This window comes from Phreatobacter aquaticus, assembly GCF_005160265.1.
Classification (GTDB): domain Bacteria; phylum Pseudomonadota; class Alphaproteobacteria; order Rhizobiales; family Phreatobacteraceae; genus Phreatobacter; species Phreatobacter aquaticus.
In genome coordinates, this window is sequence record NZ_CP039865.1 from 2,769,629 (window position 1) to 2,825,213 (window position 55,585).

57 protein-coding genes (2 of these 57 cut by a window edge) are annotated in these 55,585 nt (G+C 66.9%); 48 read left to right on the forward strand and 9 right to left on the reverse strand.

Annotated elements, in window-relative coordinates; translation table 11 throughout:
* Positions 1–1,656 carry the 5' portion of an FAD-dependent oxidoreductase gene (locus E8L99_RS12975; RefSeq protein ID WP_137099934.1) on the reverse strand. 1,242 nt of this gene lie to the left of the window's left edge, so the window shows 1,656 of its 2,898 coding nt (coding positions 1–1,656); the start codon lies at positions 1,654–1,656; its stop codon lies beyond the left edge, outside the window.
* Positions 1,657–1,659: 3 nt separating this feature from the next.
* Positions 1,660–2,556 (reverse strand): 4-hydroxy-tetrahydrodipicolinate synthase, encoded by an 897-nt coding sequence (gene dapA, locus E8L99_RS12980; protein ID WP_137099935.1) that lies wholly within the window; start codon positions 2,554–2,556, stop codon positions 1,660–1,662.
* A gap of 164 nt (positions 2,557–2,720) precedes the next feature.
* On the opposite strand from dapA, the gene E8L99_RS12985 reads away from it, so the two are divergent.
* Positions 2,721–3,389: a GntR family transcriptional regulator gene (locus E8L99_RS12985; protein WP_137099936.1), complete on the forward strand. Its 669-nt coding sequence runs from the start codon at positions 2,721–2,723 to the stop codon at positions 3,387–3,389.
* Between the two features lie 14 nt (positions 3,390–3,403).
* On the opposite strand, the gene E8L99_RS12990 is transcribed toward E8L99_RS12985, so the two are convergent.
* On the reverse strand, positions 3,404–4,423 hold the full coding sequence (locus tag E8L99_RS12990; protein WP_210421762.1) for a phosphotriesterase family protein: 1,020 nt from the start codon (positions 4,421–4,423) through the stop codon (positions 3,404–3,406).
* A gap of 180 nt (positions 4,424–4,603) precedes the next feature.
* Between E8L99_RS12990 and E8L99_RS12995 the strand changes: the two genes are divergently transcribed.
* From E8L99_RS12995 to E8L99_RS13010, 4 genes are all read left to right on the forward strand, one after another.
* The gene (locus tag E8L99_RS12995) at positions 4,604–5,473 is read left to right on the forward strand and encodes an ABC transporter substrate-binding protein (protein ID WP_137099938.1); all 870 of its coding nucleotides are present in this window, start codon (positions 4,604–4,606) and stop codon (positions 5,471–5,473) included.
* A gap of 85 nt (positions 5,474–5,558) precedes the next feature.
* The gene (locus tag E8L99_RS13000) at positions 5,559–6,272 is read left to right on the forward strand and encodes an amino acid ABC transporter permease (protein WP_137099939.1); all 714 of its coding nucleotides are present in this window, start codon (positions 5,559–5,561) and stop codon (positions 6,270–6,272) included.
* Positions 6,262–7,086 carry an aspartate dehydrogenase gene (locus E8L99_RS13005; protein WP_168201666.1) on the forward strand — a complete coding sequence of 275 codons (825 nt, stop codon included), beginning with the start codon at positions 6,262–6,264 and terminating at the stop codon, positions 7,084–7,086. Before E8L99_RS13000 ends, E8L99_RS13005 begins: the two co-directional genes overlap by 11 nt.
* A 14-nt stretch (positions 7,087–7,100) precedes the next feature.
* On the forward strand, positions 7,101–8,408 hold the full coding sequence (locus E8L99_RS13010) for a M20/M25/M40 family metallo-hydrolase (protein WP_137099941.1): 1,308 nt from the start codon (positions 7,101–7,103) through the stop codon (positions 8,406–8,408).
* Between the two features lie 270 nt (positions 8,409–8,678).
* Here E8L99_RS13010 and E8L99_RS13015 read toward each other — a convergent pair whose 3' ends face one another.
* Complete coding sequence (locus E8L99_RS13015) at positions 8,679–9,542, reverse strand: fumarylacetoacetate hydrolase family protein (RefSeq protein ID WP_137099942.1); 864 nt, start codon at positions 9,540–9,542, stop codon at positions 8,679–8,681.
* A 265-nt stretch (positions 9,543–9,807) separates the two neighbouring features.
* Here E8L99_RS13015 and E8L99_RS13020 point away from each other — a divergent pair, with 265 nt between their 5' ends.
* From E8L99_RS13020 to E8L99_RS13095, 16 genes are all read left to right on the forward strand, one after another.
* A complete protein-coding gene (locus tag E8L99_RS13020) occupies positions 9,808–11,127 on the forward strand; it encodes a methyl-accepting chemotaxis protein (protein ID WP_137099943.1) in 1,320 nt (439 codons plus the stop codon).
* Between the two features lie 176 nt (positions 11,128–11,303).
* Positions 11,304–11,840 carry a helix-turn-helix domain-containing protein gene (locus E8L99_RS13025; protein ID WP_137099944.1) on the forward strand — a complete coding sequence of 179 codons (537 nt, stop codon included), beginning with the start codon at positions 11,304–11,306 and terminating at the stop codon, positions 11,838–11,840.
* A complete protein-coding gene (locus E8L99_RS13030; protein ID WP_252511103.1) occupies positions 11,749–13,074 on the forward strand; it encodes a DNA-packaging protein in 1,326 nt (441 codons plus the stop codon). The genes E8L99_RS13025 and E8L99_RS13030 overlap by 92 nt, the downstream gene beginning before the upstream one ends.
* Positions 13,075–13,491: 417 nt before the next feature.
* On the forward strand, positions 13,492–13,860 hold the full coding sequence (locus tag E8L99_RS13035; RefSeq protein WP_137099945.1) for a hypothetical protein: 369 nt from the start codon (positions 13,492–13,494) through the stop codon (positions 13,858–13,860).
* A gap of 82 nt (positions 13,861–13,942) precedes the next feature.
* Positions 13,943–14,527, forward strand: a complete 585-nt coding sequence (locus E8L99_RS13040; protein ID WP_137099946.1) for a cytochrome b — start codon at positions 13,943–13,945, stop codon at positions 14,525–14,527.
* Positions 14,528–14,582: 55 nt separating this feature from the next.
* Positions 14,583–15,731, forward strand: coding sequence for a phage portal protein (locus tag E8L99_RS13045; RefSeq protein ID WP_137099947.1), 1,149 nt, complete (start codon positions 14,583–14,585; stop codon positions 15,729–15,731).
* Between the two features lie 205 nt (positions 15,732–15,936).
* Entirely contained in the window at positions 15,937–16,137 is a 201-nt protein-coding gene (locus E8L99_RS13050) for a hypothetical protein (protein WP_137099948.1), read from the forward strand.
* A 16-nt stretch (positions 16,138–16,153) separates the two neighbouring features.
* Complete coding sequence (locus tag E8L99_RS13055; RefSeq protein ID WP_137099949.1) at positions 16,154–16,336, forward strand: hypothetical protein; 183 nt, start codon at positions 16,154–16,156, stop codon at positions 16,334–16,336.
* Positions 16,333–16,767, forward strand: coding sequence for an HK97 family phage prohead protease (locus E8L99_RS13060; RefSeq protein ID WP_137099950.1), 435 nt, complete (start codon positions 16,333–16,335; stop codon positions 16,765–16,767). The genes E8L99_RS13055 and E8L99_RS13060 overlap by 4 nt, the downstream gene beginning before the upstream one ends.
* Positions 16,768–16,810: 43 nt before the next feature.
* Positions 16,811–17,899 (forward strand): hypothetical protein, encoded by a 1,089-nt coding sequence (locus tag E8L99_RS13065; RefSeq protein ID WP_137099951.1) that lies wholly within the window; start codon positions 16,811–16,813, stop codon positions 17,897–17,899.
* Positions 17,899–18,582, forward strand: coding sequence for a hypothetical protein (locus E8L99_RS13070; protein WP_137099952.1), 684 nt, complete (start codon positions 17,899–17,901; stop codon positions 18,580–18,582). Before E8L99_RS13065 ends, E8L99_RS13070 begins: the two co-directional genes overlap by 1 nt.
* Before the next feature lie 109 nt (positions 18,583–18,691).
* Positions 18,692–19,096, forward strand: coding sequence for a hypothetical protein (locus tag E8L99_RS13075; RefSeq protein WP_137099953.1), 405 nt, complete (start codon positions 18,692–18,694; stop codon positions 19,094–19,096).
* A 59-nt stretch (positions 19,097–19,155) separates the two neighbouring features.
* On the forward strand, positions 19,156–19,368 hold the full coding sequence (locus E8L99_RS13080; protein WP_137099954.1) for a hypothetical protein: 213 nt from the start codon (positions 19,156–19,158) through the stop codon (positions 19,366–19,368).
* 27 nt (positions 19,369–19,395) lie between these two features.
* On the forward strand, positions 19,396–19,815 hold the full coding sequence (locus E8L99_RS13085) for a hypothetical protein (protein WP_137099955.1): 420 nt from the start codon (positions 19,396–19,398) through the stop codon (positions 19,813–19,815).
* Complete coding sequence (locus E8L99_RS13090; protein WP_137099956.1) at positions 19,812–20,069, forward strand: hypothetical protein; 258 nt, start codon at positions 19,812–19,814, stop codon at positions 20,067–20,069. Before E8L99_RS13085 ends, E8L99_RS13090 begins: the two co-directional genes overlap by 4 nt.
* 596 nt (positions 20,070–20,665) lie before the next feature.
* A complete protein-coding gene (locus E8L99_RS13095; RefSeq protein WP_137099957.1) occupies positions 20,666–21,922 on the forward strand; it encodes a phage major capsid protein in 1,257 nt (418 codons plus the stop codon).
* Between the two features lie 3 nt (positions 21,923–21,925).
* Here the strand turns inward: E8L99_RS13095 and E8L99_RS13100 are convergent, their stop codons facing one another.
* Positions 21,926–22,774, reverse strand: a complete 849-nt coding sequence (locus E8L99_RS13100) for a trypsin-like serine protease (RefSeq protein ID WP_137099958.1) — start codon at positions 22,772–22,774, stop codon at positions 21,926–21,928.
* On the reverse strand, positions 22,771–23,514 hold the full coding sequence (locus E8L99_RS13105; protein WP_137099959.1) for a S1 family peptidase: 744 nt from the start codon (positions 23,512–23,514) through the stop codon (positions 22,771–22,773). Before E8L99_RS13105 ends, E8L99_RS13100 begins: the two co-directional genes overlap by 4 nt.
* Positions 23,515–23,626: 112 nt before the next feature.
* Here E8L99_RS13105 and E8L99_RS13110 point away from each other — a divergent pair, with 112 nt between their 5' ends.
* The 8 genes from E8L99_RS13110 (at position 23,627) to E8L99_RS13145 (ending at position 26,925) form a co-directional block, all read left to right on the forward strand.
* On the forward strand, positions 23,627–24,196 hold the full coding sequence (locus E8L99_RS13110) for a head-tail connector protein (RefSeq protein ID WP_168201667.1): 570 nt from the start codon (positions 23,627–23,629) through the stop codon (positions 24,194–24,196).
* Positions 24,197–24,517, forward strand: a complete 321-nt coding sequence (locus E8L99_RS13115; protein WP_137099961.1) for a phage head closure protein — start codon at positions 24,197–24,199, stop codon at positions 24,515–24,517.
* Positions 24,514–24,792, forward strand: coding sequence for a hypothetical protein (locus tag E8L99_RS13120; RefSeq protein WP_137099962.1), 279 nt, complete (start codon positions 24,514–24,516; stop codon positions 24,790–24,792). The genes E8L99_RS13115 and E8L99_RS13120 overlap by 4 nt, the downstream gene beginning before the upstream one ends.
* A complete protein-coding gene (locus E8L99_RS13125; RefSeq protein ID WP_137099963.1) occupies positions 24,792–25,202 on the forward strand; it encodes a DUF3168 domain-containing protein in 411 nt (136 codons plus the stop codon). The genes E8L99_RS13120 and E8L99_RS13125 overlap by 1 nt, the downstream gene beginning before the upstream one ends.
* Positions 25,203–25,230: 28 nt before the next feature.
* The gene (locus tag E8L99_RS13130) at positions 25,231–25,641 is read left to right on the forward strand and encodes a phage major tail protein, TP901-1 family (protein WP_137099964.1); all 411 of its coding nucleotides are present in this window, start codon (positions 25,231–25,233) and stop codon (positions 25,639–25,641) included.
* 120 nt (positions 25,642–25,761) lie between these two features.
* Entirely contained in the window at positions 25,762–26,163 is a 402-nt protein-coding gene (locus E8L99_RS13135) for a gene transfer agent family protein (RefSeq protein WP_137099965.1), read from the forward strand.
* Positions 26,163–26,339 (forward strand): phage tail assembly chaperone, encoded by a 177-nt coding sequence (locus E8L99_RS13140; protein ID WP_137099966.1) that lies wholly within the window; start codon positions 26,163–26,165, stop codon positions 26,337–26,339. The genes E8L99_RS13135 and E8L99_RS13140 overlap by 1 nt, the downstream gene beginning before the upstream one ends.
* Positions 26,332–26,925, forward strand: a complete 594-nt coding sequence (locus E8L99_RS13145) for a phage tail tape measure protein (protein ID WP_137099967.1) — start codon at positions 26,332–26,334, stop codon at positions 26,923–26,925. Before E8L99_RS13140 ends, E8L99_RS13145 begins: the two co-directional genes overlap by 8 nt.
* Here E8L99_RS13145 and E8L99_RS13150 read toward each other — a convergent pair.
* The gene (locus tag E8L99_RS13150; RefSeq protein ID WP_137099968.1) at positions 26,922–27,164 is read right to left on the reverse strand and encodes a YdcH family protein; all 243 of its coding nucleotides are present in this window, start codon (positions 27,162–27,164) and stop codon (positions 26,922–26,924) included. The two genes, E8L99_RS13145 and E8L99_RS13150, sit on opposite strands and share 4 nt — an antisense overlap.
* A gap of 83 nt (positions 27,165–27,247) precedes the next feature.
* Here E8L99_RS13150 and E8L99_RS13155 point away from each other — a divergent pair, with 83 nt between their 5' ends.
* From E8L99_RS13155 to E8L99_RS13245, 19 genes are all read left to right on the forward strand, one after another.
* Complete coding sequence (locus E8L99_RS13155; RefSeq protein ID WP_137099969.1) at positions 27,248–27,874, forward strand: DUF2460 domain-containing protein; 627 nt, start codon at positions 27,248–27,250, stop codon at positions 27,872–27,874.
* Positions 27,875–27,882: 8 nt separating this feature from the next.
* The gene (locus tag E8L99_RS13160) at positions 27,883–28,776 is read left to right on the forward strand and encodes a DUF2163 domain-containing protein (RefSeq protein WP_137099970.1); all 894 of its coding nucleotides are present in this window, start codon (positions 27,883–27,885) and stop codon (positions 28,774–28,776) included.
* Positions 28,777–28,779: 3 nt separating this feature from the next.
* The gene (locus E8L99_RS13165; RefSeq protein ID WP_137099971.1) at positions 28,780–29,220 is read left to right on the forward strand and encodes a DUF6950 family protein; all 441 of its coding nucleotides are present in this window, start codon (positions 28,780–28,782) and stop codon (positions 29,218–29,220) included.
* Positions 29,220–33,047 (forward strand): baseplate multidomain protein megatron, encoded by a 3,828-nt coding sequence (locus E8L99_RS13170; RefSeq protein WP_137099972.1) that lies wholly within the window; start codon positions 29,220–29,222, stop codon positions 33,045–33,047. The genes E8L99_RS13165 and E8L99_RS13170 overlap by 1 nt, the downstream gene beginning before the upstream one ends.
* Before the next feature lie 12 nt (positions 33,048–33,059).
* Positions 33,060–34,622: a DUF2793 domain-containing protein gene (locus E8L99_RS13175; protein ID WP_137099973.1), complete on the forward strand. Its 1,563-nt coding sequence runs from the start codon at positions 33,060–33,062 to the stop codon at positions 34,620–34,622.
* Between the two features lie 384 nt (positions 34,623–35,006).
* Positions 35,007–35,216, forward strand: a complete 210-nt coding sequence (locus tag E8L99_RS13180; protein ID WP_137099974.1) for a hypothetical protein — start codon at positions 35,007–35,009, stop codon at positions 35,214–35,216.
* 90 nt (positions 35,217–35,306) lie between these two features.
* Positions 35,307–35,609, forward strand: a complete 303-nt coding sequence (locus tag E8L99_RS13185) for a PepSY domain-containing protein (RefSeq protein ID WP_137099975.1) — start codon at positions 35,307–35,309, stop codon at positions 35,607–35,609.
* 37 nt (positions 35,610–35,646) lie between these two features.
* Entirely contained in the window at positions 35,647–36,315 is a 669-nt protein-coding gene (locus tag E8L99_RS13190) for a response regulator transcription factor (RefSeq protein WP_137099976.1), read from the forward strand.
* A gap of 2 nt (positions 36,316–36,317) precedes the next feature.
* On the forward strand, positions 36,318–37,709 hold the full coding sequence (locus E8L99_RS13195; RefSeq protein WP_137099977.1) for a sensor histidine kinase: 1,392 nt from the start codon (positions 36,318–36,320) through the stop codon (positions 37,707–37,709).
* Between the two features lie 99 nt (positions 37,710–37,808).
* Entirely contained in the window at positions 37,809–38,252 is a 444-nt protein-coding gene (locus tag E8L99_RS13200; RefSeq protein ID WP_137099978.1) for a glycine zipper 2TM domain-containing protein, read from the forward strand.
* A gap of 63 nt (positions 38,253–38,315) precedes the next feature.
* Positions 38,316–39,758 carry a hypothetical protein gene (locus tag E8L99_RS13205; RefSeq protein ID WP_137099979.1) on the forward strand — a complete coding sequence of 481 codons (1,443 nt, stop codon included), beginning with the start codon at positions 38,316–38,318 and terminating at the stop codon, positions 39,756–39,758.
* Positions 39,759–39,951: 193 nt separating this feature from the next.
* Positions 39,952–41,025 carry a c-type cytochrome biogenesis protein CcmI gene (ccmI, locus tag E8L99_RS13210; RefSeq protein ID WP_137099980.1) on the forward strand — a complete coding sequence of 358 codons (1,074 nt, stop codon included), beginning with the start codon at positions 39,952–39,954 and terminating at the stop codon, positions 41,023–41,025.
* A 38-nt stretch (positions 41,026–41,063) separates the two neighbouring features.
* A complete protein-coding gene (ccmE, locus tag E8L99_RS13215; RefSeq protein WP_137102106.1) occupies positions 41,064–41,537 on the forward strand; it encodes a cytochrome c maturation protein CcmE in 474 nt (157 codons plus the stop codon).
* Positions 41,534–43,522: a heme lyase CcmF/NrfE family subunit gene (locus E8L99_RS13220; RefSeq protein ID WP_137099981.1), complete on the forward strand. Its 1,989-nt coding sequence runs from the start codon at positions 41,534–41,536 to the stop codon at positions 43,520–43,522. Before ccmE ends, E8L99_RS13220 begins: the two co-directional genes overlap by 4 nt.
* 5 nt (positions 43,523–43,527) lie before the next feature.
* Complete coding sequence (locus E8L99_RS13225; RefSeq protein ID WP_137099982.1) at positions 43,528–43,989, forward strand: cytochrome c-type biogenesis protein; 462 nt, start codon at positions 43,528–43,530, stop codon at positions 43,987–43,989.
* A gap of 112 nt (positions 43,990–44,101) precedes the next feature.
* Entirely contained in the window at positions 44,102–45,685 is a 1,584-nt protein-coding gene (locus E8L99_RS13230; RefSeq protein WP_252511104.1) for a Do family serine endopeptidase, read from the forward strand.
* A gap of 197 nt (positions 45,686–45,882) precedes the next feature.
* Complete coding sequence (locus E8L99_RS13235; protein WP_137099984.1) at positions 45,883–46,563, forward strand: response regulator transcription factor; 681 nt, start codon at positions 45,883–45,885, stop codon at positions 46,561–46,563.
* Positions 46,560–47,972 carry a sensor histidine kinase gene (locus E8L99_RS13240; protein ID WP_137099985.1) on the forward strand — a complete coding sequence of 471 codons (1,413 nt, stop codon included), beginning with the start codon at positions 46,560–46,562 and terminating at the stop codon, positions 47,970–47,972. The genes E8L99_RS13235 and E8L99_RS13240 overlap by 4 nt, the downstream gene beginning before the upstream one ends.
* Positions 47,959–50,910: a bifunctional [glutamine synthetase] adenylyltransferase/[glutamine synthetase]-adenylyl-L-tyrosine phosphorylase gene (locus E8L99_RS13245; protein ID WP_252511105.1), complete on the forward strand. Its 2,952-nt coding sequence runs from the start codon at positions 47,959–47,961 to the stop codon at positions 50,908–50,910. The genes E8L99_RS13240 and E8L99_RS13245 overlap by 14 nt, the downstream gene beginning before the upstream one ends.
* A 30-nt stretch (positions 50,911–50,940) precedes the next feature.
* Here the strand turns inward: E8L99_RS13245 and E8L99_RS13250 are convergent, their stop codons facing one another.
* Both E8L99_RS13250 and pepN read right to left on the reverse strand, forming a co-directional pair.
* Positions 50,941–53,175: a sensor histidine kinase gene (locus tag E8L99_RS13250; protein WP_168201668.1), complete on the reverse strand. Its 2,235-nt coding sequence runs from the start codon at positions 53,173–53,175 to the stop codon at positions 50,941–50,943.
* 294 nt (positions 53,176–53,469) lie between these two features.
* Positions 53,470–55,585, reverse strand: partial view of an aminopeptidase N gene (gene pepN / locus E8L99_RS13255; protein WP_137099988.1) — the 3' portion only. Its footprint extends 524 nt past the window's final position; 2,116 of the gene's 2,640 nt are visible here — the last part of the coding sequence; the start codon falls outside the window, past its right edge; it ends in the stop codon at positions 53,470–53,472.

Here is a 55,585-nt window from a genome sequence, read left to right on the forward strand (position 1 = left end):
GACCGGTGCCTGCGGCGCGGGTAGCGCCGGTTCGGCGGCCGGTGCTCCCACCAGTTCGCGCAAGGCCGGCGCGCAATAACGTCCCTGGCAGCGGCCCATGCCGGCGCGGGTCAGCCGCTTCAGGCTCGCGACATCATTGAGGCCGTGGGTCTCGATCGTCGTCTTGAGAAGGCCGAGCGTCAGCCCCTCGCAGCGGCACACCAGCGTGTCGTCGCCGGCAAGCTGCGGGCGCGGGGCGGCGAACAGGGCCCAGAGTGCGGCCTGGAAACGCCGATGGCGGGCGAGCGTCGCCCGGGTCCGGCTCTCGTCGCCGGTCGCATGGAAATTCAGGCGGGTCGCGGCGGTGCGTCCGGCAAGCTCCCCCATGGCGCCGGCGACATGGGCGCCGCCGAAGCCGCCGGCTTCGCCCACCACGAAGACGTCCGCCTGGGCGGTGGCGCCCGCATCGTCGCGCTCGAGGATCAGGCTGCCATCGGCGCTCATCGCGAAGGGCAGGCCGAGCAGGCGCGGCAGGTCGCTTGCCGGCATGAAGCCGTCGCCGGTCAGGACCGCATCGACAGCCACGCGGATGGTCGGGCCGGTCGGCTGTCCATTCGCGTCGAGGGCGGCGAGAACGGCCGCTTCAACCTGGGTCTTGCCCTCGATCGCAATCAGCCGATGGCCGAAGAACAGCCGGGCACCGCTGGCGCGCAACGCCGCCAGTTCTGCGACCCCGCGCAGTGCCAGCGCCGGGCCTGCCAGCGCCAGTTTCGCCGCTTCCATGGGCCGGCTGACCGGATCGGGCGCGGCTTCGGCCAGCGACAGGCCGCTGACCCCGGCCCGCATCAGTTCACGCGCCACCTGGATATTGAGCGGACCATTGCCGGCCACCAGCACGCGCTTGCCCGCCAGCACACCATAGGATCGGACCAGCGTCTGCGCGCCGCCCGTGGTCATCGCGCCGGGCAGCGTCCAGCCCGGCACCATGACCGGGCGCTCATAGGCCCCGGTGGCGATGATCAGCATGCGCGGGCGAATGAGACCGGCCGTGCCATGGCGCAGCGTCGAGACGGTGAGCGCGCCGTCCTCGCCGCGCTCCACGCCCCAAGCGAGCGTCTCGCTTTCAAGCGTCGCACCGGCCGCGATCACCGAGGCGATCAGGGACGCGCCGGTGCGCATCTGGCGATCCGGAGCGGGAGCGGCCGGTGAGCCGTCCTGCTTGAAATATTGCCCGCCCGGCGCCGGGCGCTCGTCGATCAGCAGCACCTTGGCGCCCGTTTCGGCCGCCGCCAGCGCGGCCCTGAGGCCGCCGGGACCGGCGCCGACCACCAGCACATCGACGGCGCGGGGCTCGGGTGCGGCAAGCGGCACATCGGCGAGGTCGATCGCGGCAGCCTGGAACGAGACCTTGGCCGAAGCCTGGCGCTCCGCCTCCATGCCATGGCGGATCTTGGTGAGACACGCGCGCTGGCCGGCGCGGCCATCCACCACCACGAGGCAATCGTGGCAGACGCCCATGCCGCAATAGTGCCCGCGGGCACTGCCGTCCTTGGCCGTGCCTTGCGCGGTCAGGCCATGGGCGACCAGCGTCGCCGCCAGCGTTTCACCGGGCACGGCCGCGAGATCGCGGCCGTCGAAGCGGATCGTCGCTGTTGCCTCTGGCCGATCGAGCTGCATGGCTCAGCCGGCGAGATCGAAGCGCAGGCCGAACTGGTCCACCAGCGCCTTCATCTGGCGGTCCTTGGCCTCCGGCAGCGGCAGGCGCGGCGGGCGGGGATGGCCTGCGCCAAAGCCCATATGGTTCAGGAGCGACTTGGTGCCGCCGACATAATATTGGCCGAAGACAGCCTCGATCACCGGCAGCCAGTGGAGATAATGGGCGCGCGCCTCGAACACCTTGCCCTCGTCGGCCACCATCGAGAACAGCTTGGCCATCGGGCCCGGCGCGACATTGGAGGCAACCGCCACCCAGCCTTGCGCGCCCTCGACGAAGGATTCAAAGCCGAGAACGCCGCCGAACACCGTGAGATTGTCACCGCAGAGCCGGATGATGTCGCGCACCCGCGTCACTTCCAGTGTCGATTCCTTGATGTAGTCGCAGCCCTTGATCTCGGACAGGCGCTGGACCAGTTCCGGCTTCAGGTCGACGTTTGCCGTCGCCGGATTGTTGTAGACCATGATCGGAATGGTGATGCTCTCGGCCACCCACTTGTAGTGGTGAACGAGTTCGTCGTCGGTCGGCGTCGAATAGAACGGCGGGATGATCATCACCCCGTCGGCGCCGAGCTGTTCGGCCTGTTTCGACAGGCGCACCACGTCGCGGGTATCCTCCGCGCCGGTGCCGATCAGCACCGGCACCCGGCCGGCGGAGGTCTGGATCACGGTATCGGCGACCGCGCGCTTCTCCTCCTCGGAGAGCGAGAGGAACTCACCCGTCGAGCCCAGCGGGATCAGCCCGTGAATGCCCTGGCGGATCTGCCATTCGGTGAGGTCGCGAAGCGCCTTCAGGTCCACCGCGCCGTCGCGGTCATAGGGCGTGATCATCACGGTATAGGTGCCGCGGAAGCGCTTGCTCATGGCTTGTCCGAAGGAATGAGGAGAGAGAAACGGGGAGGATGGCTGCCGGCCATTATACAAGACGTATGCAAAACCGGCACAAGGCCCTTGCCAAGGCCCGCCTGACATCCGAGGCTGGAACGTCTCGGTCGCGTCCCATGGCGGGCGATGGAGGATGATGATTCATGGCGAGTGATACGCCGATTCCGGCCGACGATCTCGCGCGTTCCAGCGCCAATCTGTCGGGCCTCGCCTATGCGGCGCTGGCGCAGATGATCCACGGCCACAAGCTGCGCGGCGGCGACGTGATCCTGGAGGCGAAGCTCGCCGCCGAACTGTCGATCTCGCGCACGCCGATGCGCGAGGCCTTGCAGCGGCTGGAAGGCGAGGGGCTGATCGTCAAGAACGCGTCGCGCTCCTACATGGTGCGCACCGTTGGCCTCACCGAATATCTGCAGAGCCTGAAGGTCCGCGAGATCCTGGAGCCGGAGACGGCGGCGCTCGCCATCGGCAATATCGATCCTGCCGCGATGGAGGCGGTGAGGGCCGAAATCGCGGCGCTCAACGGCTCGCGCAGCTATGTTCGCGACGCCCACTGGACCTCCGACGCCAATCTCCACAACCTGTTCATCGATGCCTGCGGCAACCAGGTCATGAGCCACATGATCAAGGGCTTGCGCGCCACCACCCACCTGTTCGAGATCGATCGGCTGAAGGATCGCCTGATCCCCGACAATACCGAACATGTCGCGATCCTCGACGCGCTGGCCGAAGGCGACGCCAAGGCCGTGCGCAAGGCGGTCCACCACCATATCCGCAGCCTGCACCGTTTCGCGCTGAGCGTGGTGAGCTGAACTGGTCGCGGGCCTCATGCGGCCCCCGCGATGGTCAGGAGCCGGCGCGGCGTATCCACCAGCATCAGGTCGATCTCTGCCTGGGAGAACCCGCGGTCGCGCATCAGCTGCACGCCATTGGTGACCAGATGAGCATAGCCGTGGCCGCCGAAGCTTGCGAGCCTCGAGCGCGTGCAGATGTCGTGGGAAATGGCGACCTGGGCGCCGAGCCCGGCTTCGAACAGTTTCCGGATGGCGCGGATGCGCATCCAGTCATTCGGCAGGTCGGCGACGCCCATCCAGTATTGCGACGTCTCGATGCCGAAGAAATCATATTCCACCACGCAGCCGCGCCGGGCGAGCGCCAGGACCGCAGCATCGTCGGTCTCATAGGTGCGGTCCATGTGGTCGATGATCACCCGGGAGAGGTCGGCGCCTTCGGCCTCCAGCACGTCGAGAATCTCATGCGGCGCCTGCGGATGGCGACCGGGATGGACGGTGATCGTCGCGCCTGTTGCGCGTTGAGCCCGGGCGCCCGCCTGCAACGAGCGGCGCTCGAATGGCGTCATCGGCCAGGAACAGCCGATCTCGCCGATGATGCCGGCGCGGATGGCGGTACCATGAAGGCCTTCGCGCAGTTCGGCGACGATCGTCTCGGTCATCGCCTCGACGGAGAGCGCGAGTGTGGCCTCGTCCTGATAGCCCTCGGTATAGAAGCCTGATCCCGCGATGACATGCACGCCGGTGGCGTGCGCGATTGCCGCTAGCCCTTCAGTGTCCGGCGCGATGCCGGCAATGGTCATTTCCACGATGGCGCCGCCGCCGGCCGCCTTGAAGATCGCAGCCTCGCGGATCGCGATGTCGAGGTCCTGCAGGCGCTGGTTGCCGAAATGGTCGTTCGGCCGGTAGGCGACGGCAAAGGCATTGGCGAGATCGATTTCGACTTCCGAGCGGCCCGAACCCCTGAGCGTCCGCGGCGTGAGGTCGCAGAGCAGGTGCTCGTGCATCAATGTCGGGCCGAGCGTGGCCGGATCGATCGGCCCCGTGACCGTCATGACATGCGGATTCAAAACCCCGATCCTCCGGCTTCCCCGCTCGCCGCCCCGCCTGCTGCCTTCTTGGGCAACCAGGTGCCCGCTAAAGCCGCAGTGCCGCAGGCTTGCGGATGGCATGAAACTTTGCATACATTGTGTATGCCTTCGACGCCAGTCCGTCACGATCAAAGGATCACAGCAATGACCAATAAGCGCCCGCATGTGACCGCAGGCCTCGACCGGCGAACCTTCCTCACCGCTGCCGGTGCGGCGGCCGGCTCGCTTGCGCTCTCCGGCCGTCCGGCCAGCGCCCAGGCCAAGGTCTCGACGCCCAACATCATCAAGCAGGGCACGTTGATCATGTCGATCAACCCGACGCTGCCGCCGCTCCAGTTCGTCAATGACAAGGGCGAGCTTCAGGGCATGCGCGTCGAGCTTGGCAACGAGCTTGCCAAGACCCTCGGCCTGACGCCGGAATATGTCCGCATCGAATTCGCCGCCATGGTGCCGGGCCTCGCCGCCAAGCGCTGGGACATGATCAATACCGGCATCTTCTGGACCGAAGAGCGCTCGAAGCTCATGTACATGGTGCCCTATGAGCTGGCGGCCATCTCGTTCCTGGTGGGGCGTGGCAATCCGCTGAACATCGCCAAGTGGGAAGATCTCGCCGGCCGCTCGGTCGGCGTCGAGCTCGGCGGCATCGAGGAGCGGCGTACCCGCGAAGTCGACGAGATGCTGAAGAAGGCCGGCCTCAAGGGCATCGAGATCCGCACCTTCAACAATTTCGCCGAAGCCTTCCAGGCGCTCCGCGCCCGCCAGGTCGACGCCGCCACCTCGATCGATGCGACCGCCATGTTCTGGCAGGGCCGCGGCGATTTCCACCGCGCTGTCGCGGGCCTCTTCCCGCAGGTCGCCACCTTCGCCTTCGCCAACAAGACGTTGGCCAACGAAGCGGTCGGCGGGCTCAACGCGCTGAAGAAGTCCGGCTATTACGACCAGCTGTTCGACAAGTACGGCGTGCTGAAGATCGCGGAGCCGGAATTCTCCATCAGGGGTCCCGGCCCGGCATGATCCGCGGGCTCATTGCCTGATCCCAGCGCGGCGGGCCCTCCCGCCGCGCTTTTTCGTGGAATGCCGTCCAAGCAGGAGACATCCGATGCAGGTCTGGAGTTGGTCCGGCTTCTGGAGCTATTTCGTCAATCCCTATCTGATCGGCGGTGCCGGCGTGACGCTGGGGCTGACGGTAGCGACCCTGTTTCTCGGCTTCATCCTGGCCTTCGTGCTGGTGCTGTTCCGGTTGTCCGGCAACCGGTTCCTGTCGGGCATTGCGCGCGGCCATGTCTGGCTGTTTCGCGGCACGCCGCTGCTGGTCCAGCTGATCATCATCTATACCGGCCTGCCGCAGCTCGGCATCATCCGGCTGAACGTCATTGAATCGGCCCTTCTCGGCCTGGTGCTGAACGAGGCCGCCTATCTCTCGGAAATCCTGCGCGGCGGCATCCAGTCGGTGCCGGCCGGCCAGCGCGACGCCGCCATGGCGCTCGGCCTCAACCGCTGGAAGGCCTTCGTCCTGATCACCATGCCGCAGGCCATGCGGGTCATCGTGCCGGCACTCGGCAATTCGGTAAACGGCCTCCTCAAGACCACGTCGATTGCCTCGGTCATCTCGATGGAAGAGCTTCTCAGGCGCGGCCAGGTGCTGATGCAGCAGCGCTTCGAGGTGCTCGAAGTGTTCATGGTCATCGCCATCTTCTACCTCCTCATGACCACGGTTTGGGACATGGTCCAGCGGCGGATCGAGGCCTATTACGCCAAGGCCTATGCGGTCCGGGTGGAGACCACCAAGGAACTCGCCCGCGATGACCGCTGACGCGGCGCGGCGCGGCACGCGCTTCGGCATTATCGGCTTCGGCCGCATCGGCCGCCGGATCGCCGAGCGCCTGGCCGGGACGCAGGATGCGCCGGAACTGGCCGGCGTGCTGGTGAGCGCGGAGCGGCAGCAGGCGGTGGCTGGTATTGTCGGCGAGGAACGGGTCTTCACCGATCCCGCAGTCTTTCTGGGCCTTGGCCTTGATGTCGTGGTGGAATGCGCCTCTGCCGCAGCGCTCGCCGCGCTTGGTCCGGCCGTGCTCGCCTCCGGCGCCGATCTCATGCCGCTGTCGCTCGCAGCCTTTGCCGATCACGTCGTCGAACAACGCCTGCGCACCGCGGCCGCGACGGGTCCGGGCCGGCTGGAAATCCCGGCGGGCGCCATGGGCTCGATCGAGTTTCTCGCCGCCGCCCGCGAAGACGTCCTCTCCGCCGTCACCTTCCGCGCCGCCTATCCCGTTGAACGCTGGCGCGGGTCGGCAGCAGAAGCCATGACGGATCTCGCCGGCGTCACCGCGCCGACGACCTTTCTCCGCACCAGCGTGCGCGAGGCGGTCCGCCAGTTCCCGCGCCATATCAATGTCGCCGTCGGCGTGGCGCTCGCAGGCCTCGGCCTCGACGAGACCACGGCCGAACTGACCGCCGATCCCGCCATCACCCAGGCCCGCTTCGAGGTCGAGGCGATCGCCGGTCCGGGGCCGGTCTATCTCAGGGTCGATGGCCGCGATGCGCCGCTCGGTTCCGACCCGATCGACTACACCACCTTCAGCCTGATCCGGCTCCTGCGCCGGCGTCAGGCCCGCATCATGATCTGAGCCGGAGAACAGCCATGGCCGGACCCGATCTCGACACCATTCTGGCCGCCGCGGCGGCCCGTCGTGACCAGTCGCTTGCGACCCTGCGCGGCCTGATCGCCGCCGGTCGCGACGGTGAGGCCGCCGTTCAGGCGCTGGTCGCGGCCAGCGCCACGGCCGCAGGCGCCGTTGTGGAAACGGTGGCCTACCGCCCCGATGACGTGCCGATGGTCGAGGAATTCGCCGATACCGGTGCGATCGACACGGGCGAGCGCAGCTGCGTGGTGGCGCGGCTGAAAGGCACTGGCGGCGGCCGCAGCCTGATCTTCTTCGCCCATCCCGACAGCGAGCCTGTGACATCAGCCGATCGCTGGCGGCATGATCCCTTCGCGGGCGAGATCGCTGACGGCCGCATCCATGGCTGGGGCGTCGCCGACGACCTCGCCGGTGTCGCCATCATGGTCGAGGCGCTGGCGATCGTCACCGCGGCAGGAGGCCGTCCTGCAGGCGACGTGATCCTCGTCTCGACGCCGAGCAAGCGCCATGCGCGCGGCGTCTCGGCGCTGATGCATCAGGGCCTCACTGCCGATGCCGCGGTCTATCTCCACCCAGCCGAGTCCGGGGCCGGCATGGGCGAGATCAAGGCGCTGGCCTCGGGGCAGGTCGAGTTCCGGGTGATCGTCGAGGGCAAGGCGCCGCCGACCACCGAACCGCTCCAGACCGGCTTTGCCCATCTCGCCGAAAATCCGATCGACAAGATCATGCTGATCGCGGCGGCGCTGCAGCGCCTCGATGTCGAGCGCGCCGCCCGCGTCCACCATCCGGCGCTTCACGGCGAGGTCGGCCGCTCGACCAATCTCATGCTGTCGGACATATCGGCGGGCGATCCCGACCGGCTCGCCCGTGTTCCCGCGACCTGCCGGCTGGGGGCTGCTTTGTCATTCCCGCCGGGCGAGAAGCTCTCGGCGGTGGTGGCCGAGATCGAGGCGGCGATTGCTGGGGCTGTTGCCGGTGATGCCTGGCTTACCGCTCATCCGCCCCGGATCGTCTGGCATTCCGGCACCAGCGCGGCCGAGATCGCGCCGGCCCATCCGCTGTTCCAGGTGGCCGCCGAGGCGGTCGCGCGGATCACCGGCAAGCCGCCCATCGTCAATCCGATGCATACCGGCAGCGACATCCGCAATCCGATCGTCCAGCGCGGCATCCCGACCATCGGGCTTGGGCCGCTCTGCGGTGATCTCAGCCAGAATGGCAGCGTCGACGAATGGGTCGATGTCGAGGATTACCTGCGCGCGGTCGCGGTTGCCGCCGGCATCATCGCGGGATGGTGCGGGGAGGGGTGAGCACTTGCTTCGCCCGCTCGGGCCAACACTTTACGTCATGGCCGGGCTTCTCCCGGCCATTCCCGTCTTTGCCTTCCGCTTGGTAGAACGCAGTCGTGGATGCCGCCGCAAGGGCGGGCATGACGCCTATTGGGTGACGCGCCGCCCGACAGGTGAGGCCTCCTCTTCACCTCTCCCCGTTGGGGAGAGGTCGGCGCCTGAAAGGCGACGGGTGAGGGGGCGAGCTCTCGTCAGGGGAGGGTGAAGGTCGCGCCAGCGGAGGCGGTGACCTCAGCCTTCCGCCACGACCGGGTTCGACAGCACGCCAATGCCCTCGATCTCGATCTCGATCGTGTCGCCCGGCTTCATGAAGACCGGGGGCTTGCGCGCGTAGCCGACGCCTTCCGGCGTGCCCATGGCGATCATGTCGCCGGGGCGGAGCGTGGTGAATTCCGAGCAGAGCGACACGGCCTTCGCCGCCGAGAAGATCATGTCGTTGGTGTTCGACGACTGCATGGTCTGACCGTTCAGCCGCGAGGCGATCTTCAGCCCATGCGCGCCCGGCGGCAGCTCGTCCGGGGTCACGATGACCGGTCCGACGCCACCGGTGCGGTCGAAATTCTTGCCCGGCGTCCACTGGCTCGACTTGCGTTGGAAATCGCGCACCGAGCCGTCATTGAAGCAGGTATAGCCGAACACGTGGTCGAGGGCGGAGGCTTCCGGAATGTGCCGGCCGCCCGTGCCGATGACGATCATCAGCTCGGCCTCGTAGTCGAACTTGTCGGAAACGGTCGGGCGCACCATCGGCTCGCCGGGGCCGGTCATCGAATCGCGCACGCGCAGGAAGAAGGCCGGATAGGTCGGGATCTCGTTGCCGCCCTCCTTGGCATGGAGCGCATAATTGAGACCGACACAGATCACCTTGTGGGTGGCCGAGACCGGATAGCGGGCGACAAGGCCCTTGGCCGGCACGCTCTTCGCGCCGCCTTTCGCGAGGGCGGCCTTGATCGTGGCCAGCATGGCCGGGCCACCGGCCGCGACATCCTCCAGCTCGTGCGGCAGGCTTTGATCGAGCGCCTTCAGGTCTATGGCCTGGTCGCCGGTGACGATGGCAAGGGCAGGGCGTCCGTTATCGGTATAGGGGAGAAATCGCATGGTTTCCTCGGTGTTTCCGGCGCCGACTATTGCCGGAACCGGCCGATTTGCAAGCTCATGCGAGCCCTGCCTGCAGCGCGCGGATCCCTGGTGGAATGTCTGTCCTGGCCGCACCCTTGATGACGGTTCGGACAGACCATGTTGAAAAACAACGAAAAATGTCGATTGCATCAGAGTTTGTCTGTAATTTTAGACAAATGCGCAGAGGGTTCCTGAAGACGCCGATGCGAACGTCAGCCCATCATCCCAAGAGAGAGAGCGGGACATGGGCATTTTTGGGCGCAGTGCAAAGCAGACAGAACTCGAGGCCGAGGTCTCGGCCATTCGCCGGTCGCAGGCGGTGATTGAATTCAACCTCGACGGCACGATTACCTCGGCCAACGCCATATTCCTTGAGGCGATGGGCTATGCCGGCGATGACATTGTCGGGATGCATCATCGCATCTTCGTCGACGCCGCCGAGCGCGAGACGCCGGACTATCGCGAGTTCTGGAAGGCAATGGCGCGCGGCGAGTTCCAGGGCGGCGAGTACCGCAGGATTGCCAAGGATGGCCACGATGTCTGGATCCAGGCGACCTACACGCCGATCGTCGACAGCTCGGGCCGGCCGACCAAGGTCGTGAAGTATGCCAGCGACATCACCCGCGCCAAGATGCACCTCGCCAATATCGAAGGTCAGATCGCGGCGTTCAACCGCTCCCAGGCTGTGATCGAGTTCAGCCTCGACGGCACGATCATCGATGCCAATGACAATTTCACCGACGTGATCGGCTACTCGCTCGCCGAGATCCAGGGCAAGCATCACCGGATGTTCGTCGATCCCACCGACCGCGACAGCGCTGCCTATCGCGAGTTCTGGGCGCGGCTTGCGCGCGGTGAGTTCCAGGCAGCCGAGTATCGCCGTATCGGCAAGGGGGGGCGCGAGATCTGGATCCTGGCCTCATACAATCCAATCCTCGATCCCAAGGGCAAGCCGTTCAAGGTTGTGAAGCTTGCCTCCAACATCACAGAGCAGGTGATGCGCCGCAAGAAGACCGAATTCGTCTCGTCGATCGTCACCCAGGTGGCCGCCGGCGCCGAGGAGCTCGAGGCCTCGATCCGCGACATTTCGCAGAACATGTTGCGCTCCAAGGATGCCGCCGATACCGCCGTCAACAGCGTCGATGCCGCCGACAGCCAGACCGCCCGGCTGACCGCCGCGGCGGCCTCCATGACCGGCATCCTCGACATGATCAACAACATCACCGGCCAGATCAATCTGCTGGCGCTCAACGCCACGATCGAGGCGGCCCGCGCCGGCGAGGCAGGCCGCGGCTTTGCGGTGGTCGCCAACGAGGTGAAGGGCCTGGCAGCCCAGGCCCGCCACGCCTCCGACCAGATCGCCTCCGAGATCGAATCGATGCGCGGCATCTCCAGCGATGTCCTCATGGGTCTGGAGACGATCAAGGCGTCGATCGACAGCGTCCGCAGCTTCGTCAATTCCACCGCCAGCGCGGTGGAAGAGCAGAGCGCGGTGACCGGAGAGATGGCGAGCACGATCCAGCGCGCAGCCGTCGAGGCGATGGCGCTTCAGGCCGCGGCCTGAAAATAAGCTCATTAGAGGAAAATAAGCCTTGACAGCGTGACGCTGCTCCGGTAGGTTTGCGTCATGTTCAACAAGTGCGCCCGGCGGGAGACATCCCGGCCGGGCGTTTTGTTTGGGCCGGGGCAAAGGCGCTGACGGCCGGCCCCGGCATGTCCTCACGCTATCGAGGCTGCCCCTTGCCATCGCTCACCACCAAGTTCCTGCGCGCCCCCGAACAGCTCGGCGAGATCCGCCGGCTCTACGAGGGCGATGTCCTCCCCGTGCGCGAGATTGCGCGCCGCTTCGAAGTCGCGGCCTCCACCATCTATGCACTGCGCGAACGCGAGAACTGGCCGAAGCGCATCCAGCGCACCAGCATCGCCGCGCTGAAGAGCGACGGCGGCTATCTCTGCCCCGGCCTCAAGCTGTGCCCGGAGCGGGCGAGCGTCGTCGCCGGGCTCTGGGCAGCGCTGGAGCGCGAGGTGGCGGAGGCAACCGCCGCCATCGGCGGCTCCGACCGCACCGCACGAGCCCGCGATCTTGGCGTGCTGACGCGGGCCCTCGACAAGCTGGTCGAATTCGACCGTGCCCGCCTCGCCGCCCGCGCCGATGACGGCAAGTTGGCCACCCCGGAGACGCTGGATGACCTCCGCCGCGATCTTGCGCGCCGCCTTGATGCGCTCGAGCGGGCAGGGGCGCCTGGAAACGTTTCTGGCGAGCCTGAGCGCAGCTGAGGCCGCGATCCTTGCCGCCGACTGGGAAATCTTCGCGCGTGCCGACCAGCTGCCGCCGCCCGGCGACTGGTCCACCTGGGCGATCATCGGTGGCCGCGGCTCGGGTAAGACCCGCGCCGGCGCCGAATGGGTGGCGGGCGCCGTCCATGGCCGACTGGGCGCCGCGCCGGTCGGCCGCATCGCGCTGGTCGGCGAGACCATGGCCGCCGTCCGCGACGTGATGGTGGAGGGTGTTTCGGGCCTCCTGCATGTCGGCTTTGCCAGCGAGCGCCCCCTGTGGGAACCGTCCAAGCGCCGCCTGACCTTTCCCAATGGCGCGGTGGCTCTGGCCTTCTCGTCGGAAGACCCGGAAGCGTTGCGCGGCCCTCAATTCGATGCCGCCTGGGCGGATGAGGCCGGCAAATGGGTGCGCGCAGAGGCCACCTGGGACATGCTCGCCTTCGGATTGCGGCTGGGCGAGCGCCCGCGCACCGTGGTCACCACCACGCCGCGCCCGACGCCGCTGATGCGCCGGCTTCTCGCCGATCCCTCGACCGTGGTGACCCGGGCGACCACCGCCGACAATGCGGCGAACCTCGCGCCGGGTTTTGTCGCGGCGCTGACCCGCCGCTATGGCGGCACGCGGCTCGGCCGCCAGGAACTGGATGGCGAACTGATCGACGACCGCGAGGGCGCGCTGTTTGCCCGCGACGCGATCGAAGCGTCGCGGGTGCACGCGGCCCCGCCGCTCGTCCGCATTGTCGTCGCTGTCGATCCGCCGGCCTCGCACCGTAAAGGCGCCGATGCCTGCGGCATTGTCGCGGCTGGGATCGATGCCGAGGACCAGGTCTTCGTGCTGGCCGATCACAGCGCGGCGGGTCTGAAGCCCGATGAATGGGCGGCACGTGCCGCCGCGCTCTATCGGGCTGTCGAGGCCGACAGCCTCGTCGTCGAGGTCAATCAGGGCGGCGACATGGTGACCGCGGTCATGGGCGAGGTCGCGCCCGATATTCCTGTGACGGCGGTGCGCGCCATCCGCTCCAAGCATCTGCGGGCCGAGCCGGTGGCAGCGCTCTATGCGCAGGGACGCGTCCACCATGTCGGTGCGCTGCCTGAACTCGAAGATGAACTCGCCGATTTCGGTCCCTCGGGCCTCTCCTCGGGCCGCTCGCCCGACCAGCTCGACGCGCTGGTATGGGCGGTGACCCATCTGGCGCTCCGGCCCGTGCCGCAGGCGCGTGTCAGGGGGCTGTGAGGAGCGAGATGATGACACGCCGATCGATCCAGCTTGACATCGTAGAGCTCTACTGCGGGGCAATCGAATTGTACGTCCAAGGCAAACACATTGCATTGAAGCGCAGGTCCTTGGACCAGCGGTTTGACCGCGCTCAGCCTCGTGTGCCCGCGGGCCAAGAAGGCGCCGGTCGCTGGACAGGCAATGGCGCGGCCAATGTAGTGGCGGGTAGCGTTGTGCCGATATGTATTCCAACGGGCATCGCGCGCTATGCCGACAGTTTCGGCAACAAGAGTTGGAGCGCTACATTTGACTGTTATGATGGCACCTCATTTCGGCGCAGCGGTTCGGGGAGCAGCCCGCCGGGTGTGGTCCGTCAGCCAGCTTGAGATCACCAAGTGAGAGATTGGAAGGTCGCAATCGACCGGAGGGCCTGCGATGACGATCTTGGCGACGGACGAGAACGGCTTCAACCACGCGGGCGCTGTGCGGTTGTCCGACGACGCGCTGGGCATGGCCCTTGAGTTCGCCGCGTCCATCGGTGCGGGGCCGCAGGGCCGGCGCCTCGTCAGCTTCGACTGGTCACGGACCCAGAGCTTCCGGAAAAGCCGCGATGCCGAGTGGCAGGATATCGGCCCCGGCCTCGCCCTTGTCGGTTATGAGCGGAGCGAGGTGCCGCCCTACGCCGTCCATCGGCAGGGCGGTCTCGCCTTCGCCGCCAAGATCCCGACAGATGTGCTGGCCGATCACCCGGAACGCCTGATCGTGCGGGACGACCAGCAGGCCTTCCAGCTCGCCTTGACCTGAGCGGTGCCGCCGCTGGCACAAGCCAATGCCCGTTTGCACCGCCGTGCCCTTCCGCTAGCCTGATCCATCGGCGGGGGCTGCGATGAGCTGGATCAATACTGAACATCGCTACGGGCGGTGGACCAAGGTCTATCACTGGCTGATTGTGGGTCTGTTCGCCTGGCAATATGTCGCCGGCTTCGTGATGCAGCGCATGGCGGAGGGCGAGCTTGTTCTGGGGCTCAGCCAGGACACGCTGTTCAACTGGCACAAGTCGCTTGGACTGGTGGCGCTCGCCATCGCGATCCTCAGAATTCTGAACCGCCGGGTCGGCAGCCTGCCGAACTGGGCGCCGACCCTGACCGACGGTGAAAAGCGCTTCATCCACCGCGCCGAGCAGGTGTTCTACGCCGCCATGGTCGTGATGCCGGTCTCCGGCTTCCTGTTCGTCATGGCCGGCGACTACGGCGTGATGCTGTTCGGCCGCTGGCCGCTGCCCAATCCAATCGGCAAGATCGGCTGGCTGGCAACGCTCGCGCAAGGGATTCACATCGGGGCCGCCTGGTGCCTCGCCGCCGCCATGCTCGGCCATATCGGCCTCGTCGTCTGGCACCAGCTTGTGATGCGCGATGGCCTGCTCTGGCGGATGCTGCCGGCAAGCCTCGGACCCAAGACCCCGCCGCGCTGAGCTGCTTCGCTGGAGCGAGGCGGGCGCCGCGCCTGCTTCGTTCCAAGGAGCCACCATGTCCTTCCTCTCCCAGCTGTTCCGTGCGCCGGAACAGAAGCGCTCGCGCACGGCAGCTTTGGTCGCGCTCTCCGGGCCCGGCCGCCCGGTCTGGACGGCGCGCGATCCCAAGCGCTTCGTCGCCGAGGCGCTCTCCTGCAATCCCGTGGCGGCCCGCGCCGTTCAAAGGGTATCGCAGGCGGTGGCCGAGATCCCATTCCAGGTGACAAAGGACAGCGCAGACGCCTCCGCCCATCCGGCTGTCGTGCTGATCGACCAGCCGAACGAGACGCAGGACCGTGTGCGCCTCGTCGAGGGCCTGACCGCCCACCTCCTGCTCACCGGCAATGCCTATGTCGAGGCGGTCGTGGTCGACGGGCGCGTGGCGGAACTTCATGGCCTCCGGCCCGACCGCATGCGGCTCATTCCCGGCGAGGGCGGCCGTCCCGCCGCCTTCGACTATGAGGTGGACGGCCGCGCTGTGCGCTTCGTACAGGAGGGGCCGGTTCCGCCCATCCTGCAGCTCAGCCTGCCGCATCCCTTCGACGACCATTTCGGTCTGGCGCCGCTGGCGGCTGCGGCCTCGGCCATCGACATCCACAATGCCGCAACGCGCTGGACCAAGGCGCTGCTCGACAATGCGGCGAGGCCCTCCGGCGCGCTGGTCTATTCCGGCGAGGGCACGCTGAGCGACGAGCAGTTTGAGCGGCTGAAGGGCGAGCTCGACGAGGGTTTCAGCGGCGCGCGCAATGCCGGCCGGCCCATGCTGCTGGAGGGCGGGCTCGACTGGAAGGCCCTGTCACTGTCGCCGCGCGATATGGATTTCATGGAGGCCAAGCACGGCGCGGCGCGCGAGATTGCGCTCGCCTTTGGCGTGCCGCCGCTGGTCCTCGGCATTCCCGGTGACGCCACCTATGCCAATTATCAGGAGGCCAACCGCGCCTTCTGCCGCGACACGGCGCTGCCGCTCGCCCGCCGCATCATGGCGGCGCTCATCGGCTGGCTGGCGCCGGGCGAGGGGCTTTTGGCCATCGCCGATGAGGATCAGATCGGCGCGCTTCATGCCGAGCGCGAAAGCCTCTGGCGGCGCGTCGGCGCGGCGGGCTTTCTGGCCGATAGCGAGAAGCGTGTGGCGGTCGGCTATCCGGCGGAGAAGCCGGAGAGGTGACGAACCGTCATCGGTTCCGCTGAGCTCGCATTGTTCCTTCCTCATCCTGAGGTGCTCGCCGCAGGCGAGCCTCGAAGGACCTCTTCTGCGCCAGGCGGCACCACGTCCTTCGAGGCTCGCTACGCTCGCACCTCAGGATGAGGACTGGAGAGATCGGGCCGTTGCGCACCGCGCCTAGACCGCCCACCCCCCAGGAGCCCCGCTCATGCTGCCACAGACCGCCGAACCGGTCGTGCGCGCCTTTGTCGAGCGCGCCGATCTCGCAAGCCTCGCCCTCTTCATGTGGGCCGCCGTCACCACCGGCCTGCTCGTCTGGACGCTGCGGGAGCTTAGCCAGGCCAACCGCCGCTTCGATGCCTTCGTGCGCGAGCTCGCCCGCTTCAACGAGCGCGCCTCGCGCGACTGATCCCGGAGTTCCCTCAATGATCCGCCTGATCAAGCCACGTGCCGCACCAGCGCCCCGCCTTGCCGACGAACCGATCCGCCGCTTCGTGGCGGTGCTGGCCTCCCTCGAGGCGCGCCCGCGCCCCGGCACGGCAGTGTCTGCTTCGCCGAAACCCGCCAAGGCCAATGTCCCCCGTGCCGAGACCGGGAGGCGCCGATGAGCGCCCGGTTCGACACCGCCACGGGCCTCTTCACCGGCTATGCCTCGCTGTTCGGCCTGGCCGATGCGCAGAAGGACGTGGTCGAGCCCGGCGCCTTCGCCGCGACGCTCGCCCGCCGCGGCCCCGCCGGCATCCGCATGCTCTGGCAGCATGATCCGGCGACGCCGCTCGGCCTCTGGCTGGCTCTCACCGAGGACGAACGGGGCCTGCGGGTCACGGGAAAGCTCACCACCTCCACCGCCCGCGGCGCCGAGACGCTGGATCTGCTGCGCGCCGGTGCGCTGGACGGCCTCTCCATCGGATTCAAGGCGGTGAAGGCCGCAGCCGACCGCAGGCGGGGCCTGAGACGGCTGATCGAGATCGACCTCTGGGAGGTCTCGATTGTCACCTTTCCAGCTCTGCCCGGCGCGCGGGTGACCGCGCTGGGGTGAGCCGGCCGCGCCGCACCTGACCTGACAGGCGGGACCCTTCGACATGATCGAACCGAACGAACGAGCGGCCCTGGCCGCGCGGCAGATGCTGCTTGCCCGCGCCATGCGGATCGGCTGGCTCGGCGTCTCCATTGATGTGGCGCGGATGCGCCTGGCGCTCAGGCAGTTCAACCCGGAGCAGCCGCGCGTGCCGGCCGGCCAGTCCGGCGGCGGGCAATGGACGGGCGAGGGCGATACGGTTGCGCCGACACCGGCGGCCGACAGCCCGGCTCGCGAGGTCACGACCGATGCCAGCGGCGCTACGGTGGAGACCACGCGCCGACCCGATGGCTCCATCGTCGCGACGACGCACAATCCCGACGGCTCCGCAATTCGGTCCGAATATGCCGCGTCGCGCACTGCGGGCTACGACGAGCGCCACGTGGTCATGGCGGCGGATGGCGCAAGCCGCAGCTTCGAAACTGAGGGCAACGTCCAGACCATTCGGGACGGGGCTGGCCGCGTCCTGAGCCGCACAGAATGGACGCCTGCCGGACCCGAGGCACAACCGGTGGTCCAGCAGGCCTATCTGCAGCCAGGAGTGGGCGCCAAGACCGTCGAGTTGGGGCTGATGCTCTATGGCGCCCTGGCCGGTCGCAATGTCGGTGGCACTCAGGCCGTTGCCGCCTTCAACTCTCGCGAATATTCGTCATCCGGTAATATTGCGGATCCGCAGCTGAGCTTCGTTGGCAGACTGACGCAGCAGGAACTCGATGATTTATGCGAGAGGCGCGGGGACGTTCAGGCTATGACGAACGAGGCTGCCAAATACTACAGGCGAGAACATCCCGACATGTCGCCGCAGAATTTTGGGACGGCCGTCCATGCAGCAGTCGCAAGGGAGGTCGGAAAGAGTGATCCTGATTTTAGGGCCGAATTTTCTCTGATTAAGTCAGAAGAAGCAGGCTATGGTCAGCTGGGTTCAATTCGCATTGACGTCTTCGAGAGAACAAAAAACGATGTCGTCTGTGTCTATGATATCAAGACAGGGCAGAGTGGGCTGACGTCGGCGCGCATCGCCGAGATTGCTGGCAATGTCGCCAGTATCTATAGGACTAAGAGGTTCACCATTACCGAAATTCGGCCGGAGTGATGACGACTGTCGCTGATGTCAAGCAAGTGACAAGATCTCTTCTGCAGCGCAACACCGATCTTGCGCTCGTGGGGCGGAAGCTTGTCTTGCGGCCGGTCAAGCATGTCGCGCGGTTCGTCATGATCGACCGATGTTCGTCCCAGGACGAGTTCGTTCCTCAATGGGCTGTGACGCACTTGTTCGAACCCAAGCGGTTTCTGCCCCTTCAGTTCGGGCAATTCCTCTATCCACCGGGACGGAAACGCTGGACGAGGGACGTGCCCGACCTGGTCGATCGGCTGACCGAATGCGTGGAAGAAATGGCCTTGCCGGAATTGCGCGCCCGACCGCTTCTTGAAGACTACATCGCCTATTGCGAGTATCCGCCGCCGGGTCATCCCCGGCCAGCCACCAACGGTCTTCTCTTTAGACGTCCCATCCTCCGGGCCGCCATGGGCGATCTTATCGGCGCATTGTCTGATTGTGAGCTGCTGGAAGCCGCTTCAAGGAATTTTGTCCCTTTCTATCGGGAGGAATTCGACCGTGCCGTCTACGAACTGCTCCCGCCCTTGCGCGCTGGCGATAGTCACGCGGTCGCTACCCTGCTGCATTCCTGGGAAGCCTTCACGGTAAAGACCAACAAACTTGAACATCTCTGGGAGCCGACGCCGTTTCCGCTGGAGACCGGGGAGTTGGCATCGTGATGCTCTGGTCGGCCTGGTCCCGCATTGTAGGGCCCGTCAATGCCGACAACCGGGCGAGCGCGCTTGAGAGTGGGCTCATCCGCGACACTGACAAATGGGACAGGCGGCAATGAAGACAATCACGTACGCATTTCCGCACGGCCTCATTTTCTTGAGCTCCCCGACTGACATGACGCCGCCTGTCCCGACCTACGCCACACAATTTCGGTTCACCCAAAGTTGCCTGAGCGTCGTCTGCCAGCATGAGCAAGAGGGCACCACCGAGCTTTCGATCGGGACGCCCGAAGAGGTCGATCCGGGCTATGCGCCTGTGGTGAGCGGCGTGATCGCCACGCCGACCCGGCAGCTGGCCGTCTCCACCTCCGCGGCTGACGACATCCTCTCCATTTCGGTTCCGGACATCGAAACCCTGCTCAGGGTGTGGGTCAATCACCGCCAATGGCCGGACAAGGTGCAGGTCGGCATTGGGGGAGCGGAGGTCGAGCACCAGATGAGCCGGAATGTCTTCTTCTAGGCCGAGCGCGCTGATGATTGCGAGGCCCATCCAGTGACGCCTGTCGCCCAACTCGCAGAATGCTGCGGCCGCTCCTGCAGCGGCACCCCGATCTGACCTTTCACCGGCTCTCGATCGTCGTCATGCCCGTCCAGCATCTCGTCCGCTGGGGCATGATTGACCGGACCGGCGGCCCGGACCTGCGCAGCGTGACGAGCCGCGTGGGGTTTCTCTGTCAGCCTGATGGCGTTCTCGGTGGCCGCGCCAATCTGATCTACCCGCCCGCCAAATAGGGCGGCTGGCGGCTGTCGGACCCTCTCATGGCGGAGAAGCTGTTCGCGCAGATCGAGCCAGTCGTGCTCGACGAACTGCGTGCCACCCGGACCCTCGACGACTATGCTCACTTCCTCCATTGCGGCGTGCCGAGCCCCGTCTTCTATCGCTATCACCTGGAATATTTGGTGGTCGCCGTGGCGCACGGCGATCTCAAGACGGCTGCGATCATGTGCAAGGCGCTGGAAACGGGCCAGAGCCGTTTTGCCGATCCCGATCTGGCCGACTACGCGGCGCCCATCATCGGCCGGCTCCACCCGCTCATCCAGGCGCGGGACCGGGCCGGCCTCGCAGCCGTGCTCCGCGAGTATGAGGCGCTGACCGTCAAAGCCAACAAGCTCGAACCCCTGTGGCAGCCAACACCGTTCCCGCTGGAACTGGAGTCTGATGCGGGATCAGAGTCATGACCCACACCGCCGGCTTCCAACGCATCCGCCAAATCCTGATGGCCCATTGGGACCCGATCGGCATTGCCGATGTCCCGGCCTGCGCCGATGAATATGACGACTATGTCCGCGTTCTGGTGCGGCACCTTGCCGGTGAGATGTCGCAAGCTGGCCTTGCCGCTTATCTGGTCGACATCGAGATCGCCTGGATGGGACTGACGCCCAACCCCGACAGAGCGCAGCGTGTCGCGGCCCTCTTGCTCGCTCCAAACTGACCTTACTGCTCCCGTCCAAGCCAGGGCGCTTGGTGCCGAACTGGGCCTCGCCCACGATGCGCTGATGCGTCTCCACGAGGCCGTCTGCCGGGAGTGGCGCATACGCGAGATACAGGTTGTTACACGCCGTTACGCATAGAATTGTACAAATTTATGCCTTGTTTAAATAGATGCGGCATGGTGCCCAACGGGAAAAGAATTTCCTTGAGTATCTTGTGCTGCGAAACGAGGAGGTTGTCGCGCAAATATTTGAGAACTGACGATGTCGTACATTGTGTTGGTTGTGCTTCTGTACGCATTTTTGGGAATGTTTTATAAATATATATTGTCAAAGATGGATAGGAACGAAGCCTCTCAGCCTGTCATCTATATTATCGTATCGGTCGCGCTGATCGTGTGGACAGGGTTGTTGATTGTGCTCGTGCATTAAAATCGAGTTGCAGTGCAGCAAATCCGCGGTTCTGTGCGGACCATCTGCCGCATATTTCGCCGCCGCCTGACGAGACCCGATCCACCTCATCACCCCAGCCGCCCGCACCCGCGAGGCGGCTTTTTCTTTGGCCCTTTCCACCCCAACCTCAAGGGAATCCTGCCTCATGACCCTCGACATCCGTTCTGCCGCTTCCCCCGAGACCAAGGCGCTGGCGCCGGAGGCCGGCCTCACCCACGAGGCGCTGATGCGCGCCCACGAGGCCTTCAAGGAGACCAATGATCTGCGCCTCGTCGCCGACGAGCGGCGCGCCGCCGATGTGCTGCTCGACGACAAGCTTGCCCGCATCAATGCCGAACTCGACGCCAAGATGCAGCGTATCGAGCGCCTGGCTGTGGAGGCGCGCCGGCCGGCGCTCGGCCTGGAGCGGCCCGACAAGGGCTTGGCCGCCTGCCAGCACAAGGCGGCCTTCGAGGCCTATATGCGCTCCGGCGAGACGCAGGGGCTCAGGGTTCTCGAGACCCGCGCGCTGTCGGCGGGCTCCGGGCCGGATGGCGGCTATCTCGCCCCGCCCGAGGTCGAGACGACGGTGACCCAACGCCTGGCTGCCATCTCGCCGATCCGCGCCATTGCCGGCGTCCGCCAGGTGTCGGCGCCAAGCTTCAAGCGCCCCTTTGCCAAGACCGGTCCGGCCTTCGGTTGGGTCGGCGAGACGGCATCGCGCACCACCACCGATTCGCCCGTGCTCGCCGAACAGGTCTTCCCGGCCATGGAGCTCTACGCCATGCCGGCGGCCACCCAGACGTTGATCGATGACGCCGCCGTCGATCTCGAACAATGGATCGCCTCGGAGGTCGAGACAGTCTTCGCCGAGCAGGAGGGCAAGGCCTTCGTGTCAGGCGATGGCACCAACAAGCCGACCGGCTTCCTCACCCAGACGCTGGTGGCCAATGCCTCCTGGGAATGGGGCAAGATCGGCTTCACGGTCTCGGGCGCGGCGGCGGCCTTCGCCACCGCCAACCCGGCCGACCGGCTGTTCGACCTCATCTATGCGCTGAAGGCCGGCTTCCGGCAGAACGGCCGCTTCGTCATGAACCGCAAGACGCAAGCTGAAGTCCGCAAGTTCAAGGACGAGAGCGGCGCCTATGTCTGGCAGCCGCCGGCACAGGCGGGCGGGGAGGCGAGCCTCTTCACCTTCCCGGTCACCGAGGCTGAGGACATGCCGGATATTGCGGCCAATGCCACGCCGATTGCCTTCGGCGACTTCCGGCGCGGCTATCTGGTGGTCGATCGCCTCGGCCTGCGCATCCTGCGCGATCCCTATTCCGCCAAACCCTATGTCCTGTTCTACACGACCAAGCGTGTCGGCGGCGGCGTGGCGGATTACGACGCGATCAAGCTGATGAAGATCGCGGCGAGCTGACCCCTACGGCGGCGGCGCGCCGTCGATCCGCGCCCAGGGCGGCAGGCCCTGGCGGGTCGGCGAGCGCGGCGGCGGCAGGGTCGCCACCTGCGGATTGGCCGGTGCCCGGCTCTCGCCCGACGCGATGGCGCCGCGGATCCATGGTGCGATGCCGACCACTGGCATAGCGACCGTCAGGCTGCCGCAGCCGCGCGTCTCCGGCGGGCCAGAGACCAGGCTGACCACGCCAACCACGGAACCGCCGGCGAGCGCCGGTCCGCCGGAATCGCCCTGGCAGGCGGAGGGCGCAAAGGCCCGACCGATCCGCTCCTGGAAGCCGAGCGCGGTATAGCCTGATACCGAGCGGGTGATGACCGGCAGGTCGACCCGCCGGAGCTGACCGGCCGAGCGCATGGAATCCAGCTGCTGGCGGCCGAAGCCGGCAATGGTCACGCGGGTGCCGGGTGCCGGATCGCGCCCGCCGATGCGCGCGGCGCCGAAACCTGCCGGCGGCAGGTCGCGCAGCGTCAGCACCGCGACATCGATGGGCGCGGTATTGCCGTCCTGGCGGGGCACGCCTGGATGGCCGGCGGCCGCCAGAACCGGCGTCAGCGCCACGATATTGCCGTTGCGGATGAAGGCGACCACCGCGATCCGCGCGCCCTGCACGCAATGGGCGGCGGTGAGCACGCTCCGCCGGCCGACCAGCGTGCCGGTGCAGCCATTGGCATCGCCGGTGACCACCAGGACCGAGGAGCGCGACAGGGGATCGCCCGGACCGACCGCGCTGCCGCCAATGATGGCGGAAGCCGGCGTCGGCAGGGCAAGGGCGAGACCGGCGAGGGCCGTGGCGGCGATCAGTCTGTCTCTCATCGGGGTCCTCCAAGGCTCTGGATCGCGCCAGCGATCCACGAGCGGTGCGGGGCAATGGGAACGGTGCCGGTCAGCGCGCCGCAGCGCGCCTCGCCGGCGCCGGTGGTCCAGCTGACGACGCCCGCGATCACCGGGCGCCCGCCTTCGGTCGCAAAGACCGGGCCGCCGGAATCGCCGGTGCAGGCGCCAAGCGCGCCGCCAGCCGGTCCGGTGAGCCTCACCTGATAGCTCCCCGGCCTGCCTGTTACGGTGAGGGCTGCCGATCGGAGCACGCCGGCCGAGCGGCCGTCGCCCTCGCTGAGCGGCCCGAAGCCGGCAAGCCGGATGGATGCGCCGGGCTGCGGCACGCCGCCGCCTGAAAGATCAGCGCGGGACGTGCCCTCGCCGATGGGGCGGGTGGTGCGCACCACGGCGAGATCGATCGAGGTGCGGCGGTTCTGCCAGTCGGCCCGCTTGTAGGCGGGGTGCACCTGGCGCGCCGCCACTTCGTTGATGATCGGCTGTCGTCCGGGGCCGAAGGTCAGCACGGCCACGGGCTCGGGACTGTCGACGCAATGGGCGGCGGTCAGCACGAGATTGGGACCGATCACCGCGCCGGAACAGAAGCCCTGACGGGTCGAGATCATCACGGTCACCCGCGCCAGCGGATCGCCCGCCGGCACCGGCTGGCCATTGATCACGGCGCCCGCCGGACCAGCGGCGAGAAGGCTCGCTGCGGCGGCCAATGCAAGTCGAACCACGTCATCTCCTGCTCTTCGATGTGAGCCCGATCAGGCCTGCAACCGGCGGGTCCTGTCAATGCGCCCGGCCGTCACCGGCGGTCGCGTGCCCCGTCCAAACCGCGAGACTGTCATGAGCCTCACTGTCCTCGAACCGCCTGCCGTCGAGCCGCTGACGATCGGCGAGCTCAAGCTCTTCCTCAAGATCGATGACGATGCCGAGGATCAGCTGATCGCCGATATCGCGCGGACCGCCCGCCGTCATGTCGAAGATGTGACCGGCAAGCTGATGATCACCCAGCGCTGGCGTATCCGGCGTGATGCCTGGCCACCCTCGGGCCGGCTCGCCCTGCCGTTCGGGCCGGTGCAGAGCCTGGATGAGGTGGTGGTAACCGGCCCGTCCGGTCCTGGCGCGGTCGATCCCGCGCACTTCGTGCTCGATGGCGTCTCCGCACCGCCGCGGCTTGCCTATGCGCAGGGGAGCCTTCCCGAGCCAGCCGTTCCGGTCGCCGGCATCAGTCTCGATGTGACGGTGGGCTTCGGTGATCCGGCTGATGTGCCCGATCCCATCCTCCAGGCGCTGCGGCTTCTCACCGGTCATTGGCTTGAAAACCGCGGCCTGATCAGCGTCGGCCACGAGGTGGCGGTGCTGCCGCGCATGGTCGAGGCGTTACTCGGTCCTTTCACGACGCGGAGGCTCTAGATGAATCCCGGAGCCTTCCGCCATCGCCTGGTGATCGAAGCCCCGGTCGAGACTGCCGATGGCGCCGGCGGTGTCACCCGGTCGTTCGAAACGGTCGCCACCGTCTGGGGCCTGATCGAGCCCCTGGGCGGCACCGAGATCCGCACCGAGGACCGCCTCGTCCAGCGGCTCACCCATCGCATCACGCTGCGTGCCTTCTCCGGCCTCACCGCCGCCCATCGCTTCAGGCGTGGCGCGCGCATTTTCGAGATCCGCGCCATCCGCGACGACGTGCCGGCGATCCGGTTTCTCACCTGCCAATGCGAGGAGATCGCCCCATGACGCCGATCGTGACCGTATCCTATGGCGGGCTGTCTGCCGCCACGCGGGTGCCGAGCTGGACCCATCCGTTTCTCGTGCGTATCGCCGAGCGGATCGTGACCGCGGCCTCCGCCAATGATCCGGCGCCCGGCCTGCGTGTCGTCGAGACCGACACCTCGGTGCGCGTTGTCGACGAGGCGCCTGGCGCCTTCGGCCGCGAGTTCGGCACGCTGAACCGAGAGGCGAAGCCGCGCCTCGGTCCGGCGGTTCGGCTGGTCCGGGCGGGAGGCGCCTGATGAGTGTCGCAAGCCTCGCGCTGCGCCAGGCCCTCCATGCGGGCCTCAATGGCTTTGCTCCCCTGACGGCTCTGCTGGGTGGCCCGAAGGTGTTCGACGAGCCGCCGCGGACCGTCGCCTTTCCCTATGTGACGCTGGGCGATGCCCAGACCAGCGACTGGTCGACCGACACATCCACCGGCCACGAGCATTCGGTCCTGATCCACATCTGGTCGCGCCAGGGCGGCCAGACGGAAGCCCATCTGATCGCCGGCGAACTGGTCGCGGCGCTGGAGACGGTCGCCCTCGATCCCGTGGGACAGCGCCTCGTCAACCTGCGCTTCGCCACCGCCGACATCCGCCGCGAGGACGATGGCCGCACCTGGCACGGCGTCGTCCGCTTCCGCGCGGTGACCGAACCCGCCGCCTGATCCAGCCCCCTCAATCCGGAGACTTTCGATGGCCGCCCAGAAAGGCAAGGACCTCCTTTTGAAGATCGACGACGGCACCGGCGCCTTCGTGACCGTGGCCGGGCTCCGCTCGCGGCAGTTGCGCTTCAATGCCGAGACGGTCGACATCACCCATGCCGAAAGCGTCGGCCGCTGGCGCGAACTGCTCGATGGCGCGGGCGTCAAGCGGGCCTCGGTGGCCGGCTCGGGTCTGTTCCGCGATGCCGCCTCCGACGCGCTGATGCGCCAGATCTTCTTCGATGGCGCGGTCCGCGACTTCCAGGTGATCCTGCCGGATTTCGGCGTGATCGAGGGGCCGTTCCAGGTCACCGCGCTGGAATTTGCCGGCAACCACAATGGCGAAGTGACCTACGACCTGGCGCTGGAGAGCGCCGGCGCGGTCGGCTTCGAGGCCGCTTGAACACGTTGAATCAGAATCGGAGAGCGAGCGCCACGGCGTCTTCGCTTCCACCGACAAGCCGCTGAATTGGCGGGCGGAAATCCCTCAACCTGAATCAAACCCAGAGCCCGGAGGCTCCTCATGGCCAATCTGAAGCGTGGCGAGATCGAAGCCGATCTTGGCGGCACCACCCGCCGCCTGGTGCTCACCCTCGGAGCCCTGGCAGAGCTCGAGGCCGTGTTCGAGGCGGGCTCGCTCATCGAGCTTGCCGAGCGCTTCGAGACCGGCCGCCTGTCGGCGGGCGACCTGATCGCGGTGATCGCGGCAGGCCTTCGGGGCGCGGGCGACAATCTATCGGACCGCGAGGTTGCGGCCCTGACGGTCGACGGCGGAGCGGCAACCTATGTCCGCATCGTTACCGACCTGTTAACTGCAACCTTTGGTGGTGGCGCGGGCAGCGAGAAGGGGACCGCCTCCACCCCTTTTCCGCCCGCGCCGGCCATCGCCGGGGGGCCGCCGAACCCTTCCCCTGGGACGATGTGATGCGCCTGGCGCTCGGTGTCATCGGCTGGCCGCCGCCTGTGCTCTGGGCCTCGACGCCACGCGAACTGGCCTTCGCCTTGGAGGGCCGCTTCGGCCGGGGAGGCGCCGCTGCCGACCGTCCGACGCTCGAGCGGCTGATGGCGGCATTTCCGGATCGAGGAGGATTGCATGGCTGAGATGGATACGCTGTCGGTTGAGGTCACCGCCGATACTTCGGCCTTCCAGCGCGAGATGGCCGCCTGCGACAAGCTCGCCCGCGGCTTCGGTGCCTCGCTGACCCGCGCCTTCACCAATGCGGTAACGCGCGGCCAGTCGCTCGGCAGCGTGCTGCAGTCGCTTGGCCAGCAATTGTCGAGCATGGCGCTGCGCCAGGCGCTTCAGCCGCTGACGGCTGGCATCAGCAACACGCTCGGCGATTTCGCCAAGGGGTTTCAGGGGCTGGGGCAGGGTGTGTCGGCGGAGGCTGGCCCGCTCTCGGGCGTAACGCCCTTCGCGCGCGGCGGCGTGGTGGCGGCACCCACCTATTTCCCGATGGGTGACGGCCGGGCCGGCCTGATGGGCGAGCGTGGCCTGGAGGCTGTCATGCCGCTGGCCCGCACCGCCGACGGACGTCTCGGCATCGCCGCACAAGGCAATGGCCGGAACGGTCCGGCCATTGTCATGAATGTCACCGCCAGCGATGCCGGCTCGTTCCGGCGCTCAGAGGCGGAACTCACCGCCATGCTGGCGCGGGCCGTCGCTCGCGGACGGCGCGGGGTCTAGGCCGCCTTGTTCAGATATTCGGCAATCTCGTCGAGCAGCGCCAGGCGCTGCTTCTTCAGCGTCTCGGCGGTTTCATCCGAGGCCGGCGTGAGCTCTGCCTCGATCCGGTAAATCTCCTCGTTCAGCTCTGCATAGCGCTCGGCAAGCCTGGCGAAATGCGCATCCGAATGCTTCAGGGCAACCATGGCCTCGGCATATTCGGGCAGTTCCTCGGCGAGTGTATGGGGCGTGTGGCTCATCAGGCATTCCTCATTGCTAACGCGTCGGATGTTCGTCCGGCTGCCGGTCAATCGCCTTGCTCAGGATCAATTGGGGGACCCTCATGAACGCCTTTGACGAGGTATCGTTCCCGCTCGACGTGGCGCTCGGCGCATCCGGCGGACCCGAGCGGCGCACCGACATCGTGCTGCTCGGCTCGGGCCGCGAGGAGCGCAACGCGCGATGGGCGCATTCGCGCAGGCGCTACGACGCGGGCTACGGGGTGAAGACCTTCGCTGGGCTTGCTGCCGTCGTGGCCTTCTTCGAGGAGCGGCGCGGCCGGCTGACCGGCTTCCGCTTTCGCGACCGGCTGGACCATTCCTCGGCCCCACCGGGGACGCCTGTGACTGCGCTCGACCAGGCGATCGGGACCGGCGATGGCATAACGACCACTTACCGGTTGGTGAAGACCTACGGGACAGGCAGCGGCGCCTATCGCCGGCCGATCACCAAGCCGCAGGCCGGAAGCGTCCGGATCGCCGTTGCCGGGGTCGAGACGACCGCGTTCACCCTCGACCCTGCCACCGGGTCCGTTACGCTGGACGACCCGCCACCCGCTGGCGCCGCGATCACCGCCGGCTTCCTGTTTGACGTGCCGGTGCGGTTCGACACCGACCGCCTCGACGTCAACCTCACCTCGTTTGCCGCTGGCGACATCCCATCGATCCCGCTGGTCGAGATCCGCCCGTAGGAGCTCTCATGCGCACGATTCCATCAGCCCTCCAGACGAAACTGGACCAGGGCGCGACGACACTTGCCACCTGCTGGATCCTGCGCCGCCGCGACGGTCTCGTGCAGGGTTTCACCGATCACGACGATGACCTCGTCTGCCAGGATGTCCCCTGTCTCGCCATGACGGGCTTCGATGGCGCGGCCGCCGCCGAAAAGCTTGGCTTCGCGATCTCCGGCGGCGAGATTTCGGGCGCGCTCGTCGCCGACAGTCTCACTGAGGCCGACATTGCCGCCGGCCGCTATGACGGCGCTATCGTCGAGATTCATTGGGTTGACTGGAGCGAGCCGGAACTCTTGGTGCTGCTGCGCGTGATGACGCTCGGCGAGATCACCCGAGAATCGGGGGCCTTCAAGGCGGAACTGCGCTCGCTCGCCCAGGCGCTGGATGTCGAACGTGGCCGTCTCTACACGCCGGGTTGCTCCGCTGATCTCGGCGATGCCAGATGCGGTGTCGATCTGGCCGCCGCAGACCGCCGCGCCACCGCCACTGTTCTGGCCGTCGAGGCGACAGGCGCGCTGGTCTGTTCAGGGCTGGGCGACTTTGTCTCCGATGCGCTGAATGGCGGACGGCTGCTGGTCGAGACCGGGGCCGCCGCCGGTTTCTCCGTTGAGATCGCAGCACAGGCGATCGCTGCTGACGGCGTCTGGCTGGCGCTCTGGCAGACGCCGCCGGAACCGATCGTGCCCGGCGACTCTGTGGCGGTGACCGTCGGTTGTGACAAGCGCTTTGCCACCTGTCGCGACCGCTTCGCCAATGCCCTCAATTTCCGCGGCTTTCCCCATATGCCCGGCATCGACCGGATCGTCTCCGTGCCGCTGGCAGGCGAAGCCGGCCACGACGGCTCCAGCCTGCAGGCCTGACTCATGACAGATCGCGCATTGATCGTGGCCGAGGCCCGGCGCTGGATCGGCACGCCCTATCGCCACCAGGCGAGCCTGATCGGCGTCGGTTGCGACTGCCTAGGGCTGGTGCGGGGCGTCTGGCGCGGCGTGTGCGGCCCGGAACCGGTCGCGCCGCCGCCCTACACGCCCGACTGGGCGGAAGCCGCCGGCCGCGAGACGCTGGCCGATGCCGCCCGCCAGCATCTCATTGAGGTCGATCCGGCGACAGCCGAGGCCGGCGACATCGTGCTGTTTCGCTGGCGCGTCGGCCTGCCCGCCAAGCATTGCGCGGTGCTGTCCGGACCTGATCGCATGATCCACGCCCATGACGGCGCCGCGGTCGCCGAAGTGGCGCTCAGCCCCTGGTGGCGGCGGCGCATCGCCTTTGCCTTCGCCTTTCCCGACCTGCCGGAGACCCACTGATGGCCGCCCTTGTCCTTTCCGTTGCAGGCTCGGCCATCGGCTCGTCGTTCGGGGCTGCCGGCGCCATTGCCGGCCGATTGATCGGCGCGGTCGCCGGCGCGGTCATCGATCGGGCGCTGTTCGGCCCGCGCGCTCCCGATGGTCCGCGGCTGGCCGACCTCGACGTCCTCTCGTCCACCGAGGGCACGCCGATCCCGCGCGTCTATGGCCGCATGCGCCTGGCCGGCCAGGTGATCTGGGCGACCAGGCTTGAGGAGCAGGTCTCCGGCGGCAAGGGCTCGAGCTCCGGCCGCTCCTACAGCTACAGCGCCAATATCGCTGTCGGGCTCTGCGAGGGGCCGATCGCCGGCATCGGCCGCATCTGGGCCGATGGCAAGGAACTCGACCAGAAGGACCTGACCATCCGCGTCCATCGCGGCACCGAGACCCAGGACGCCGACCCGCTCATCGTCGCCAAGGAGGGCGCCGGCGAGACGCCGGCCTATCGCGGCCTCGCCTATGTGGTGTTCGAGCGCCTCGTGCTCGACGATTTCGGCAACCGCATTCCGCAATTGTCCTTCGAGGTGGTGAAGGCCGTCGGCCGCCTGGAGACCATGGTGCGCTCGGTGGTCGTCATCCCCGGTAGCACCGAATTCGGCTATGAGCCGGACATCCATTCCCGTGAGTTCGGCTATGGCCGCTCGGCGCCGGAGACGCGCCACACGACGCTGGCCTCGTCCGACTTCTCTGCCTCGATGGACGAGCTGCAGGCGCTCTGTCCCAATCTGGAGGCTGTCTCGCTGGTGGTGTCCTGGTTCGGCGACGATCTGCGCGCCGGCCATTGCACCATCCGTCCCAAGGTCGAGCGCCGCGACAAGGCGGTGCGCGATCTCGTCTGGAGCGCCGCCGGACTGACGCGCGAGAGTGCCGAGATCGTCTCGATGATCGATGACGTCCCCGCCTATGGCGGCTCGCCGTCTGATCAGACCATCATCCGGGCCATCCAGGACCTGACGGCGCGCGGGCTGAAGGTCACCCTCGTCCCCTTCGTCATGATGGATATTCCGGCGGAGAATGACCTGGCAGACCCGCATTCGGGGGCTGCCAGCCAGCCGGCCTTTCCCTGGCGCGGGCGGATCACCTGCGATCCCGCGCCCGGCCGCCCTGGTTCGCAGGACGGCTCGAACGATGCAGTCGCCGAGATCGCGGACTTCGTCGGTACGGCGAGCGCCGCCCATTTTTCCGTGACCGGACCGGTCGTTGGCTATCTGGGCCCGGATGAATGGCGCTATCGCCGCTTCGTCATGCACATGGCGGCGCTGGCCAAGGCCGCGGGCGGGGTCGACCGCTTCATCATCGGCTCGGAAATGATCGGCCTGACGCGTGTCAGGTCGGATGTAGGCCATCCCTTCGTCGAGGCGCTGGTCGCGATTGCCGCCGACGTGAAAGTCCTGTTGCCGGAGGCCGACCTCACCTATGCCGCCGACTGGACCGAATATGGCGCGCAGGTCCGGGGCGCCGATGTCGATTTCCCGCTCGATCCGCTCTGGGCGAGCGACGACATCGCCGCTGTCGGCATCGACTGGTACGCGCCGCTCGCCGATCGCCGCGACACGTCCGACGGCTCGCCCTACGATATCCTGTCACTGCGCGACGGATTGCGGTCGGGCGAGGCCTTCGACTGGTACTATGCATCCGACGCAGCCCGCATCGCCGGCACGCGGACAGCGATCACGGATGGGCTCGGCAAGCCCTGGACCTTCCGCCAGAAGGATATCTGGTCCTGGTGGGCGAACGATCACCGCCCGCGCATTGCCGGCGTCGAGGCGGCGCCGACCGGCTGGGTGCCCGGCTCCAAGCCGATCTGGCTCACCGAATGCGGCTTTCCCGCCGTCGACAAGGGCGCCAACCGGCCGTCGGTCTTCCCCGATCCGAAATCGAGCGAGAGCGGCCTGCCGCCCTTTTCCGCCGGCACCCGCGACGACCTGATCCAGCGCCGCGCGCTGGAGGCGGTGCTTGGCCGGTTCGATCCGGCCTTCGGCGCGGATGATGCCGATAATCCCGTCTCTCCGGTCTATGGCGGCCGCATGGTCGATCCCGCGACATTGTCGCTTTGGACCTGGGATGCCCGGCCCTGGCCGGCCTTCCCGGCCGATGACGAGGCCTGGGCAGACGGCGCCAACTGGGAGACCGGGCACTGGCTGAATGGCCGGCTGGGCTCGGCGCCGGTCAGCGATCTCGCCCGCGCCATCCTCGCCGATTACGGCATCGAAGATGTTCTGGCCGATGGCGTGGAAGGTGTGCTCGACGGCGCGGTGATCGAGCGGCCGATGTCGGCCCGCGATGCGCTGGAACCCATCGCCCGTGCCTTCTCTCTCGATCTGGTCGAAAGGGGCGCGACGCTGGTCCTGTCGACACCGGCAGCGCCTGCGATCCTCGCACTGACCGGCGACGATCTGGTCGAGGCGGAGGGGCAGGCACAGGCCACCATCACAAGGACCGAGGAGAGCGCGCTGCCACTCGAACTGTCGCTCGCCTTTGCCGAGACGGAAGCCGATTTCCGCACATCCGCGGTGAGCTCCCGAAGGCTCGCAGGATCAAGCCACCGCGTGTCCAGCCTGGCGCTGGCGGCCGCTGCCGATCCCGCCGAGATGACGGTGCGCGCGGAGACGCTGCTCCAGCGGCTTTGGACCGCACAGGACCGCGCCACCTTTACCTTGCCGCCCTCTCTGATCCGGCTGGAGCCCGGCGACCAGCTCGCGCTGACGCTTGGCGACCGCGAGCACCGGTTCGCCCTGACCGCGCTGGAGGGCACCGGCATGCGCCAGGCCGAGGCGATCTCGACCGCGCCGCTTGTCCGGCCGCGGCGGCCGCCGTCAGCCAGACGCCCCTATGCCAGCATGACCGGCGACGGACGCCCCGCCGTCGAGATCCTCGATCTGCCGCCGCTTGACGATGCCGACCCGCCCGTCCTGCAACATCTGGCGGCTGCGGCCGATCCCTGGCGCGGGCCCTATACCGTGTGGCGCGGCGGCGACGGCCTTGGCGACGAGGCGATCGGCACGCTCACCAAGCCCTCGCTGATGGGCGAGACGCTGGACGCGCTGGAGCGCGGTGCGCCCTGGTTGTGGGATCGCGGTGCCTCCGTCACGGTCCAGCTGGTCGCCGGCAGCCTGTCATCGCTGCCCGAACCGCAGGTGTTGGGCGGTGGCAATTCCTGCGCCATCCGTGGCCCCGGCGGCACATGGGAACTCCTGCAATTCCGTGATGCCGACCTGATCGCGGAGCGGACATGGCGGCTGTCGCATCTCCTGCGCGGTCAGCGCGGCACGGAGGACCGCATCCAGCCCGTGGCGGCCGGCGCGCCCATCGTCTTCCTGTCGGGGCCGCTGGTAGCGCTTGGGACCAGCCTCGATCACGTCGGCCGCAGCTGGCGCTATCGCGTCGGCTCGTCCGTGCTGCTCGCCGCCGATCCGGCGGTGGCCGAGGTGACGGCGACGATGGGCCTGACGGCGCTCCGGCCGTTCAGCCCGGTTCAACTCGCCGCCCGGCGCGAGGCCGGCGGCATCCGCATCGCGTGGACGCGACGGACGCGGATCGGCGGCGATAGCTGGGATCTGGCCGAGGTGCCGCTGGTCGAGGCCGCCGAACGCTACCGCATCGCGGTCCTGGATGGCGCAGACGCGGAACTGCGCGCCGTCGAAACGACAGAGCCCGCCTGGCTTTATGCGGCGGCTGACGAAGTCTCGGATTTCGGCGCGCCGGTATCGGCACTCACTGTTCGTGTCGCCCAGCTGTCCACCCTTGCCGGGCCCGGAACCTCCACCGAGGCCGCTCTTTCCGTCTGACGAGGCCGAGCCATGAGCGAGACCACCCATCTGGCCCTGCCGCTGATCGCGGCGGCGCAGGCGCAGAAGCACGTCACCCACAACGAGGCGCTGGCGGCACTGGACGCCCTCGTTCAGCTTGCCGTGAAGGACATGGTGCTGACAGCGCCGCCCGGCTCGCCCGCCGAGGGCGATCGGCACATCGTCGCGGCCGGCGCTACCGGTGCCTGGGCCGGCCGTGACCTTGAGGTCGCGGCCTTCATCGGTGGCGGCTGGACCTTCTTCGCCCCGCGCCGCGGCTTCGTCGCGCTGGATGAGGCCGACAATCGCCTCGTCATCTTCGACGGCACGACCTGGGTCGATCTCTCGGCCTCGCTGGTGCTGCAGAATCTGGCCGTTCTCGGCGTCAATGCGACGGCGGACCTGACCAACCGCCTGTCGGTCCGCTCGGGCCATGCCTTGTTTGCCGCCATCGACACCGCGTCTGGCGGTTCGGGTGACGTCCAGCTGACGCTCAACAAGGAGGCCACCGGCAATACCGGCAGCCTGCTCTTCCAGTCGGGATGGGCGGGGCGGGCGGAGTTCGGGCTCGAAGGCGACGATCAGGCGCGGCTCAAGGTGTCCGCCGATGGGGCGACCTGGCGCAGCGCTCTCGTCGTCGACCCGGCGACGGCTGCGGTACGGCTGCCCGGCGGCCTTGTCGAGGTCAACGACAGCGGCGCCGCGGCACCGTCGCCGGTTGCCGGCGCCAAGGTCCATGTGGTCGGCACGGCCGCGCCGGCAGCGGTGCTGATCGACACGTTTTCGGGCGTTCCGCAATTCCTTGGACGGCGCGCGGCCGGGACCATCGGATCGCCAGCCGCGCTGGGCGCCAACACCACGCTTTATCAGATCGGCGGCCATGGCCGTGGCGCGACGGGCTATTCGACGGCGGCGCGGGTGTCGATCAACCTGGTCAGCGCGGAGGCCTGGACCGATACGGCCCAGGGCACGCGGATCAGTTTCTCGACCACACAGAACGGGACGACAACGACAGCGTCTCGCCTCGGCATTTCTGATTCAGGCGACATCGCGCCGGGCGCAGACAATGCGCAAAACCTCGGCTCAGCATCGGCGCGGTTCAAGGAGATATTTTGTGCGAATGGCACGATCAATACGTCGGATGAGCGCGAGAAGCACTGGCGTGGTCCACTGAATGACGCCGAGAGGCGCGTTGCCCGTCACCTGGCATGCTTGTTCGGCAGCTATCAGTGGCACGAGAGCGTCGAGGCCAAGGGTGAGGCAGCTCGCATTCACATAGGCGTTACTGCGCAGGCGGTGGCTGCGGCCTTCCGCCAGGAAGATCTCGATCCAGCCCGCTATGCCCTTTGGTGCGAAGATCCCGTGGTTCGGACTGCTGTGCGCACACGAAAGGTTGTCGGCCCGGACGGCGTTGGAGAGGCTGAAGAAATCTATGAGGTGGATGAGCCGGTTGGGACCACCCGTCAGGGCATTCGGTACGACCAGTTGGTCGGCTTTGTCATAGCCGGACTGGCCTCAGCGCCACCTGTTAGCATCTCGTCCCTCGAAAGCGGGGCGCCGAAGCGCCCCGCCTGATCGATTACCAGCCGCGGCGCCACCGCCTGCGGCGATGGCCCGGCGGAATCCATCCGCCCCTGCGGCCCGGCGGGATCCACGGACGGGCAGGGCGCCCGCGTTGACCAGGCGGACCCATGCCATCCGGTCCCCAGCCTCGCCCCTGCGCCTCGGCCGCCGCGGGAAGAACCGTCAGTCCGACCGCCGCCATCAGTGCTCCCACAATGAGCCTGCGACGTGATGTGACGTTGTCCGTCATGTGATCTCCTGTCGGCCTGAGCCGTTTGCCTGTCGAACCGGTGCGGGCGCGCCACTGAAGCGCGTCCGGACGGAATCAATGTGGACCGTGCCGTTCTGTTCCCGCTCCCATCGCCTTCATCTCCCCCCAGACCAAGGAGCCGTCCCATGACCGATCTGAAGCCTATCCTGCAGAGCCGTACCGTCTGGTCGAGCGTTGTCGGCCTGATCTGCCTGTTTGCCCAGGTGTTTGGCGTCGAGACCCGGCTCATCGACCAAGGCGCACTTGTCGAGGCGATCCTGCAGGTCGTCACCGGCGCGGGCCTGGTCGGGGCCATCGTGTTCAGGGTGGCGGCGACCACCCGCCTGGCACCCTGAGTGCCCTCATTCATCCACCGTTCAGGCCGCGGCTCTAGGTTCGGCGCGTCCCCAAGCCCCGCACTCGGAGCGGGCCCAGACACCCATGCCATGACCTTGCCCAGGACCATCCTTCTTCTTGTCAGCGTGCTTGTCGCGGCTCCCGCCGCCGCGAGTGCGCAAGGATGCCTGACGCCTGCCGAGCAGCGCGCGGCGATCGGGGCTGGCCAGGCCGTGCCGCTGGCCCAGGCCGTGCGCAACCTGGCGCCCGAGCATCGCGGCGAAGTGGTCAATGCCAGGCTTTGTCGCGCCAATGGCGAACTCGTCTATCTGCTGACAGTCGTCGGCCGGCGTGGCAAGGTTGCGCGGGCTCGCATCGAGGCGGCCACCGGCCACGTGGTCCAGGTGCGCTAGCGGATTTGCGGCAGACATCTCCAGGGAGACCATTCGCGTGCGCCTGCTCGTCGTCGAGGACGATCCGGATCTGAACCGGCAGATTTTCACCGCTCTCACCGACGCGGGCTATGTGGTCGATCGCGCCTTCGATGGCGAGGAGGGCTATTATCTCGGCGACAGCGAGCCTTACGACGCAGTTGTGCTGGATATCGGCCTGCCGAAGATGGACGGCATTTCCGTGCTGGAGCAATGGCGCCGCTCGGGCCGCACCATGCCCGTGCTGATCCTCACCGCCCGCGACCGCTGGTCCGACAAGGTTCAGGGCTTCGATGCCGGCGCCGACGATTATGTCGCCAAGCCCTTCCACATGGAGGAAGTGCTCGCTCGCCTGCGTGCCTTGCTCCGCCGCGTCGCCGGCCAGGCCACCAACGAGTTCAATTGCGGCCCGGTCAGGCTCGATGCGCGCGCCGGTCGCGTCACGGTTGACGGCAACCCGGTCAAGCTGACCTCGCATGAATACCGTCTGCTCGCCTATCTCATGCACCAGCAGGGCAAGGTGGTGTCCCGCACCGAACTGGTGGAGCACATCTACGATCAGGATTTCGATCGCGATTCCAACACGATCGAGGTCTTCATCGGCCGCCTGCGCAAGAAGCTGGGCGTCGACGTGATCCAGACGGTGCGCGGCCTCGGCTACATCCTTCAGCCGCCTCAAGGCGCCTGATCATGGCGAGCGGCGCCAAGCGCGCGCCGTCGCTTGCGCGGCGCCTGTTCCTGCTGGCGCTGGCCTTCGCCGTCGTGCTGCTCACCATCACCGGCTTCGTGCTGGCGGCGGTCAACCGCAGCGCGGTCGAACGCGGTTTCGACCGGCGCCTCGGCGTCTATGTGAAGCTCCTGATCGCCGACATCGCGGGCGCCGTCGATGATTCGGCAATCCAGGTCGGCGCCAATCTTGGCGAGCCGCTGTTCGAATTGCCGCAATCGGGCTGGTACTGGCAGATCACCCGCGTCGACCAGGGCCGCGGCGACACCCGCGCCTCCCGCTCTCTGTTCGATGGACGCCTGCCGGGCCTCGGGCCAGAGGTTGCGCCGGATGGGCCGACACGCTCGCGCGAAGGCTATGTCGAGGGTCCGAACAGCCAGCGCCTGCGGGCGGTTGAGCGCACGATCGAGCTCGGTGAGGACGGCGAGTTCGTGGTGGCAGTGGCCGGCGATGCCGATGACATCGAGACGGCGGTCAAGCAGTTCAACCTGGCGCTGGTGGCGGCCCTGCTGATCCTCGCGGCCGGCATGATCATCGCGGCGCTGCTGCAGGTGCGCGTCGGCCTCGTGCCGCTCGGGCGGCTGACCGGTGGGCTCGCGGCGATCCGGGCCGGCGAGAAGGACCATCTCGAGGGTGATTTTCCGCTGGAGATTGCCCCGCTCGCCCGCGAGGTCAATGCGTTGATCGACACCAATCGCGAGGTGGTCGAGCGCGCCCGCACCCATGTCGGCAATCTCGCCCATGCGCTCAAGACGCCGATCTCGGTGATCCAGAACGAGGCGGCCGGCCGCACCGATCCTCTGGCGGCGAAGGTGTCCGAGCAGGTCGGCATCATGCGGGACCAGGTGACCCATCACCTGGAGCGCGCCCGCGCCGCTGCCCGGGCCCAGGTCGCAACCACAGTGGTGGATGTCGCAGCCGTGGTGGAGGGCCTTTCCCGCACCATGGAAAAGATCCACCGCGACAAGGATCTCAGCGTGTCGGCCGAGGTCCCTGAAGGTGTCGCCTTTCGCGGCGAGCGGCATGATCTCGAGGAAATGGTCGGCAATCTCGTCGACAATGCCTGCAAATGGGCTGCGTCCGGTGTGACGGTGGCCGTCGAGCGGGAACTGGCGCCGACCCTCGCCGACAGAGCCTTCTTCACGGTCACCATTGACGATGATGGACCAGGCCTTTCAGCGGAGGAGCGCGAGGAGGTCGGCCGCCGCGGCAAGCGTCTTGACGAGACAAAGCCGGGCACGGGGCTCGGCCTGTCGATCGTCTCCGAACTCGCCGGCCTCTACGGCGGCAAGCTGACGCTCGACACGGCACCGGCCGGCGGATTGCGCACCGTGCTCCGCCTGCCCATGGTCTAGACCGGCACCGCATTGCCGCCTTTTTGCCTCAATCCCGGGCAGACTAGCGCGAACTTTCACGCCGCTGGCCCATGCGCCGGCGCCAAATGGGGTCTGTCCATGCGCTTCCGTCTTGCCGCCGTCGCCCTGATCGGCCTTTCCGTCGCCGGGTGTGAAACCCGCGAACAGTCCGGTACGGCCATCGGCGCCGTTGCCGGCGGCCTGATCGGTTCGCAATTCGGCGGTGGCCCGGGCGAGCGGCTCGCTGCTGGCCTGGCCGGCGCCGCCATTGGCGGTCTGATCGGCAATGCGGTGGGACGCGATCTCGATGAGCAGGATCGTCGCCGGGCCTTCGAAGCCGAGCGCGTTGCACTCTATGAGGGCCGTCGGTCGGAATGGCGTTCGGCCAAGGCCTATGGCTGGGTCGAGGCCGGTCCGACTTACAGCCGCTCGGGTGGTCTCTGCCGGGAATATACCCACACGATCTATATCGACGGCCGGCCGCGGACGGCAGTCGGCACCGCTTGCCGCAATCCCGATGGCAGCTGGACCCCGGTTTCCTGACCTAACGTCAGAGCCTGTGGCGAAAATCCTAAATTAACCGCGGAAGGTTAGCGTCGGTTTCCTATGACCGACGCATCCACGCTGACAGACAGCCCGGATACCAAGACCGCTCCGTCGCAGATGGAGCGGCTGAAGCTCTATTTGGCCGCACTGCCTGAATCAGCCAAGCGGCTGCTGGCCACCGAAATCGAGCGTGGGCGCCTGCATGGGAACGAAATCCCCGGCGGCGATCTGATCCTGTCGGTGCTTCAGCCGGACATCCGGTCACTGCCAGGCAAGGCAGAATCCAGAGCCAGCGATACTTCGCGCCTGTTGTTCCGGTCGGTCGAACCTTTCGCGATCGACGAGCGGCTGGACCCCAAGATCAAGGGCCGCGTGACGCGCGATTCGCTGGCCAACATCTGGACATGGCTCAGCCGCGACCTCGTGCCGGCCGAAACCAAGGCGCTGGAGGCCAAGCTCCAGTCGGCACAGACCGCCGAGGAGCCGGATATCGCCCAGCGCGAGGTGATGGTCTTCATCAAGACGATCCGGCCCGCCATCGACAAGGCCATCGAGGACGGAGTGCAGACCGAGATCGGCCGCAAGCGGCTCTGGTCGCGGCTCGGCGACGAGCATGTGCTCGACGACCTCAAGGATGTCCTGCGGATCTGGTCTGAGGCGTCCAACGTCGCCCAGGTGGTGAACAAGACGCCAAACACCATCAAGAACCTTGCCGACGAGGGCCTCGCCAATGCGCGCGCCCTGTTCGATCCGATCGCGTCTGGCCGGCCGGAACTGCTGCCGATCCTCCTGGCCCTGTTTCAGAACCGTCTGGTCCACCGTGCCCAGCTTGCCCGGCTTGCCGCCGCTGCCGTGGACAGTGACGACGCGATCAAGATCATCGCCCACCCCTATCGTGCCGCCATCGATCTGGTGATCTGCGATATCGAGCGCGCGGCCATCCGTGCCGGCGCCGCGCTGAAGGCCGGCAAGACCGACAAGGTGGTGGCTGCGGTCAAGGAGTTCCATGATTCCGTCCGCACGCTGCGCACCGACGTGAACATGTCCGGCGACGGCCCGTGGCAGAAGCGGGTCGCGAAGTGCCGGACTGAGCTGGCGCGTCTTCTGACCGCCGAGATCGAGCCGATTCCCGGCACGATGCGCCGCCTGCTGCGCTCCCGGCAGCGCGACGATTTTGCCGTCGAGCCGATCACCGAAGACGTGGTTCTGGAGATCGAAGCCAGGCTCGACATCCTGACGGTCGCGCGCAATTGCGCCGCCGAGATCGCCCTCAACGAGGTGACGCTGCGCGTCTTCACCGAGATTCAGGGCTATCTCGATCCGACCCTCACCAAGCTTCTCGACTCGATACGCGCGGCTCCGGACGTCGACCGTTCCCTCAAGATCAGCCAGATCGAGGCCGCGATCCGGTTCTCGGCGCGCATTTTTGGCGCAAGCTATGCGCAATTGCTGCAGAAGGCCGCCGATGTCGCCATCCGCAGCGACAAGGCCGCGGTACGCTAGAGAATCTTGCGAACTGGCTTGCGCTCGATCAATCGTGACCAGCCTGCAAATCCCTATGGATTGCGCCGATGCCCGCCCTGGCCTAATCCCTGCCGGGATTGCGGGCGTCCGGTCATGATGCGGCTTTAGCCGCGACATGCCGCCTGCTGGCGCTTCTTCAGCGCCCGGCCTACATGTCCGCCAGGAAGAGCTGATGACCCTGTGGTTCGTGTTCGCGCTGATGACAGGCGCCGCCATTCTGGCGGTGTTGCTGCCGCTTGCGCGCGGACGTGCGGCGGCGATTGCCGGGCAGGGCAGTGATCTCGCCGTCTATCGCGACCAATTGGCCGAGATCGATCGCGATCGCGATTCGGGCTTCATTGGCAAGACCGAGGCGGAGGCCGCCCGGATCGAGGTTTCCCGCCGGTTGATCGCCGCATCGGAGGCTCATTCGGACCCGGTTGTGTCAGGCGCCAATGCGCGGCGGCGAACAGCTGCCATTGTGGCCTTCCTCGTGGTTCCCGGTGTTGCCGCTGCCCTCTATGGCTGGCGTGGCCAACCCGATTATGCGGGGCAGCCGCTGGCGGCCAGGACCCGCGAAGCCCCGGCCCGCAACGATCTCGACGCACTCGTCGCCCGCGTCGAAGCCCATCTCGCCGCGAACCCCGAGGATGGCCGCGGTTGGGAGGTTGTTGCCCCGGTCTATCTGCGCGCTGGCCGGCCGGCCGATGCCGTGAAGGCGCGTGCGAACGCGCTTCGGCTGCTCGGGCCGACCGCCGACCGCCACGCCGATCTGGCCGAAGCCCTGGTCTCCGAAGCCCAGGGCGTCGTGACCGCAGCAGCGAAGGCCGCCTTCGAGCAGGCGGTTGCAAGCGAGGCCGATCATCCCAAGGCGCGGTATTTTCTCGGTCTTGCCGCCGATCAGGACGGCAAGCGCGACGATGCCCGCCGGATATGGGAGCGCATCGTCGAGGTTGGTCCGCCCAACGCGCCCTGGCTGCCGTTGATCCGCAGCGAACTGGAGCGGATCGGATTTGCGCAGGCGCCAGCGCCCGCCCTTCCGACCGCCGATGCGATCCGCGGCATGGTCGACAGTCTCGCCGCCAAACTCGCCAGTGATGGCAGCGATTTCGACGGCTGGTTGCGTCTTGTCCGCTCCTATGCGGTTCTTGGTGATGGCGACAAGGCCCGCCAGGCTGCGGCCGACGCCCGCAGCCGGTTTTCAGCCGATGCGGACAAGGTCGGCCAGCTTGACGCGCTCATTCGTGAATTGGGGCTTGGCGGCTGATGACCAGCACTTCGTTCAATCCGCCAAAGCGGGCCGGCATGACGCGCAAGCAGCGCCGCCTGATCCTGATTGGTTCGGCGCTTGCGGTGCTCGGCCTTGCCTGTGGCCTGGTCCTCTACGCGCTGTCTGGCTCCATCACGCTGTTCAACTCGCCGACCGACATCATCCAGAAGAGCATTGCGCCGGGCACGCGTATGCGCCTTGGCGGTCTCGTCGAGACCGGCTCGCTGCAGCGGGGCGAGAACATGAATGTCCGCTTTTCGGTGACAGACGGCGCCAACACGATCGTTGTGACCTATCGCGGCGTGCTGCCGGATCTGTTCCGTGAAGGGCAGGGCGTGGTGACCGAGGGAGTGCTCCAGCCTGATCGCGGCTTCGTGGCCGACAATGTGCTGGCCCGCCACGACGAGACCTACATGCCGAAGGAAGTGGCCGACGCGCTGCGCCAGCAGGGACACTGGAAGCCCGGCGACCCGCCGCCCGCCGCCCGGCCGCAGGGCGCGCAGCGATGACATTTTCGCCAGAAATCGGCCATTACGCCCTGATCCTCGCCCTGGCGCTGGCGCTCATCCAGTCGGTCCTGCCGATCTGGGGCTCCAGGACAGGCGATGCCGTGTTGATGGGCACGGCGGGGCCGGTGGCGCTCGGCCAGTTCGCCTTCATCGCGCTGGCCTTCGCAACCCTCACTCACGCCTATCTCGTGTCCGACTTCTCGGTCGAGAACGTCTTCCAGAACAGCCATTCGGCGAAGCCGCTGATCTACAAGATCTCCGGCGTCTGGGGAAACCACGAAGGCTCCATGCTGCTCTGGGTGCTCATCCTCGGCACCTTCTCGGCGTTGATCGCGCTGTTTGGGCGCAACCTTCCCCTGTCGCTGCGCGCCAACGTGCTGGCGGTCCAGGGCTGGATCACCGCGGCCTTCCTCCTGTTCATCCTCAAGACCTCCAATCCCTTCGCCCGGTTGTCGCCGGCCCCCTTCGAGGGGCGCGACCTCAATCCGGTCCTTCAGGACCCGGGCCTCGCGATCCATCCACCGCTGCTCTATTTCGGCTATGTCGGCTTCTCTGTCTCCTTCGCCTTCGCCGTCGCGGCCCTGATCGATGGCCGGATCGATGCCGCCTGGGCCCGCTGGGTACGCCCCTGGACGCTGACCGCCTGGATGTTCCTCACCGCCGGGATCTCGATGGGCTCGTTCTGGGCCTATTACGAGCTTGGCTGGGGCGGCTGGTGGTTCTGGGATCCGGTCGAGAATGCTTCCCTCATGCCCTGGCTTGCCGGCACCGCGCTGTTGCACTCTGCCGTCGTGATGGAGAAGCGCGAGGCACTGAAGGTCTGGACGGTCCTGCTGGCGATCCTCGCCTTCTCGCTGTCCCTCCTCGGCACATTCCTCGTCCGCTCGGGCGTGCTGACCTCGGTCCATGCCTTCGCAGTCGACCCGGAACGCGGCGTCTTCATTCTGGCGATCCTGGTGCTCTTCATCGGGGGATCGCTGGCGCTCTATGCCTGGCGCGCGCCGGCCCTCAAGCAGGGCGGCCTGTTCGCGCCGATCTCGCGCGAGGGCGCGCTGGTGCTCAACAACCTGTTCCTGACGGCGTCCTGCGCGGCGATCTTCGTTGGCACGCTCTATCCGCTGGCACTTGAGGCACTGACCGGTGCGAAGATCTCGGTCGGACCGCCCTTCTTCAATCTCACAGTCGGTGCGCTCTCGTTGCCCCTGCTTCTCGCCATGCCGTTCGGGCCGTTCCTCGCCTGGAAGCGCGGCGATATCGCAGGCGTTGCCCAGCGGCTCGTCTGGGCCTTCGGCGCGGCACTCGTCGCAGCCGGCATCGCTTTTGCCATGTTCAGGGGAGGGCCGGTGCTGGCCCCCTTCGTCATCGGGCTTGCCGCCTACATCATCATCGCGGCCGTTCTCGAAATCACCGAGCGCGTCCAGCTGTTCCGGGCGCCCCTTGCCACGGCCTGGGCCCGCGCACGCGGCCTGCCGCGCTCCGCCTGGGGCACGGCCTTCGCCCATGCCGGCATCGGCGTCATGTTGCTGGGCATTGTCGGAGAGACGGCCTACCGGCAGGAGATGATCGTTCAGGTCAAGCCCGGACAGACCGTCTCCATGGCCGGCTACGATCTGACGCTCGAAGGCCTCGTGCCGACGCAGGGCCCGAACTATCGCGATCTGGTCGCCCGCCTGAGCGTGCGCGAGGATGGAGTCCTTACGGGCCTTATGGAGCCCGCCAAGCGCATCTTCACCGCGCGCAACATGCCGACAACCGAGGCGGCGATGCGGACCAATGTGTTCTCCCAGCTCTATGTCTCTCCCGGCGATACCGGCGAGGACGGCTCGATTGCGCTGCGCATCTTCTACAAGCCGATGGTCCTGCTGATCTGGATCGGCACCCTGGTGATGATCTTTGGCGGCCTGCTCTCGCTGTCCGATCGCCGCCTCAGGGTCGGCGCGCCGAAGCCCGCCGCCCGCCGCCCCCGGCTGGAGCCGGCTGAGTGATGCGGATGCGTGCGCTCCTCTCCCTCCTGCTGATGCTCGGGCTCTGCCTGCCGGCGCACGCGGTTCTGCCCGGCGAGATGCTGGCCGATCCGGCGCTGGAGGCGCGTGCGCGCGCCTTGTCGCAGGACCTGCGCTGTCTCGTCTGCCAGAACCAGTCGATCGACGATTCCGATGCTCAGCTCGCCCGCGATCTGCGTGTGCTGGTGCGCGAAAGGTTGAAAGCGGGCGACACCGACGACCAGGTGACCTCATTCCTGGTTGCCCGCTACGGCGAGTTCGTCCTTCTGACGCCACGCTTCGGCTGGCACACCGTCGCGCTCTGGGGAGCGCCGCTCGCCTTCCTGCTGATTGGCGCTGGAACCATTGCGGCGTCGCTCCGCCGTCGCCGCCTTGCCGGCGAGCCCCCGCCGGCCGTCCCGCTCAGCGACGACGAAAAGGCCAAGCTCGAGGCCGCATTGCGCTCTTGAGGCCCAACCTTACCAAAGCTTAATCCAGCCGACAGACTGGCGTAATCCTCGTTCATCCATCGTCTCGGTTATGGTCCGGTCTTCCGGACTTCCCCCTTCGATGGAGACGTTCATGACATCCCGCCTGCGCGCTGCCCTTTTCGGTTCGGTCGCGGTCCTGGCGATTGGCGCCGGGGCGCTGTCGCTCCAGACCAATTCCTCCGCCTTCGTTCGACCGGCTCTGGCCCAGACGTCACAGCCGGCAGGCCCGATGTCGTTCGCCGACGTGGTCGAGCGGGTGAAGCCCGCCGTCGTGTCGGTCAAGGTCAGCCGCGCCGCCGCCCCCGAGCAGATGTCGCTCAATGAGATCCCGGGCCTGGACGAGGGCGAGCAGGGCCATCCGATGGACCGCTTCATGCGGCGATTCGGCGACCAGTTCCGTGGTGACCCGCGCGGCCAGGGCGAGCAGCGCTTTGGCGAGCGCGACCGCCGGGGCGAACGCCGTGGCCCGCCGCGGGGTGGCCCGCGCTCCATGGCGCAGGGATCCGGCTTCTTCATCTCGGCTGACGGCTACATCGTCACCAACAACCACGTGGTCGAGGGCGCAACCGAGGCCGAGATCGTCATGGATGGCGGCCGCACGTTCAAGGCGCGCGTCATCGGCACCGACCCCCGCACCGATCTGGCGCTGCTCAAGGCTGAAGGCACCGACTTCCCGTTCGTCCGCTTCGCAGGCGCCGCTCCGCGCGTCGGCGACTGGGTCATCGCGGTCGGCAACCCGTTCGGCCTCGGCGGAACGGTCACGGCCGGCATCGTCTCGGCGCGCGGCCGCGATATCGGCTCCGGCCCCTATGACGACTTCCTGCAGATCGATGCGGCAGTGAACCGCGGCAATTCGGGCGGCCCGACCTTCAACGCCAATGGCGAGGTGATTGGCGTCAATACCGCGATCTTCTCGCCCTCGGGCGGCAATGTCGGCATCGCCTTCGCGATTCCCTCCGAGACGACGCAGAACGTCGTCGCGTCCCTGCGCGACACCGGCACGGTCGCCCGCGGCTGGATCGGCGTTCAGATCCAGCCCGTCACGGCCGAGATCGCCGAAAGCCTCAAGCTGGCCCGCCCCGGTGGCGCTCTCATCGCGGGTGTCCAGGAAGGCAGCCCTGCGGCCCGCGCCGACCTGAAGCCGTCCGATGTCATCACCGGTGTCGACGGCCAGGCGATCAACGACGCCCGCGAGCTCTCGCGGCGCATCGGCACCGCCCGTCCCGGCGCCACCGTTCGCCTGACGGTCCACCGCGATGGGGCAGAGCGCACCGTCAACCTGACGCTTGGCCAGTTGCCGAGCGATCAGCAGGCCTCTCTGCGTGGCCGTGGCGGTCCGAGCGAGGAGCGGCGCGGTCGTGCCGAGCCGAGCCCCGAACTGCCGCGGCTTGGTCTCTCGCTGGCCCCTGCCGGCAGTGATGGCTTCGGCCGCTCGCGTGGAGCGGCAGGAGGTGGTGTCGTTGTCACCGACGTCGATCCTTCGGGTCCCGCCGGCCAGCGCGGCATCCGTCCGGGTGACGTCATCATCGATGTCGCCGGCCGGCCGGTCTCATCCGTCGCCGATGTGACGGCAGCGCTTGCCGCCGCAAAGGCCGATGGCCGCCGCTCAGCCTTGATCCGGGTCCGTACCGGCGACGGCCAGCGCTTCGTCGCCATCCCGCTCACCACCGGCTGAAAATAAACCGAACGGGCGTCGAACCTTTCCGGCGCCCGTTCCCACACATGGTGGATCTTGGAATGGCAACCCCAGTCGCCCCCCGCCCTTCCCGGATCGTCTCGAGCGGGACGGCCGGACCTCAACCCCCGGCCGTCCCGTTTGGCGTTGATCCAGCTGACGAGCCGAGTGGCGAAGCGCCGCCGAGCGCGTATACGATGCGGGTCATGCGTATTCTCATCGTCGAGGACGACCGCGACGCGGCGTCCTATCTCGTCAAGGCCTTCAGGGAGGCCGGCCATGTCGCCGATCACGCGGCCGATGGCGAAACCGGGCTGGCGTTGGCCGAGGACGGCCCCTACGACGTCCTGGTCATCGACCGCATGCTGCCCAAGCGCGACGGCCTGAGCCTGATCGGCGAACTCCGCCGCAAGGGGCGCGAGACACCCGTCTTGATCCTGTCGGCGCTCGGCCAGGTCGACGACCGGGTCAAAGGTCTCAGGGCCGGTGGCGACGACTATCTCCCGAAGCCCTATTCCTTTTCCGAGCTTCTGGCGCGGGTCGAAGTCCTGTCGCGCCGCCGGGCAACCGGAGCTCCGGACACGCTCTACCGCGTCGGCGACCTCGAACTGGACCGTCTGACCCATCGCGTGGCGCGGGCGGGCGAGGAAATCCTGCTGCAACCGCGTGAATTCCGGCTGCTCGAATATCTGATGAAGAATGCCGGACAGGTGGTGACCCGCACCATGCTGCTTGAACATGTCTGGGACTATCATTTCGATCCCCAGACCAATGTCATCGATGTCCATGTGTCCAGGCTGCGGTCCAAGATCGACAAGGGCTTCGACCGGCCGCTGATCCACACCATCCGCGGCGCGGGCTATTCGGTGCGCGCGTGAACCGTCTGCGTACGCTGCTGAGCACGACGGCGTTCAAGATCATCGCCGCCTACCTGTTCATCTTCGTCCTGTTCGCGGGCGTGGTGATCGGCTCGCTCGGCTTTGCGACGCAGCGCCTGTTCACCGACCAGATCACCGAAACGGTCGAGGCCGAGGTGCGCGGCCTCGCCGAGCAATATGCGATCGGCGGCATCCGGCGCCTGGTCAATGTCATCGACGAGCGGGCCCGCCGCCCCGGTGCGTCGCTCTACATGGTTGCGACCTTCTCGGGTGAGGTGGTCGGCGGCAATATCGGCGATCTGCCCCCCGGCACGCTCGGCCTGCAGGGATGGATCGAGACCGATTATCGCCGGGCCGACGAGACCTCGCCGACCAAGCCGCACCGTGCGCTCGCCCAGGTCTATGGCCTGCCCGGCGGCTTCCGCCTTCTGGTTGGCCGCGATCTCGAGGAGCGCGATCGAATGCGCGAAATCTTCGGGCGCGGATTCAGGCTCTCGCTGCTCTTCGCGCTCGTGCTGGGGCTCATCGGCGCCTATTTCGTCACCCGGCGCGTGCTGAAGCGCATCGACGCCATGACCGAATCCTCCCAGCGCATCATGGCCGGCGATCTCTCCGGGCGCCTGCCGGTTGCCGGCACACGCGACGAACTCGACCGCCTTGCCGGCAGCCTCAACGTCATGCTGGCCCGCATCGAGACGCTGATGACCGGCATGAAGGAGGTCTCCGACAACATCGCCCATGATTTGAAGACGCCGCTGACCCGGCTGCGCAATCGCGCCGAGGAGGCGCTGCGCACGGCGTCCGGGGATGACGCCTTCAAGGCAGCGCTCGGCGGCATCATCGACGAATCCGACGGCCTCATTCGCACTTTCAACGCTCTGCTGATGATCGCGCGCGCCGAAGCCGGCAACCAGCGCGAGGGCATGGCGCCGCTCGATCTCGGCGAGGTGGTCTCTGGCCTCGGCGAGCTCTACGAACCCTCGGCCGAGGAAGCCGGCATGTCGCTCTCGGTATCGGCGGAGCCGGTCCGCATTCTCGGCAGCCGCGAACTGATCGGCCAGGTCGTTTCCAATCTCGTCGATAACGCGATCAAGTACGGCCGGACCGAAGGCAGCGATGCCCGGATCGAGCTCTCCGCCAGGGCCGAGGACGGCTTTGCGATTCTGACCGTTGCAGATCGCGGTCCCGGCATCGCGGAGGCCGACCATGCGCGTGTGCTCGAACGCTTCGTGCGGCTGGAGACAAGCCGCTCGCGGCCGGGTTCGGGCCTGGGCTTAAGCCTCGCCGCCGCCGTCGCCCGCCTCCATGGCGGCAGTCTGACGCTGGCCGACAATGGGCCGGGCCTCAAGGTCGTGCTACGTCTGCCACGCTGGGTGGACGAAGCAAGTCATGCGCATGGAAAAGTCTGATCGGAACGGCAAGCTGATCGACCGGATCGCCACGGCGCCGGTCCTGCCAAAAGGCATGACGGCAGCAAAGCTTCTGGCCGGCTATCTCGCCGGTATCGATGACGCCAATGCCGTTGCCGGGCTCGAGACCTGCTTCAAGGCGCCCAAGGCCCGCGCGTTGGTTGCGGGCATCCTGGCCCATTCGCCCTTCCTCACCAGCATTGCCCGGCACGATCCCCTGTTCCTGCTGTCCGCCCTGGATGAGCCGCCGGAAGACTGTTTCGAGCGACTTGCCAATGAGGCCACATCGGAATGCCGTGCCGCGCCAGACGATGCAGCGGTCGGGTTGGCCTTGCGGCGCTTCCGCTCGCGGGTCGCCCTGCTGGTCGCCATGGCTGATATCGGCGATGTCTGGCCGTTGGAGGCGATCACCGGCGCCTTGACCCGCACGGCCGATCTCGCCGTCAGTGAGGCGGTTGGCCACCTGCTGCGCGAACTGGCGGAAGCCGGGACTTTGCGGCCGGCCGATCCCACGGCGCCGGAGCGCTGCTCCGGCTATATCGTGCTGGCCATGGGCAAGCACGGCGCCCATGAACTGAACTACTCCAGCGATATCGACCTCATCGTCTTCTTCGATCCGGACAAGGCGCCGTTCAAGCCGGGGAAGGAACCCCAGCCGGCCTATATCCGCCTGACGCAGCGGCTGGCCAAGATCCTGCAAGAGCGCACTGCCGACGGCTACGTGTTCCGCACGGATCTCAGGCTTCGGCCCGATCCGGGATCAACCGCGATCGCCATCTCGGTGCCGGCAGCGCTCCACTATTACGAGACCCTCGGCCAGACCTGGGAGCGCTCGGCCTTCATCAAGGCGAGACCCTGCGCAGGCGACATCGATGCGGGTGTGGCCTTCCTGCGCGAGATGGAGCCCTTCGTCTGGCGCCGCTATCTCGACTACACAGCCGTTGCCGATGTCCATGCGATGAAGCGGCAGATCCACGCCTTCCGCGGCCATGACGCCCTGGCGGTCGAAGGCCACAACATCAAGCTCGGGCGTGGCGGCATCCGCGAGATTGAGTTCTTCGTCCAGACCCAGCAGCTGATCGCCGGCGGTCGCAATCCGAGCCTCAGGGTCAAGGATACGCTGACCGGGCTTGAGCGCCTGCGGGAGGCCGGCTGGGTCAAGCCGGACACACGCGAGAAGCTCGAACAGGCCTATCGGTTCCTGCGCAAGGTCGAGCATCGCCTGCAGATGGTCGCCGATGAGCAGACCCACAGCCTGCCGGAGGCGGCCGAGGACGTCGAGCGGATCGCCCGCTTCCTTGGCTACAAGGGGCGTGCACAATTCGCGGAAGCCCTGACGGCTGAATTGCGGCCGGTCGAAGCGGCCTATGCCCAATTGTTCGAGAGCCTGCCACCGATGTCCGAGGTCAAGGGCAACCTCGATCTGCTGGCGGATCCCCCAAAAAGCTCGACCCTGGCCGCCCTCGCCGATCTTGGTTTCCAGGAGCCGCCGGCGGTCATTGCGACAGTCAGAGCCTGGCAGGGCGCACGCACCGGCGGCCTCAGGGCCCGGGAGGCCCGCGACCGGGTGGCGGAACTGGCACCGGCATTGATCGAGGCCCTGTCGCGTACAGGCGATGCCGATCTGGGCCTCCGCGCCTTCGACCGGCTCCTGACCCGCCATTCCCAACCCATCGAACTCCTCGCCCTGTTGCGTGCCCATCCCGATCTGCTCGAACTGATCTCGCAAATCCTTGGATCGGCGCCGCGCCTTGCCGATCTGCTGGGGCGGCGGGCTCACGTGCTGGACGCGCTCCTGGAGCCGGACTTCTTCGGTGACCTGCCGACGGACGCGGACCTTGTCCGGCGGATCGCCGCAACCATTGCGCTCGCCCGCCATCCCGAGGAAGTGCTCGATCGCGTGCGCATCTTCGGCCAGGAGCAATTGTTCCTGACCGGCGTTCGGGTCCTGGCCGGCACGGTTTCAGCCGAGGCGGCAGGCCAGGCCTTTGCCCGGTTGGCGGAGCAGCTGATCGTCGCGCTCTATCGGATTGTCAGCGATCAGATGATCGAGGCGCATGGCCGCATCAAGGGCATGCGCACGGCGGTCCTCGCCATGGGCAAGCTTGGTGGCCGCGAGATGACGGCGGGCTCCGACCTCGACCTCATCCTCCTCTATGACCACGATCCCGACGAGTACTCCTCGGACGGCAAGCGGCCGCTGGTCGGCAGCCATTATTTTGCCCGCCTGACCCAGCGGCTCGTCAGCGCCTTGTCGGTGCCGACGAGTGAGGGGGTGCTGTACGATGTCGACCTGCGCCTGAGGCCGTCAGGCCGCTCGGGTCCGGTTGCAACCCGGCTCGAGAGTTTCCGCGCCTATCAGGCGAACGAGGCCTGGACCTGGGAGCACATGGCGCTGACCCGGGCGCGGGTGATCGCGGCAAGCCCCGGCTTCGGCGAGGAGGTCGAGGCCGCCATTCGCGAGGTGCTCGCTGCCAAGCGGTCGCCCAAGCGCACGCTGGGTGATGTCATCGACATGCGCACCGCCATTGCCGAGGACAAGGGCGACGATGAGCGCTGGGATCTCAAATATGTCCGTGGCGGGCTGATCGACATCGAGTTTGTCGCGCAGGCGCTGCAGCTCGTCCATGGCGCCAAGCACCCGGAAATCCTCGACCAGAATACAGCCCGTGTTCTCGACAAGGCGGCTCAGCTGAAGCTGGTCAAGGCGCAGGACGGCGACACGCTCAGGGCGGCATGCCGGCTCTATCAACGCCTGACCCAGATCATCCGGCTGTGCCTGGTCGATGGCTTTGATCCCTCAACGGCCGCGCCGGGCCTGAAGCGCCTGCTGGCGCGCGCTGGCGAACTGCCGGACTTCGCGATCCTCGATGCCCATGTGAGCGAGGTCCAGAAGGCTGTCAGGAAGGCCTTCGTGCAGATTGTCGGGCCGGTCTGAGGCCAGGCGGCTCGTATCGCTGTTGCACTATCAAGCCGCGCGCTTCGACGCTGTCTGCTCGATGGTCAAGCCGGCAGGGCCGTCGATCGGCAGACGAACGACGACTGTGGTTCCACGGCCTTCGGTCGACCTGATCTTCAGAGAACCCCCATGCATTTCCGCCAGCGACTTGGCGATGGCTAGGCCGAGGCCGGAGCCCTTGTGGTTCTTGGAGAACTGGCTCTGGACCTGTTCGAACGGCTTGCCGAGGTTGCGGATGGCATGGCGGGGGATGCCGATCCCGGTGTCCTCGATCGCCAGTGCCACCACACCACGTGCCTTGCGGGCCCGCACCGACACCATGCCGCCCACAGGCGTGAACTTCACAGCATTCGACAGGAGGTTGATCGCGATCTGCTTGATCGCCCGCCGGTCAGCGAGGATTTCCATGCCCTCGGGAATCTCGGCTTCGATGATGATCTGCTTGTCGGATGCCATCTTGGCGACGACGCGCATGGCTTCATCGAGCATGTCCTCCAGGCGGGTCGGGCAGGGCTGGAGCTTGAGGCGACCGGCCTCGATCTTCGACATGTCGAGGATATCGTCGATCACCGACAGCAGGAAATGGCCGGAATCGTAGATGTCCCGGGCATATTCGCCATATTTTGACACGCCGATCGGCCCGAAATGGCCTTCCTTGAGGATTTCCGAGAAGCCGATGATGGCATTGAGCGGCGTGCGGAGCTCATGGCTCATATTGGCGAGGAACTCGGACTTGGCCTGGTTGGCCTCCTCTGCGCGGGTCTTTTGCTCGCTGTACTTCTCGGCCAGTTCGGCGAGCTGCTGGGTCTGGATTTCCAGGGCATATTGGCTGCGTTGGAGGTCGGCGATGCTCGCCTTCAGCCGCTGCTCGCCAGCCGTCAGTTCGCTTTCGTGACGCTTCAGGTCAGTAATGTCGGTTCCGACCGACACGAAGCCACCGCAGGCCGTGCGCCGTTCGCTGATCTGCAGCCAGCGACCATCGGCGAGATGAACCTCGAGATCGCGGCCGCTGATCTCTTCGCGGGAGTCGAGTACGCGTCCATCGACAACCTTGGCGCCACCGCCGTTGGCCAGCGCTTCGTGATAGTGCAGGCCAGGGCGAGCGGCGTCCTCGCTCAGCCCATTGAGCTGGCGGAACTTGGAATTGCACACCACGATCCGCTCCTTGTCGTCACAGACGACGAAGGCTTCCGAAATGGTCTCGATCGCTTCGCGGATGCGCAGATCGGACGCCGCGTTGCGTTCGGCTGTTTCGACCTGTTCCGTGATGTCGACGATGATGCCGACGAAGCGGGATTGCTTCACGCCGGCAATCGACAGGCCACGACCGCGTGCGCGCAGCCAGTGCCAGGAGCCGTCGACGTGGCGCATCCGAAACTGGAAGTCGACGGGCTGCCGGGGATCGAGGTCCTTCATGCTGACAATCGCGCCGAGATAGGCGTCGTCAGGATGCAGGAGGGGTTCAAGCTCGGAGATGGTGACCAGGCCCTCGCGGCCTTCCATGCCGAGCAGCTCGAACATGGATGCGGAACAGAAGAGCTGGCTCGACCCGATCTGCCAGTCCCACAGGCCGCACCGGCCGCTTTCCAGGGCTGCGTCGATGGTTGCGCGGGCATTCTGGTTGATCATGTCAGCCGTCACGGCGCGAACCGTCTGGACGTGAAAGGCGGCGCCGAGAATGAGCAGCAGCAGGCCTGTCGTCGCAAACAGGGTGCCGGTGAGCAGGGCCGACCTCATCCAGGCGGCAAGCGCATCTCCGGCATTCTGGATCACGTAGATGCGACCCATTGGCCGGTCGAGCGCCCGCGATGCGACGATGGCATCGGTGCCGTCCACGAGCGTGAGGGTCGGCGCGGTTCCGGCGCTCGATTGATGGTGAACCGTCTCGACAGAATCGCCGAGGATGTCGGCGATATCACGCCCAACGAAGAGCGGGCGTGCCGACAAGGGCGCCACCGCCACGATCCTGCCGTCGCTGCCCGTGGCGAGAACGAAGCGGTTGGGATAGCTGACGGCTCGGGCCGGGATGGCGTCTATCGCGATCTGGCCATTGGCAATGCCAAGGGAAGGATGAGCGGCGATGCTGCGGTCGATCTCGTCGCCGAGCGTTGCCGCTGTGGCTGAGAGGTCTGTCCTGGCCGAGGCCATGGCATCGACGCGACCGTTATAGATCTGAAGGATGGCGCCGGCGCCCATCACGACCAGGAAGGCCAGGATCAGGGTCGGCACAAGTCGGCGAAGCAAAGGCTCGTAGGGGGCGAGCCATGTCTCGATCGATGCATTGATCGGTCGCTTGAAGCCACGCAACCCATGAGCATGATTCCGCGCTTCCGCGCTGGGCGCTGTGATGCGCGCCATCGGCGGTACCCCCGTCGAATCTGGATGATTTCAGTATCTCGCGGGGCCGAAAGCCCCCTCGAATCACCCTGATAAGAATCGATTTGGGCTCGTGCTGTCTAGAGTCCGCGAATCGGCAAAACGGAAATATTTCGTTAACGCGATAGGAAGACAAACCCCAAGACAATCAATCGGATGGAGTCAGGCGAGCGATCGGTCCACGATGTCGCGAACATCGGGCGAAAGGCCGTCGGTTTCGCTCACGCGCTTGAGCGCAGCCTCTGCCTTCGCACGGCGCGCCGGCTCAAGCGCCCGCCAACTCTTGAAGGCCCCGAGAAGGCGGGCGGCAACCTGGGGATTGCGTGTGTCGAGCCCGATGACGACCTCGGCGAGGAAGTCATAGCCCTGGCCGTCGATCCGGTTGAACTGCGTGGGATTGAGGCTCGCGAAGCTTCCGACAAGGGAGCGAAGCCTGTTGGGGTTGGTCGCGTGGAAGCCGGGACGGCTCATCAGCGCTCGGACACGATCGAGCGTGCCAGCCTCGGGAATTCCTGCCTGCAGCGCCAGCCACTTGTCGAGGATCAGCGGATCGGTGCGGAACCGCTCCTCAAACGTTGCCAGCGCATCCTCGCGGTCAGACCCTTGATGCTGGACGAGTACGGCGAGAGCCGCGAGCCGATCCGTCATGTTGTCGGCTGCATGAAAGCGCCGGGCAACGGCGGCAAGACGCTCCGCATCGCCGGCCGCCGCCAAAAGGTCGAGCGCGACATTGGCCAGCGCCCGGCGGCCCGCGGAGATCGCGTCCGGAGAATAGCTGCTGGTTGGAGCCAGGCGCTCGATGAGTCCTGAGAGGCTGTCGCCAAGGCTCTGCGCCAGCGCGGTGCGCAGGGCCCTGCGTGCGGCGAAGATCGCGCTGGGATCGACATTGGTGCCGATCTCGCGGGCGATATCGGCCTCCGAGGGAAGTGTCAGGACCTGTGCTGCAAAGGCCGGGTCCTGTTCGGACCCCGCAAGGGCTGCCCGCATCGCCTCCAGCAGAATGTCGGGGGCGGGGGAGGCGCCGCCGGAGCGGACGGCTTCGCTCGCGTCAGTGAGGTACTGGGTCGCCAGCGTCTGCATCGCCTGCCAGCGATTGTAGGCGTCGCTGTCATGCCGGGCGAGGAAGGCGAGGTCCTCTCTCCGCAGATCGGTCTTCAGGCGGATGGGCGCTGAAAAGCCGCGATTGATCGACAGAACCGGTCTTGTCGGGTGCCCGGAAAATGTGAAGCGGTGGCGTTCCGCGTTGAGCGCAACGACGCCTGCAACCTGCTGGCCATCATCGGTCAGGAGCGGCCGGTCGACGCCATCCTCCCCCAACAGGCCGATCGCAAGCGGGATGACCATCGGCTCCTTCATCGACTGGCCGGGTGTCGGGCGAAGCGATTGGCGGATGTCGAGCGTGAACGTGCCTTCCACCGCATCGTGATGGGTCTCGACGCTCACGTCCGGTGTGCCGGACTGGCGATACCAGAGGAAGAACTGGGTGAGATCGCGGCCGCTGGCTTCAGCAAAGCAGGCGATGAAGTCCTCGACAGTTGCCGCATCGCCATCGTGGCGCTTCAGATAGAGATCGAGGCCGGTCTTGAAGGCTTCCGCACCGATCAGAACCTTCAGAACGCGGATGACCTCCGCGCCCTTCTCATAGACAGTCGGTGTGTAGAAGTTGTTGATCTCCTTGTAGATCTCCGGCCGGACCGGATGCGCGAGCGGGCCCGCATCCTCGGAGAACTGGGCGCTTTTCAGGAGCCGGACATCGGCGATCCGCTTCACGGCCCTGGAGCGCATGTCGGAGGTGAATTCCTGATCCCGGAAGACCGTGAGGCCCTCCTTCAGGCAGAGCTGGAACCAGTCGCGGCAGGTGATCCGGTTGCCGGTCCAGTTGTGGAAATATTCGTGCGCGATGATCGCCTCGATCTGCGCGAAATCCTGATCCGTGGCCGTGTCGGGCAGCGCCAGCACGTATTTGTCGTTGAAGATGTTGAGGCCCTTGTTCTCCATGGCCCCCATGTTGAAGTCGCCGACCGCGACGATCATGAAGATGTCGAGATCGTATTCGCAGCCGAAGACCTCCTCGTCCCACCGCATGGAGCGCTTCAGCGCATCCATGGCATAGGCGCAGCGCCCTTCCTTGCCGTGTTCGACATAGATGCGCAGCACCACCTCGCGGCCGGAGCGGGTGGTGAAATGGTCCTCCACATGGGCAAGATCTCCGCCCACCAGCGCGAACAGATAGCTCGGCTTGGGATGTGGATCATGCCAGACCGCGAAGTGGCGGTTG

Excerpts from the sequence above, each read along its gene's own strand:
- dapA (WP_137099935.1), bottom strand. The coding sequence starts at position 2,556 with ATGAGCAAGCGCTTCCGCGGCACCTATACCGTGATGATCACGCCCTAT.
- E8L99_RS12985 (WP_137099936.1), top strand. The coding sequence starts at position 2,721 with ATGGCGAGTGATACGCCGATTCCGGCCGACGATCTCGCGCGTTCCAGC.
- E8L99_RS12990 (WP_210421762.1), bottom strand. The coding sequence starts at position 4,423 with ATGACGGTCACGGGGCCGATCGATCCGGCCACGCTCGGCCCGACATTG.
- E8L99_RS12995 (WP_137099938.1), top strand. The coding sequence starts at position 4,604 with ATGACCAATAAGCGCCCGCATGTGACCGCAGGCCTCGACCGGCGAACC.
- E8L99_RS13000 (WP_137099939.1), top strand. The coding sequence starts at position 5,559 with ATGCAGGTCTGGAGTTGGTCCGGCTTCTGGAGCTATTTCGTCAATCCC.
- E8L99_RS13005 (WP_168201666.1), top strand. The coding sequence starts at position 6,262 with ATGACCGCTGACGCGGCGCGGCGCGGCACGCGCTTCGGCATTATCGGC.
- E8L99_RS13010 (WP_137099941.1), top strand. The coding sequence starts at position 7,101 with ATGGCCGGACCCGATCTCGACACCATTCTGGCCGCCGCGGCGGCCCGT.
- E8L99_RS13015 (WP_137099942.1), bottom strand. The coding sequence starts at position 9,542 with ATGCGATTTCTCCCCTATACCGATAACGGACGCCCTGCCCTTGCCATC.
- E8L99_RS13020 (WP_137099943.1), top strand. The coding sequence starts at position 9,808 with ATGGGCATTTTTGGGCGCAGTGCAAAGCAGACAGAACTCGAGGCCGAG.
- E8L99_RS13030 (WP_252511103.1), top strand. The coding sequence starts at position 11,749 with ATGACCTCCGCCGCGATCTTGCGCGCCGCCTTGATGCGCTCGAGCGGG.
- E8L99_RS13035 (WP_137099945.1), top strand. The coding sequence starts at position 13,492 with ATGACGATCTTGGCGACGGACGAGAACGGCTTCAACCACGCGGGCGCT.
- E8L99_RS13040 (WP_137099946.1), top strand. The coding sequence starts at position 13,943 with ATGAGCTGGATCAATACTGAACATCGCTACGGGCGGTGGACCAAGGTC.
- E8L99_RS13045 (WP_137099947.1), top strand. The coding sequence starts at position 14,583 with ATGTCCTTCCTCTCCCAGCTGTTCCGTGCGCCGGAACAGAAGCGCTCG.
- E8L99_RS13050 (WP_137099948.1), top strand. The coding sequence starts at position 15,937 with ATGCTGCCACAGACCGCCGAACCGGTCGTGCGCGCCTTTGTCGAGCGC.
- E8L99_RS13055 (WP_137099949.1), top strand. The coding sequence starts at position 16,154 with ATGATCCGCCTGATCAAGCCACGTGCCGCACCAGCGCCCCGCCTTGCC.
- E8L99_RS13060 (WP_137099950.1), top strand. The coding sequence starts at position 16,333 with ATGAGCGCCCGGTTCGACACCGCCACGGGCCTCTTCACCGGCTATGCC.
- E8L99_RS13065 (WP_137099951.1), top strand. The coding sequence starts at position 16,811 with ATGATCGAACCGAACGAACGAGCGGCCCTGGCCGCGCGGCAGATGCTG.
- E8L99_RS13070 (WP_137099952.1), top strand. The coding sequence starts at position 17,899 with ATGACGACTGTCGCTGATGTCAAGCAAGTGACAAGATCTCTTCTGCAG.
- E8L99_RS13075 (WP_137099953.1), top strand. The coding sequence starts at position 18,692 with ATGAAGACAATCACGTACGCATTTCCGCACGGCCTCATTTTCTTGAGC.
- E8L99_RS13080 (WP_137099954.1), top strand. The coding sequence starts at position 19,156 with ATGCTGCGGCCGCTCCTGCAGCGGCACCCCGATCTGACCTTTCACCGG.
- E8L99_RS13085 (WP_137099955.1), top strand. The coding sequence starts at position 19,396 with ATGGCGGAGAAGCTGTTCGCGCAGATCGAGCCAGTCGTGCTCGACGAA.
- E8L99_RS13090 (WP_137099956.1), top strand. The coding sequence starts at position 19,812 with ATGACCCACACCGCCGGCTTCCAACGCATCCGCCAAATCCTGATGGCC.
- E8L99_RS13095 (WP_137099957.1), top strand. The coding sequence starts at position 20,666 with ATGACCCTCGACATCCGTTCTGCCGCTTCCCCCGAGACCAAGGCGCTG.
- E8L99_RS13100 (WP_137099958.1), bottom strand. The coding sequence starts at position 22,774 with ATGAGAGACAGACTGATCGCCGCCACGGCCCTCGCCGGTCTCGCCCTT.
- E8L99_RS13110 (WP_168201667.1), top strand. The coding sequence starts at position 23,627 with ATGAGCCTCACTGTCCTCGAACCGCCTGCCGTCGAGCCGCTGACGATC.
- E8L99_RS13115 (WP_137099961.1), top strand. The coding sequence starts at position 24,197 with ATGAATCCCGGAGCCTTCCGCCATCGCCTGGTGATCGAAGCCCCGGTC.
- E8L99_RS13120 (WP_137099962.1), top strand. The coding sequence starts at position 24,514 with ATGACGCCGATCGTGACCGTATCCTATGGCGGGCTGTCTGCCGCCACG.
- E8L99_RS13125 (WP_137099963.1), top strand. The coding sequence starts at position 24,792 with ATGAGTGTCGCAAGCCTCGCGCTGCGCCAGGCCCTCCATGCGGGCCTC.
- E8L99_RS13130 (WP_137099964.1), top strand. The coding sequence starts at position 25,231 with ATGGCCGCCCAGAAAGGCAAGGACCTCCTTTTGAAGATCGACGACGGC.
- E8L99_RS13135 (WP_137099965.1), top strand. The coding sequence starts at position 25,762 with ATGGCCAATCTGAAGCGTGGCGAGATCGAAGCCGATCTTGGCGGCACC.
- E8L99_RS13140 (WP_137099966.1), top strand. The coding sequence starts at position 26,163 with ATGCGCCTGGCGCTCGGTGTCATCGGCTGGCCGCCGCCTGTGCTCTGG.
- E8L99_RS13145 (WP_137099967.1), top strand. The coding sequence starts at position 26,332 with ATGGCTGAGATGGATACGCTGTCGGTTGAGGTCACCGCCGATACTTCG.
- E8L99_RS13150 (WP_137099968.1), bottom strand. The coding sequence starts at position 27,164 with ATGAGCCACACGCCCCATACACTCGCCGAGGAACTGCCCGAATATGCC.
- E8L99_RS13155 (WP_137099969.1), top strand. The coding sequence starts at position 27,248 with ATGAACGCCTTTGACGAGGTATCGTTCCCGCTCGACGTGGCGCTCGGC.
- E8L99_RS13160 (WP_137099970.1), top strand. The coding sequence starts at position 27,883 with ATGCGCACGATTCCATCAGCCCTCCAGACGAAACTGGACCAGGGCGCG.
- E8L99_RS13165 (WP_137099971.1), top strand. The coding sequence starts at position 28,780 with ATGACAGATCGCGCATTGATCGTGGCCGAGGCCCGGCGCTGGATCGGC.
- E8L99_RS13170 (WP_137099972.1), top strand. The coding sequence starts at position 29,220 with ATGGCCGCCCTTGTCCTTTCCGTTGCAGGCTCGGCCATCGGCTCGTCG.
- E8L99_RS13175 (WP_137099973.1), top strand. The coding sequence starts at position 33,060 with ATGAGCGAGACCACCCATCTGGCCCTGCCGCTGATCGCGGCGGCGCAG.
- E8L99_RS13180 (WP_137099974.1), top strand. The coding sequence starts at position 35,007 with ATGACCGATCTGAAGCCTATCCTGCAGAGCCGTACCGTCTGGTCGAGC.
- E8L99_RS13185 (WP_137099975.1), top strand. The coding sequence starts at position 35,307 with ATGACCTTGCCCAGGACCATCCTTCTTCTTGTCAGCGTGCTTGTCGCG.
- E8L99_RS13195 (WP_137099977.1), top strand. The coding sequence starts at position 36,318 with ATGGCGAGCGGCGCCAAGCGCGCGCCGTCGCTTGCGCGGCGCCTGTTC.
- E8L99_RS13200 (WP_137099978.1), top strand. The coding sequence starts at position 37,809 with ATGCGCTTCCGTCTTGCCGCCGTCGCCCTGATCGGCCTTTCCGTCGCC.
- E8L99_RS13205 (WP_137099979.1), top strand. The coding sequence starts at position 38,316 with ATGACCGACGCATCCACGCTGACAGACAGCCCGGATACCAAGACCGCT.
- ccmI (WP_137099980.1), top strand. The coding sequence starts at position 39,952 with ATGACCCTGTGGTTCGTGTTCGCGCTGATGACAGGCGCCGCCATTCTG.
- ccmE (WP_137102106.1), top strand. The coding sequence starts at position 41,064 with ATGACGCGCAAGCAGCGCCGCCTGATCCTGATTGGTTCGGCGCTTGCG.
- E8L99_RS13220 (WP_137099981.1), top strand. The coding sequence starts at position 41,534 with ATGACATTTTCGCCAGAAATCGGCCATTACGCCCTGATCCTCGCCCTG.
- E8L99_RS13225 (WP_137099982.1), top strand. The coding sequence starts at position 43,528 with ATGCGTGCGCTCCTCTCCCTCCTGCTGATGCTCGGGCTCTGCCTGCCG.
- E8L99_RS13230 (WP_252511104.1), top strand. The coding sequence starts at position 44,102 with ATGACATCCCGCCTGCGCGCTGCCCTTTTCGGTTCGGTCGCGGTCCTG.
- E8L99_RS13235 (WP_137099984.1), top strand. The coding sequence starts at position 45,883 with ATGCGGGTCATGCGTATTCTCATCGTCGAGGACGACCGCGACGCGGCG.
- E8L99_RS13245 (WP_252511105.1), top strand. The coding sequence starts at position 47,959 with ATGGAAAAGTCTGATCGGAACGGCAAGCTGATCGACCGGATCGCCACG.